At 34.9% G+C, this 57671-nt stretch carries 34 protein-coding genes and 1 tRNA gene; 12 read left to right on the top strand and 23 right to left on the bottom strand.

Annotation, left to right across the window (positions count from 1 at the left end; all coding sequences use genetic code 11):
- Positions 1-14: 14 nt before the first annotated feature.
- From CLV90_RS01890 to CLV90_RS01875, 4 genes are all read left to right on the top strand, one after another.
- Positions 15-638, top strand: a complete 624-nt coding sequence (locus CLV90_RS01890; RefSeq protein WP_133685831.1) for an HAD family hydrolase — start codon at positions 15-17, stop codon at positions 636-638.
- 45 nt (positions 639-683) lie between these two features.
- On the top strand, positions 684-2135 hold the full coding sequence (locus CLV90_RS01885) for a lipopolysaccharide biosynthesis protein (protein ID WP_166638519.1): 1452 nt from the start codon (positions 684-686) through the stop codon (positions 2133-2135).
- Positions 2122-3381 (top strand): hypothetical protein, encoded by a 1260-nt coding sequence (locus tag CLV90_RS01880; protein ID WP_133685829.1) that lies wholly within the window; start codon positions 2122-2124, stop codon positions 3379-3381. The genes CLV90_RS01885 and CLV90_RS01880 overlap by 14 nt, the downstream gene beginning before the upstream one ends.
- 62 nt (positions 3382-3443) lie before the next feature.
- Entirely contained in the window at positions 3444-4139 is a 696-nt protein-coding gene (locus CLV90_RS01875; protein ID WP_133685828.1) for a glycosyltransferase family 2 protein, read from the top strand.
- Between the two features lie 29 nt (positions 4140-4168).
- On the opposite strand, the gene CLV90_RS01870 is transcribed toward CLV90_RS01875, so the two are convergent.
- Genes CLV90_RS01870 through CLV90_RS01825 form a run of 10 tightly spaced genes read right to left on the bottom strand, consistent with a single transcriptional unit; the run spans position 4169 to position 14920 of the window.
- Entirely contained in the window at positions 4169-4906 is a 738-nt protein-coding gene (locus tag CLV90_RS01870; protein WP_133685827.1) for a 3-deoxy-manno-octulosonate cytidylyltransferase, read from the bottom strand.
- Entirely contained in the window at positions 4903-6453 is a 1551-nt protein-coding gene (locus CLV90_RS01865; protein ID WP_133685826.1) for an aldolase catalytic domain-containing protein, read from the bottom strand. Before CLV90_RS01865 ends, CLV90_RS01870 begins: the two co-directional genes overlap by 4 nt.
- Positions 6454-6464: 11 nt before the next feature.
- Positions 6465-7319, bottom strand: a complete 855-nt coding sequence (gene rfbD, locus CLV90_RS01860; protein ID WP_133685825.1) for a dTDP-4-dehydrorhamnose reductase — start codon at positions 7317-7319, stop codon at positions 6465-6467.
- Positions 7316-7861: a dTDP-4-dehydrorhamnose 3,5-epimerase gene (rfbC, locus tag CLV90_RS01855; protein ID WP_133685824.1), complete on the bottom strand. Its 546-nt coding sequence runs from the start codon at positions 7859-7861 to the stop codon at positions 7316-7318. The genes rfbD and rfbC overlap by 4 nt, the downstream gene beginning before the upstream one ends.
- Positions 7858-8727: a glucose-1-phosphate thymidylyltransferase RfbA gene (gene rfbA, locus CLV90_RS01850; protein ID WP_133685823.1), complete on the bottom strand. Its 870-nt coding sequence runs from the start codon at positions 8725-8727 to the stop codon at positions 7858-7860. Before rfbA ends, rfbC begins: the two co-directional genes overlap by 4 nt.
- A 24-nt stretch (positions 8728-8751) precedes the next feature.
- Complete coding sequence (rfbB, locus tag CLV90_RS01845; protein WP_133685822.1) at positions 8752-9795, bottom strand: dTDP-glucose 4,6-dehydratase; 1044 nt, start codon at positions 9793-9795, stop codon at positions 8752-8754.
- Positions 9796-9811: 16 nt separating this feature from the next.
- Complete coding sequence (locus tag CLV90_RS01840) at positions 9812-10807, bottom strand: hypothetical protein (RefSeq protein WP_133685821.1); 996 nt, start codon at positions 10805-10807, stop codon at positions 9812-9814.
- Positions 10807-12489: a DUF6909 family protein gene (locus CLV90_RS01835; protein WP_133685820.1), complete on the bottom strand. Its 1683-nt coding sequence runs from the start codon at positions 12487-12489 to the stop codon at positions 10807-10809. Before CLV90_RS01835 ends, CLV90_RS01840 begins: the two co-directional genes overlap by 1 nt.
- 55 nt (positions 12490-12544) lie before the next feature.
- Complete coding sequence (locus tag CLV90_RS01830; protein WP_133685819.1) at positions 12545-14041, bottom strand: GH3 auxin-responsive promoter family protein; 1497 nt, start codon at positions 14039-14041, stop codon at positions 12545-12547.
- 6 nt (positions 14042-14047) lie between these two features.
- Positions 14048-14920: a M23 family metallopeptidase gene (locus CLV90_RS01825; protein WP_133685818.1), complete on the bottom strand. Its 873-nt coding sequence runs from the start codon at positions 14918-14920 to the stop codon at positions 14048-14050.
- A gap of 834 nt (positions 14921-15754) precedes the next feature.
- Between CLV90_RS01825 and tatA the strand changes: the two genes are divergently transcribed.
- The 3 genes from tatA (at position 15755) to CLV90_RS19565 (ending at position 19294) form a co-directional block, all read left to right on the top strand.
- Complete coding sequence (gene tatA / locus CLV90_RS01820) at positions 15755-15940, top strand: twin-arginine translocase TatA/TatE family subunit (protein ID WP_133685817.1); 186 nt, start codon at positions 15755-15757, stop codon at positions 15938-15940.
- 334 nt (positions 15941-16274) lie between these two features.
- Positions 16275-18797 (top strand): OmpA family protein, encoded by a 2523-nt coding sequence (locus tag CLV90_RS01815; protein ID WP_133685816.1) that lies wholly within the window; start codon positions 16275-16277, stop codon positions 18795-18797.
- Between the two features lie 320 nt (positions 18798-19117).
- The gene (locus CLV90_RS19565) at positions 19118-19294 is read left to right on the top strand and encodes a DUF6747 family protein (protein WP_338089438.1); all 177 of its coding nucleotides are present in this window, start codon (positions 19118-19120) and stop codon (positions 19292-19294) included.
- Positions 19295-19400: 106 nt separating this feature from the next.
- On the opposite strand, the gene CLV90_RS01810 is transcribed toward CLV90_RS19565, so the two are convergent.
- From CLV90_RS01810 to CLV90_RS01800, 3 genes are all read right to left on the bottom strand, one after another.
- Positions 19401-20405: a DUF4837 family protein gene (locus tag CLV90_RS01810; RefSeq protein ID WP_133685815.1), complete on the bottom strand. Its 1005-nt coding sequence runs from the start codon at positions 20403-20405 to the stop codon at positions 19401-19403.
- A 12-nt stretch (positions 20406-20417) separates the two neighbouring features.
- Positions 20418-22046 carry a LysM peptidoglycan-binding domain-containing protein gene (locus CLV90_RS01805; protein WP_243835244.1) on the bottom strand — a complete coding sequence of 543 codons (1629 nt, stop codon included), beginning with the start codon at positions 22044-22046 and terminating at the stop codon, positions 20418-20420.
- A 119-nt stretch (positions 22047-22165) separates the two neighbouring features.
- Positions 22166-23356 (bottom strand): phosphoglycerate kinase, encoded by a 1191-nt coding sequence (locus CLV90_RS01800; RefSeq protein ID WP_133685814.1) that lies wholly within the window; start codon positions 23354-23356, stop codon positions 22166-22168.
- Positions 23357-23480: 124 nt separating this feature from the next.
- Between CLV90_RS01800 and CLV90_RS01795 the strand changes: the two genes are divergently transcribed.
- Positions 23481-24641, top strand: a complete 1161-nt coding sequence (locus tag CLV90_RS01795) for a DNA polymerase III subunit (protein ID WP_133685813.1) — start codon at positions 23481-23483, stop codon at positions 24639-24641.
- Positions 24642-24647: 6 nt separating this feature from the next.
- Positions 24648-25046: a DoxX family membrane protein gene (locus CLV90_RS01790; RefSeq protein ID WP_133685812.1), complete on the top strand. Its 399-nt coding sequence runs from the start codon at positions 24648-24650 to the stop codon at positions 25044-25046.
- A 48-nt stretch (positions 25047-25094) separates the two neighbouring features.
- Here the strand turns inward: CLV90_RS01790 and CLV90_RS01785 are convergent.
- From CLV90_RS01785 to CLV90_RS19160, 6 genes are all read right to left on the bottom strand, one after another.
- Positions 25095-25168: transfer RNA gene (locus CLV90_RS01785), tRNA-Cys, on the bottom strand.
- 88 nt (positions 25169-25256) lie between these two features.
- Entirely contained in the window at positions 25257-25628 is a 372-nt protein-coding gene (folB, locus tag CLV90_RS01780; RefSeq protein ID WP_133685811.1) for a dihydroneopterin aldolase, read from the bottom strand.
- Positions 25629-25672: 44 nt separating this feature from the next.
- On the bottom strand, positions 25673-26623 hold the full coding sequence (locus tag CLV90_RS01775; protein ID WP_456237896.1) for a PorP/SprF family type IX secretion system membrane protein: 951 nt from the start codon (positions 26621-26623) through the stop codon (positions 25673-25675).
- A gap of 16 nt (positions 26624-26639) precedes the next feature.
- The gene (locus CLV90_RS01770; protein ID WP_166638518.1) at positions 26640-43988 is read right to left on the bottom strand and encodes a T9SS type B sorting domain-containing protein; all 17349 of its coding nucleotides are present in this window, start codon (positions 43986-43988) and stop codon (positions 26640-26642) included.
- Positions 43989-44736: 748 nt separating this feature from the next.
- Positions 44737-46155, bottom strand: a complete 1419-nt coding sequence (locus CLV90_RS01765) for a S41 family peptidase (protein WP_133685809.1) — start codon at positions 46153-46155, stop codon at positions 44737-44739.
- A gap of 63 nt (positions 46156-46218) precedes the next feature.
- Entirely contained in the window at positions 46219-46386 is a 168-nt protein-coding gene (locus CLV90_RS19160) for a hypothetical protein (RefSeq protein ID WP_166638517.1), read from the bottom strand.
- A 153-nt stretch (positions 46387-46539) separates the two neighbouring features.
- On the opposite strand from CLV90_RS19160, the gene CLV90_RS01760 reads away from it, so the two are divergent.
- On the top strand, positions 46540-46788 hold the full coding sequence (locus CLV90_RS01760; protein WP_133685808.1) for a hypothetical protein: 249 nt from the start codon (positions 46540-46542) through the stop codon (positions 46786-46788).
- 357 nt (positions 46789-47145) lie between these two features.
- On the opposite strand, the gene CLV90_RS01755 is transcribed toward CLV90_RS01760, so the two are convergent.
- Both CLV90_RS01755 and CLV90_RS01750 read right to left on the bottom strand, forming a co-directional pair.
- A complete protein-coding gene (locus CLV90_RS01755) occupies positions 47146-49365 on the bottom strand; it encodes a PorP/SprF family type IX secretion system membrane protein (protein ID WP_133685807.1) in 2220 nt (739 codons plus the stop codon).
- Positions 49366-49372: 7 nt separating this feature from the next.
- Positions 49373-51619 (bottom strand): T9SS type B sorting domain-containing protein, encoded by a 2247-nt coding sequence (locus CLV90_RS01750; protein WP_243835243.1) that lies wholly within the window; start codon positions 51617-51619, stop codon positions 49373-49375.
- A 226-nt stretch (positions 51620-51845) separates the two neighbouring features.
- Between CLV90_RS01750 and CLV90_RS01745 the strand changes: the two genes are divergently transcribed.
- A complete protein-coding gene (locus CLV90_RS01745) occupies positions 51846-53522 on the top strand; it encodes a glutamine--tRNA ligase/YqeY domain fusion protein (protein WP_133685806.1) in 1677 nt (558 codons plus the stop codon).
- Between the two features lie 273 nt (positions 53523-53795).
- On the opposite strand, the gene CLV90_RS01740 is transcribed toward CLV90_RS01745, so the two are convergent.
- Positions 53796-54725 carry an SPFH domain-containing protein gene (locus tag CLV90_RS01740; protein ID WP_133685805.1) on the bottom strand — a complete coding sequence of 310 codons (930 nt, stop codon included), beginning with the start codon at positions 54723-54725 and terminating at the stop codon, positions 53796-53798.
- Between the two features lie 213 nt (positions 54726-54938).
- On the opposite strand from CLV90_RS01740, the gene CLV90_RS01735 reads away from it, so the two are divergent.
- Positions 54939-55301 carry a bleomycin resistance protein gene (locus CLV90_RS01735; protein WP_133685804.1) on the top strand — a complete coding sequence of 121 codons (363 nt, stop codon included), beginning with the start codon at positions 54939-54941 and terminating at the stop codon, positions 55299-55301.
- A gap of 62 nt (positions 55302-55363) precedes the next feature.
- On the opposite strand, the gene katG is transcribed toward CLV90_RS01735, so the two are convergent.
- Complete coding sequence (katG, locus tag CLV90_RS01730) at positions 55364-57607, bottom strand: catalase/peroxidase HPI (RefSeq protein ID WP_133685803.1); 2244 nt, start codon at positions 57605-57607, stop codon at positions 55364-55366.
- Positions 57608-57671: the final 64 nt, after the last annotated feature.

Here is a 57671-nt window from a genome sequence, read left to right as displayed (position 1 = left end):
TTAATACCTAGGTTATGATAAAGAACATTTTATGGGATTTTGATGGTGTTATTCTAGACTCTATGCAAGTAAGAGATTATGGCTTTAGAAAAATATTTGAAGAACATACACATGAACAAGTTGAAAAGCTTATAAAGTACCATAGAACCAATGGTGGTTGGTCTAGATATGTAAAAATCAGATATTTTTATGAAGAAATTTTAGGACAAAATATTAGCGAAAAAGAGGTTCTGGCATTGGCTAATAAGTTTTCTAATATTATGAGAGAAGAATTAATTAAACCAGAACATTTAATTGACGATTCATTAAAATTTATTGAAAACAATCATACGAATTTTAATTTTCATATTGTTTCTGGATCAGATGAAAATGAATTGCGATTTTTATGTAAAGAATTAAAATTAGACTCTTATTTTATAACTATTAACGGATCTCCTATTGCAAAGAATAAATTGGTATTCACTGTTTTAAAAGACTTTGGGTATAAAAAAGAAGAAACTATATTAATTGGCGATTCTATTAATGATTATGAAGCAGCAAAAGTTAACTCAATAGAATTCTATGGGTATAACAACACCAAATTAATGGAGCAATCTAGAGAATATATTGAGAGCTTTGATGAGCATCAATTAAGGTAGCTAATAGGTCTTTTAACCACTAATTTAATCTCTTCTCATAATCTTTTGAAGTCTATACGTCATAATACAATTTACCTAGTTGCGTCCAACTCATTACAGGTTGGACTAGGGCTTGTATTAAGTATTTATTTAGCTAGGTTTTTTGAAGAAAAAGAAATATTTGGAAAATATCAACAGCTATTTATTATAATAAATTTTTTAGTCTCTTTCTCATCTGGCATTCCTATGGGTTTGTCTTATTTTTTTGGAACATACCTAGATTATACCTCTCGTATTCAAATTTATAAGCGTTTTTGGTGGTCTATGTTTTTCCTTTCCCTAGCTTTAGGAGGGATTATATTTTTATTTAACCCCATTCTAGCTGATTTTTTTAAAAATAATTATTTTAGAGAATACTCTATTCTATTTTGTGGACTTCTTACCTTAAAAATAATTAATTCATACTATTTACAATATTGTTTAACTAGGGGGAAACTCCAGTTTTATTTCTTTGTGATAATCACTGAGTTTATACTAACTATTGTTTTAATTACAGCCATTTCTCGATTTAACCTGCAGATAAAAGATATCTTAACCGGGTTGATTTTAATTTCATTGACTAAATTAATAGTATTCGGATCTAATTCTTTATTGGTATTCAAAATTAAAGGTCCAATAATTTTATCAAAAAAGGAGTTTGAATATATCTTACCAATGATAGCAATATCAATGGCTTCTCTTCTTACTCTTTACACGGATAAATTTATGATTTCCTCAATTTTAAATCCTGAGAGTTTTGCTGAATACCAAGTAGGAGCTTTTTCAATTCCATTCATAGGAATAATTACTGGATCAGTTGTAACAGCCTTGATACCGGCTTTAGCAAAATTAAAATCTGAAGGTAATATCAGCGAAATAAAAAACCAATTAAGAAATGCTACTATAAAAACCTCGCTTTTTTTAGTACCCATATTAATTTATTGTATTATACTAGGTCCCCACCTAATTACCACACTATACACAGAAAACTACAAGGATTCTGGGTATATATTTCAAATATATACTGCCAGCTATTTATTAACTGTAATTGCTTTTTCAGCAGTAATGAATGCCATCGGACTTCAGAAATGGGTTCTTTTAAATACAATCATTAATTTAATTTTAAACATTATTTTAAATTTAATTCTTATACCAAAATATGGTAATTTCGGCGCTGTCTATGCTACTTTAGCATCCACTTATTTAGGTTATTTTTTACCAATATATCTATTAAAAAAACAAATTTCAGTTAACTTTTTAGAATATTTCCCATTTCGTTTCTATTTCAAAATTTTATTGCTGTCAACCGCTCTAGCCTTAATTATTTTATATTTAATGAATCATTATAATTTAAATAAATGGTATTCATTTATTGCAGCTGTACCATTTTACATTATAATTTTGACTTTTGCTGCTGACAAAAGCATCTTTGATATAAACAAAATAATAAATAGAATAAAAAAAATTGGCGGAAAATAAACTTTTTTTTGAGCGGTATAGAAAAAACAAGTCCCAACTTAAATATAATTTTAATGGCTATGAGCTAGATAAAATTTTAGCGATGGATTTAATATCAGAAATTTACGTAGATCCTCCTCTCAAAATTAAAACTTTACGATATTTCTTTTTAGCAATTAATATCAATTTAATTGCTAATCAAAACCCCGATCAGACGCTTTTTTCTATAGGAAGATATCATAGAAAAGACTATTACGAAATCCTAAATTATGTACGTTCTAAAACTATCAAATCTGTATTATTTGATTTGAGCAAAATAAAACCTATTCCACATATAAAAATTTCTAATTTAATTTTAGCATGTAAACATATTTTTAAGAATACTGACCTATCACTAAAATCAAAACTATTTTTAGCTAGTCAATTGTCATATTATCTAAACACAATAGATAAACTAGAAGACAAAAGACCCACTTTTAAAAACTACATCGCATTTAGTGGTGTACACCATTTAGAAGCTATCATCACTTTTTATTTTAAAAAGAAAAAAATACCAACATATTCATTACAACATGGTATTTATTATGTTTTTAAAAAACATATTCCATTAGATGCTATTTTATTTGAAAATTTTTTATCTGACAAACAATTATGCTGGGGAGAATATAGTATTGATGAATTTAAGGATTATGGTATTAAGAAAGATTCTTTAATTTTAGCTGGTTATCCTAGAAATTTAATTAGAAAAAGTCCTCCCGCTACATTAGATAAACATAAATGTTTAGTTCTTCTCGCACGGTATACCTATGAGCATTCTAACGTCAAATTAATAAAAATATTGAAAAAATTTTCTATAGAAAATGACGTAAAAATAAGTATCAAACTTCACCCGACTTTAAATTGGCAAGAATATAATACTTTATGTAATTCACTTGGTTGGGAGTTAATTGAAGAAAAATATACATTAACAAATATGTTTAAAAAGAATAATTTTGGTTGGGCTATTGCAATAAATACGGCAGCATATTATGAGGCTTACTTAAACTATTTACCCTGTAAAAGATTTAATGATGGTACTTTTGAAGATAGTTTACATGTTTTTAATGACAATTTTGAAGACCTAAATCAACTTGAAGAAGTTTTTAAGGCGATTCCATTTAACCAAAAAGAAAAACTATCTAAATACTTTAACCAAGCAGACGAACGCCTTAAATACATTCTAGGTCTAGGTATTGATAATTATAATATTATAAATGAAAATTTATAAGAAAATATAAATTATGATATTAGCTATTAAACCAGCTTTTATGTTAATTGACAAAAGATAAAATGGAAAACCAAAATATTAAGATTACAATTATTATAGCCGTTTTTAACGGGGAGGAATATATTGAGAATACTATTAAAAGTGTTTTGAACCAAAAAAAAAAAATAGACCTCATTATTATAGACGGTGCTAGTCAGGATAAAACTGTTGAAATAATAAGTAAGTACAAGAGTAAATTACATCGGTTTATTAGTGAAAAAGATGAAGGTATTTATGATGCTTTCAATAAAGGTTGGAATCTGGCTGATTCTAATAGTTTTATACTTTATTTAGGCGTTGGTGATCAATTAAAAGAGCTTCCTTCAGATGATAAATTTACAAAAGCTGACATAATTTATGGTAGAGTTATCTTAAATGAGAATACCATATTTAATTCAAAAATAGGATTTAGGTTAAAATTAGGGAATACATTGCATCATCAAGCATTGTTAGTGAAAAAAAGTCTTCACCCTATCTCTCCCTTTGATGAACAATTTAATCTATATGCAGATTTTGATTTTAATCAAAGATTATATAAACAAAATTTCACGTTCATATATGATGATGTATTCTTGTCTTATGCTTTACCTGGTGGAGTTAGTGCGGTTTTCGATGAACAGCAGTCATTAAAAATTGTGAAAAAAAACTATGGTGTTCTGCTTTCTGTTTTTGCAGTAATTTATTATAGATTACAAAATTTAAAGAATTTGCTAATGTAATGTTTAATTTAGAGTATTAATTAATACTCTTATTGAGCCATATTATTGATTGCTTGTTCTATTTTTAAAACATCGGAAGGTTCATCTACTGCAGCGGAGCTACCAGAGGTTTCAATCATTTTTATAGGTACATTTAAATCAAAAAAACGTAAAATTTCAATGTCTTCAAAATATTCGAACTCAGCTTTCTTTTTTGATTCTCCAAATAATTTTAAATCGTTATAACTAAAGGCATAAATACACACCTGCTTTTTATATAAAGGTTTTTGGTCTTTTATACCTTTTATACCCGGAATTGGTAATCGGGACATATATAATAAGTCCTGGTTTTTATTTGTCAGAACTTTGGGTATATTAGGATTAGTTGGTAATTCACCATCACCCAATATACACATACCGTTAATGACATAATTAAAGTATTTTTCTTTCTGAGAAGCTATTAAATTTATATCATCTGGGTTTAACAAAGGTTCATCCCCTTGTATATTTAAATAAATATCAGCTTCTACTTGCTGAGCAGCCTCCCAAACTCTGTCAGTGCCTGTTAAGCAATTATCTGTAGTCATTATCACCTTATAACCTGCAGAGGTTACAACGTCCTTAATTCTGTCATCTTCGGTTGCTATATATGTGTTTTCATGACCTAAAGCCTTTTCTACAATTTTAGCAACTAACAGAATCATAGGAGTTCCATTAATTAGTACTAATGGTTTTCCAGGAAATCGAGTCGATTTATAGCGAGCAGGAATAATTCCAATTTTTCTCATTTAATTAAACTAAAAACTGAAATTACATTCATATGTTCATATTTTGTTGGCGTTATACAAGTAACCACAATATTTTTATAACTCAACACGTCATCGAATATTTTTTGATTTTCTTGAGACACTAAATATTGATTATGGTTTATGGATGCCTCATAGCCATCAAAGCCAGCAAAAAATATTTCTTTTACACCTTTATCTAATGCAATTTGTATTGCTAATGCCAATGGTGAATCTGATGAAATTTTAGTGAAATCAACTGCTGATAATTCTTTAGAGAGATTAATAATTTCATTTGGCACAATTGTACCCATTGCTCTAGGATATGGCGGATAAACACACGTTTGAGATAAATTACCAAAGTCTTTAACCTTTTCTAGTAATTTTTCACTTTCAAAGCCCACAAGAGCATAAAACTGTTCACACGAAACGTCTAAATATTCACCAACATTTCTAGCTCCTGCGTGCACCAAACATAAATCGTTGTTTTGCTTTACAAGTTTTTTTATAGCCGTACTATTATTCCTTACAGTTTTGCCTCCTCCTAAAATTATAGCTTTATTATATTTTTTTTCTTTTTGCAAAACAGGTAGCCTAAAATTATCTTTTAAAGAATCTTTTTGATTATTAAGCGCATTTACTATACTGCTAATAGGGTATCTATTCATTCCCACCCACTCCATGACTTGTTTTTGAGGTAAAGAATTAGCACCAGAAAACATATACGGCAAACTTGTACCCCATAAAAATTGGGCTTTTAACTTTTCAAATTTTGAAACTACGACACTCAAATTATTATATTGAATTTTTGTAATTCTCTGACTGTCTAAATAGGTTAAAAACAACTCGGTTCTCAAATTTCCCGCACCCCTTCCCATGCCGGTTATTGTAGCATCTACAATACTACAACCATGATCTATTGCGGTTAAGGTATTTGCCATTGCCATTTCTAAATTATTATGTCCATGAAAACCTAATGCACATTTAGTTTTGCTTTTTACTAAATTTATTATTTCTATAACATCCTTTGGAAAAATTCCTCCAAATGAATCTACCATATAGAAATAATCAATAGTATCTTCCAAACCTTCCAATAAATCAAGGAAAGTTGAATTTTCCTTCCAATTAGACATGTACATTACATTAAAACCAACTTCAAACCCCATTTTCTTAATGGCTTTTGCTAAAACTATAGCTCGTTCGAAATTGGATGGGTCTATTGCTAGACGTACCAGTTTAATATAATCCTTGCATGGACCTAACAATTCGCCTACATGAGTTGCTCTTATATCCTTTTCATTTAAAATAATCACCAGTTTTTTTGATGGCATTAATTTTTTCAGCCTTTTTAAAACATATTCTGGGCAATAAAAATACTCACCTAAATAACCTTTTAATGGTATACTTCTATAACCCACCTCTACATACTCAATAGGGAGATTTTCCATTGTTCTACAATAGTCTTCAACCAAATTTTCATCAAAATCCCAATTTGTATAATACCCGCCATCTCGTAAAGTACAATCAAGTAATAAAGGTTTATTTGTCATTATAAAATATATTAACTTAAGTTTTTCAAAGCAATTTTTAAACTATCTCTCCAGTAAGGTATTGTTATATCTAACTCATTTTTGATTTTAGATTTGTCCATAACGCTAAAAGATGGTCTTTTCGCTGGTGTAGGATAAGCCTCCGATTTAATAGGTGCTAACTCAACCTTAGTTTTACTAATATCAAAAATAGATTTAGCAAAATCATACCAACTAGCAACACCTTCATTACTAAAGTGAAAAGTGCCAAAATCGATACTCTCTTTATCTATAAAAGCAACTATAACTTTTGCCAAATCTACCGCGTAGGTCGGTGTACCAATTTGATCAACGACTACACCTAACTTGTCTCTTTCTGAACCTAATCTAAGCATAGTTTTTAAAAAATTATTACCATACTCTGAATATAGCCATGAAGTTCTAATTATTATATGTTTCTCCCAAGATTCGGCTATAGCAATTTCACCTTTAAGCTTAGTTTGCCCGTAAACACAGATAGGGGTTTCCTTATCTTCTTCAGAATACAAAGAAGTTTTCTCCCCGTCAAAAACAAAATCTGTTGAGATATGTATTAATATCGTATTAAATAAACTACAAACTTTAGAAAGGTTTCTAGCACCATCTACGTTAACTTTAGTTGCATTAGCCTCATCAGTTTCTGCTTTATCAACCGCTGTATAGGCTGCACAGTTAATGCAATAAGAGATATCATTCTTGTTAAAAAAATCATTAACTGCATTATAATCTGTTATATCTAATTGCTTAGAACTAACAAAAAGAAAATTTAAATCACCTTGCTCCTCGCTTACTTCTTTAAGACAGGTAGCTAGTTGTCCATTACCTCCCGTTACAAGGATATTTTTCATAATCTAGCCTTATTTAAAGTTGGCAAGATTAAATCCTTTTCAGATACTTTAATTTGATCCGAATCTACTTTCCAATCTATCTCCAAAGTTGGATCGTTAAAAATGATTCCACCTTCAGATTCTTTATTATAGTAATTATCACATTTATAGAAAAATTCAGCCGTTTCAGATACTACAGAGAAACCATGCCCAAATCCTCTTGGAATAAACAATTGTCTTTTATTTTCACCACTTAATTCAATAGCTACATGTTGTCCATAAGTAGGAGAATTTTTTCTTAAATCAACAGCTACATCAATAACAGTTCCATGTAAAACCCTAACTAATTTTGCTTGTGCATATTCTCCTAATTGATAATGAATTGCTCTTATAACGCCGTGCTGAGAAAATGATTGATTGTCTTGAACAAATTCAACGTTTGTTCCAATGCCTTTATTAAATCTTTCTTCATTAAACGATTCAAAGAAATAACCTCTATCATCGGCAAATAAAGTTGGTTCTATAATAAAACAACCCTTTAACTTAGTCTCTATAAAATTCATTGATTTTTATTTAAAATACCTAGAAGATTTTTGCCGTAACCACTCTTCATTAAAGGTTCTGCCAGCGCTTTAAACTGATTTTTATCAATATATCCCATTTCATAAGCCGCAGCTTCAATTGCACCAATCTTAAGTCCTTGGCGTTCTTCAATTACCTCAACAAATTGCGAAGCCTGCATTAAAGACTGAAATGTACCTGTATCTAACCAAGCTGTACCTCTATCTAAGATACTAACGCTTAGTTTTCCTTGATTTAAATATTCTTTATTTATGTCTGTAATTTCCAATTCACCTCTTGGACTAGGCTTTATGTTGGCAGCTATTTCAACTACATTATTATCATAAAAGTATATACCCGGAACCGCAAAATTAGACCTTGGCTCAATGGGTTTTTCTTCAATGCTAATTGCAACGCCATTTTCATCAAATTCTACAACACCATATCTTTCTGGATCATGAACTCTATAAGCATAAATGATGCCCCCAACTGGATCATTATTGCTCTGAAGTAGTTTTGCTAATCCTGAACCATAAAATATATTATCTCCTAATACAAGGGCAACTTTCTCTTTACCAATAAAATCAGCACCTATTATAAAAGCTTCAGCCAGTCCGTTTGGAGCATCCTGAACTGCATATGAAAAAGAGCAACCAAATTTTTTGCCGTCTCCAAGCAAATCTTCAAAAAGTGGTAAATCTTTTGGCGTAGATATTATTAAAATTTCTTTAATACCAGCATACATTAAAGTTGATAGCGGATAATAAATCATCGGTTTATCATAAATAGGCATTAACTGTTTACTAACTGATAATGTTAGTGGGTGAAGCCTAGTTCCTGATCCTCCTGCCAAAATTATTCCTTTCATACTATTTGGTTTGATATGGTTAAACTATGTATACATTTTTTTATAATACTCTTTATAATCACCAGAGGTAACATGACTTAACCAATCTGAATTATCAAAGTACCAATCTACCGTTAATTGTAGACCTTCTTCAAAAGTCACAGAAGGTTTCCAACCTAACTCCTTATTAACTTTAGTAGCATCAATAGCATATCTTAAATCATGCCCAGGTCTGTCTTTTACGTAGGTTATTAACTTCTCTGATTCACCTTCGGGTCTATTTAATTTTTTGTCCATTACTGTACAAAGTAATTTTACTAAATCAATATTCTGCCATTCATTAAACCCTCCAATATTATACGTATCGTGATTTTTACCTTTATGAAAAACTAAATCAATAGCTCTTGCATGATCTTCCACAAAAAGCCAATCTCGAGTATATTTACCATCGCCATAAACTGGAAGAGATTTATTTTCCATTATATTATTTATGAATAGTGGAATAAGCTTTTCTGGAAAATGATATGGCCCATAGTTATTAGAACAATTGGTAATTACATATGGTAAACCATATGTCTCACCATATGCTCTTACAAAATGGTCAGAACCAGCTTTTGAAGCAGAGTATGGTGAATTTGGATCATATGATGTTGTTTCTGTAAACAAGCCTTCTTCACCCAAAGCACCATAAACTTCATCTGTGCTTACATGATAGAATCGTTTTCCTTCGAAATTATCTTTCCATGTATTTTTAGCAGCATTTAAAAGATTTACAGTACCTATAATATTTGTTCTTACAAAAGCAAGAGGGTCTTTAATAGAACGATCTACATGAGATTCTGCAGCTAAGTGAATTACCCCTTCAAAATCTACATCAACAAACAATTTATTAATAAAACTTTCGTCTACAATATCTCCTTTAATGAATTTATAGTTTGGCAAATCATCAATATCTTTTAAATTTTCAAGGTTACCAGCATAGGTCAATGCATCAAGATTATAAACATTATAATTTGGGTAATTCTTTACAAACCTTCTAACTACATGAGATCCAATAAAACCCGCGCCTCCTGTTATTAATATATTCATACCTAAGTAATTCTTTTTAGTGTATTAATTTTGATTTTTTGTTTAAAAATACCAGTATAGATAGTATGAAAAATAAAGAAACAAATATTATTGGAATCAACACAATGCTTTTTCCAAAAAAGGATTTATGTTCTACTTGAGGTTGACCCAAATTAATCACACTAACCGGTTCTTTACGTTCTTCAAGTTCTAATTTCTTACTTTCAATGTCTCTAATTAACCCAGTTTTATATTCAAATATATCGGCTATGTTAACTTGCTCCTGATTATCTAGAACAATTCTATCATTTGAAGAAGAACTTCCTTTGTTTGCTAACCCTGTAGTATAGTTAGTAATAATTTCATCAACTTGAACCAATAGTTTTTCATTTTCACCGATACGGGCCTTTGCATTACTCTTATACACTTCTAAAAGACCATTGAAATACGTATTTGTATTAATATAGCTCAATATCTTTTCTGCAAATAATTTACCGAAAGCTGCATTTTTGTAATAAAATGTAATTCTATGGTTAAAAGAACTTTTGTTCTGTAACTCTGCCCTAACAATATCTGCTATGGCATCTGTATTTTCAAAACTTTGAAGTAACTCTAAATACTTAATATCACTTTCAGATCCACCTACTTCTGCTACTCTAGATATTTCAATATTTAAACCGTCAAAATCAATATTATCGACACCTATTGACTTAAAAAACAAAGTATCTTTTGATTTAATGTTAGATTGTAATTCACCTACAACATCATATAAATAGTTTTTACTTTCAATTTGAGGTTTAACAATGACCTCTGTTTTATACATCTTAGATATAATTTTATTTAAGCCATAACCAATCGCAAGACCAACAACGACAAGACCAATAAGTAAAAGCATGTTTTTTTTAAGGTATAGAAATACTCTTAAAATCCAACGAAAAACAGCATTAAAGCCCCTTCCTATTAATTGAAATAATTGCCCCAAATCAATTTCATCAGAATTGTTTTGAGTAGACGGTGATTGATTACTTGCCATTATGTATTAAATATTTGCTTCAAAATTTTATCTGTAATAAGATATGTTGGTTTTACTCCTGTTGTACCCAATCCGCCAGAGGCTAGTGTACTTCCGGTTTCTAAAGGGTTATCTGATGCATAATATGCGTAACGCACTTTTACATCTTCACCGATACTCTTTCTAATTTTAGATGCCGACTGTATCGCTTTTTGATAATGCACGCCTTCCATCTCTAAACCAATTACATTCCAAGTTGACTTATGAAAGAACTTCAAAATGTCTTTGTTTTGAAGTGATGTTCCTAAAACAGTCACCATCGTACCTTCAAACACCTCTAAACCATATCCTTCAAAATCTTTAGCACACAATTCATTTTTAAAAGGGTAATTGTCTGCTGTACCTTCAAATATATGTGCTGAAGGAATCATTAAATCTCCTTTTCCACCTTCCAAAATACCTGCTTTTCCCATTATCGAAACAGAATCAACATTTATCAAAGAGGTATTGTTCTTTTTGGTAATATATGGTTTCAATAACTCATCTATTGTTTCATACGCCTGTTCTCCAAATGCGTAATCCATTACAAATATAACGGGTTTTTTATCAACCGCTTGTTCAGAAAATTCATACGAACAGTTGTTTATTTTAATTTTTGCGGTATCAAATATCTGTACGTCTATATTTGTTCCAGAGGTATCATCCATTATAATCATACCATTCTTCTCTGCCAAGTCCGTTACTTTCTTTCTTAGCGCAGCATTACCAGAACTACTAAGTGCTTCAAAAATTTCTAATGAATCTGTATTAGGAAACTCCCTTTTTAGAGCTACCTTGGCAAACAAGGAATTCATAACACTATGCATATTGGCAGAGATTATATGAATTGGCCTATGCATCAGGTTGTTTTTGGTTAAAACCTCCTTTATGTTATTTGCCCACCTTTCACCATGAATATGATGTCCTAATCGTTCTCTTAGCAAAGCACTAAATGTAACAGCTCTTTTCTCTCCCGAGATTTCTTCATCCAAAGCCAGCTTACCTAACCAATAAATGACATTCAAAAACCGATCAGGGTTGCTTTTGCTGTTGAACTTTTTATAAACTTCTAAAATTTCTTCAAAAGACCTGCCTAAAATATTGGCTGTATGTATAAGTGCAATTTCTCGCTCAGCCTGGGTCAGTTCTTCTTTTTGAACCGCAGCTTCAAGTTTAGCCCAATCTCTTATGGTTTTTTCTGTATCTGTTATTAAAACACGCTTACATATTTTTTCAGATTCAATGAATAGAAAAGTTAGGTGCGTAAGAATATCATAGATATCTGAACGACCTCTGGTGATTTCAATATTCATCTGCTCTTCGTCTATACGATAGCAGTTTCTTCTTCTTTTTGGTGGAATGATCGGATTGATATGAGAAATGCCATACCCTTCGTCTGAGGTCAAATTAATAAATGAACATTGTTCAATGCCCTCAGGTAATCTTTCTAAAACGTATATAAGTCCGTTTAATTCAGCTTTTTCTTCTCCTACAGAACCATATATTTCTGGTCGCAACTGCAGTAAAGCATTTTTTAATGCTTCACCAGAAACTCCGTTTGGCTTATAAAAACCTCTATTAAAAAGATGACGCATAGTAATATACATACGCTCTATTGCATTTGTAGACTCTTGCGCTCTTGTTGTTGTAATTGCTTTTCCCATTGATGATTTCAAACGAAATTACGATTTATAATTTGTTATTTAAAAGCTAGCTGCTCTATGCCTTATATTTTGACAGGCTTTCAACTACTTTTCGGTCGTTAGATAGTCGCTGAACTTTATTCTGTCCGCCGAGCTTACCTATCGATTTCATATATTCTAAAAACCCTCCACTTTTAACCGGAGTAACTTTTAAAGTTTGTAACACCTTACCCACAATAAGGTCGTAATAATAACTATTCTGTTTTTGAAGTGCCGAGTCTAATTCTTTTATAAAAAGACCCATATCAGATGGTAGTTTTTCAAATTCTATAAACCACTCGTGATATGGCAATTCATTTTCTTGCGGAGTAATTTGTGGTGCCACAGTAAATTCGCTCACACTGGCATCGGTTGCCTTTGTAGCCGCCAACATGGCCTCTTCTACTTCTTTAGCTATAACATGTTCACCAAACGCAGAAATAAAATGTTTTATACGCCCAGACACTACTATTTTAAAAGGATAGGTTGAAATAAACCGAATGGTATCACCAAGATTATATGCCCATAAGCCGGCATTTGTGGTGATAATCATAACATAATCAACACCAATTTCAACATCTTTTAAAGTAATTCTTTTGGGGTGTTCATCAAAAAATTCATCAGATCGTACAAACTCATAAAATATGCCTGCATCTAACAGCAGTAACATACCTTTTTCGGATTGAGAATTCTGATACGCAAAGAAACCTTCACTGGCCGGAAATAATTCTATACTGGCAACTTTTCTTCCAATTAGTGTTTCGAATTTCTTTCTATATGGTTCGTAATTAACACCTCCATAAATGAAAAGCTCAAAATTTTTGAACAAATCACCTACATACTCATTGGTATTTTCCTTTAGTTTCTCAAAGTACATTTGAACCCAAGAAGGTATACCGGCGATAACGGTCATATCTTCTTTCTTAGTTTCTTCTACTATGGCATTTACTTTAGTTTCCCAATCTTCGATACAATTCGTCTCCCAACTGGGCATTCTATTTTTTTGCAGATAATTAGGCACATAATGCGCTGAAATACCAGAAAGTCGACCCAATTTCACTCCGTTTTTCTCTGTTAAAATCGGACTACCCTGTAAAAAAATCATTTTACCAGTTACGAAATCTGCCTTGCCAGTTTCATGAATGTAGTTAAGAATGGCATTTCTAGATGCTTTTACCTGTTCTTTAATACTACCTTCTGTAATGGGTATATATTTAGCCCCAGAAGTAGTACCAGATGTTTTCGCAAAATATAACGGTTTGCCCGGCCAAAGAACATTTTCTTGTCCATCAACGGCTAAATTCACATACTCTTTAAGTTCTTCGTAATCTCGTATAGGTACTTGAGCTATAAAATCGCTATGCGTTTTAATCGTCTTTAAGTTATGGTCTTTGCCAAACTTTGTCTTACTACCTTTTGCGATAAGTTCTCTAAAAACGTTCTCTTGTGTCTCAATAGGATTATTGACCCACCGATCGGTTCTTTTCGCGATACGGTGTGCAAATATTTTGGCAGCAATAGTCTTTAGTGACATTTCGTTTTAATTAAAGTCGATATAATTTAAAGGATCGATAGGTGTTCCGTTATCCCAAAGTTCAAAATGAAGATGTGGACCTGTTGTAAGCTCGCCTGTATTTCCGACAGCAGCAATAACTTCACCTCCTCTTACAATATTACCTTGATATTTAGATAAAGAACCATTGTGTTTATATACACTTAATAATCCGCCTTCATGTTCAATTATAATTACATATCCGGTGTCTGCCGTCCATTCAGAAAAAATTACAGTGCCGTTCGCAATTGCTTTTACAGGACTGTCTGTTACTGCAGTAATATCTACTGCATAATGCTTTTCATTGGCATTGAAACCCATAGATATTGATCCTGAAACAGGAGTAAACAATACTAAATTTTTCTTGTCAATCGTTCGTTCAAACAAGTTATACTTATCTTCAAGAGCAACTTCTGCCCTTAACAATGAATCTTCTTTTATCGGATTCAAATCTACTGATGCAGGGTCTAATTTGAATTGTTGAAAAAGCGAATCTCTGTTCACAACCGTATTTTCAATATCCCCTTTCAATACCATACGAATATTATCTAAATACTTATTGGTATAATTTAAGGTTCTAACCAAAGAATCTGTCTTATAGGTAAGTTCAGTCGCTTCTCTTTTAAGTCTGGTCGAAGAATAACCCGGTATATATTCTCGAAGAGGTGTAAAAGCGATTAATAAAGTTGTAAGTCCGATTAAGGTGATCATAAAAAGAGATCCTGTAACAAAAACATTAAGCCTACTTAATTTAAAAGAAATTTTCTCTTCAAAAGTACTCTCGTTTAGTATTACCAAACGGTACTTGTGAAGTAGTTTCCTTTTTATTTCTTTTCTTTTCTTGACTTTCTTTTTGGCCATCTTAACAAAGATAAACTTAGAATTTAATTTTAGACCTTCTTTGAAATGATTAATTTAGAAAGAGAGGCTTAACTAGTTACGTTTTGTTATATAATTTTAGTTCATCCAAACTCCTAATTGATTCTTATAATTTCAATCAATAGAATTACTTATTCACTATTTCATTATTTAGGAATATAAAAATACTCTTTAATCAACTTTTACTTAAAGATTAAACATTGTAGTATTTAGGATATCACCATGTAAAAAACAACTTATAAAATCAATACAGTCTCTTTATTGATACATTCGAATTTCCTTTTAACGCATCTAGATTAAACTAACAATCTTAAACATGAGATATTTTAATAGTCATTCCGAAATCATGCATAAGTTAAATAAAACTATAGGCTAAATAGCAGTACTTGTATTTTTAATAGTCCTAGATCTGTTAATTTTCTATTTAATTGAGATATTACATTTATTAATAATTATGCTTGGCATCACTGTTTTGTTGTATTGTTTGCATTTGAAAGCAATGCAAAAAAATATGACCACTCTATCATAAAGCATCATCCAATTTCGGTGCTCACAAATCTGGGATGCTCAGCATATTTGTTCCATATCAACGAATTATAAAGATTACTAATGTAAAGTGACCCCATTCTTTTAATAAAAATCACAATTAAAATACCAAATGGTATTCTATGTCTTATGGCACTAAAACCTAATGCTGATGAATATTATATAATTGGTTGTTCATCAATCTGCTAAAATATCAGTACTTGAAGTTAATATTAGTAGCAAACTAATAACTTTTTAGTATCTTTGAATTCTATTTTAAATTATAGTCTTATGACAATATTATCTACTTTTTTGGCCATAGGCGCTCCACAAATTATATTAGTGGTAGTCGTAATTCTACTATTATTCGGAGGAAAAAAGATTCCGGAACTAATGAGAGGTTTAGGTAGCGGAATAAAAGAATTTAAGGATGCCTCTAAAGAGGATGAAAAACTAGAAGAAAATAAAAAGGATTAAGTAAAATCTTACTTCCAAAATAAAATTTATAAAGCCCTGTATATCAGGGCTTTTTTTGTGGGATAGAAGTCCATGATACAACACTCGCCCATAAATGAAGTGATAGTATGTTTATTTAGATGCATTTTGTCGACTTTTTATAGTGTTGGACGGCAATGAAGCTACTAAATACTATCCATTCACGACAAAAAAACCCTCTTTCACAACAATTAATATTTAGAATATCGCTTTACCGCTAATTTCGTTAGACATATAGTACTAAACAGCCATAACTAACCGTTGGTACTATACTAAAACCCCAGTTGAATTTCTTATTCAACAAAGAATTATGTCTATGAGAAGTGTATTAAATTTATTTTTTCTGGTCTTTATCGTTTTTGCCCAAGCGCAAGATTTTCAAGACGAACTTGAGTCTGAGGTTAATAATACTATTGATAGCTCAGTGGTAAATGAAACTGCGGCAGATGACAAAGAAGCATTTCAAAGGGCAGCAGAAGAGCTGTCTATTCCTTATAGGGCTTTTCATGATATTGAAGAGACCGAAAATGGCTACTATATAATATCTGGCACTTTTTCTAAAAACAAGAATCTTAACTCTCAGGTTAAGAAGCTTAAGAAAAAAGGATTTAACGCAGGGTACTTTCAAAATACTCAAAACCAACTATACTATGTTTATTTAAATCATTATACTTCTTGGGAAGATGCCCTCAACGATTGTTCTACACAATTCAATAATCGTTACGACGACGAAGTTTGGGTATTAAAAATGATCAACAATTATTCATATACTGAATCTGAATCTGAATCTGAGGCATTGACAGAATTGACATCGGTATCAGAAGTTGATACTAAAACACCAGAACTTTCATTAGGTGCCGAAGGTGTGTTTGAAACAGAATTTATACCCGTGGAAGATGTTTCTTATGAAATGCTTTCTTCATCAAAAGAGAATGACCCAGCGGTTAAATCAAAACTTATAAAAAGAGCCGATGAGTATTTTGACAAAATGTGGTATGCAGAAGCAGCTAAAATTTATGAGCAAGCCCTGTCTAAAGGAGAAAAAACATATACCTATGATGTATTGAAAAAAGCGGGAGATGCGCATTATTTTAATACTGATATGGAAAACGCCTACAAATGGTATAACATATTATATACCAAATATGAGTCTGATATGAGTTCAGATTACTTATTTAAATATGCACACTCTCTTAAAGGTATTGGAAATTACAAAAGATCAAAACGTCTATTAAAATTATATAATCGAAAATTAGCTGGCGAAGAGATTGCACAAGATACCGAACAGAATGAAATAGTTTTAGACGGTTTATTGAGAATGGAAGAGAAATTTGATATCGACAACCTGAACATAAATTCAAAATATTCAGAATTCTCACCTATGTATTATGGTGAAGATGAAATGGTTTATGCCTCTGCAAAAGATTCTTCCATATTTACCACGAGAAAATACAAATGGAACAATCAGCCTTATTTAGACTTGTTTGTAGCTAAGGTGAACGAAGAATCGCAAGACTTTAAAAATGCCATTAAATTTTCTAAAAAGATTAATACAAAGTATCATGAGGCATCTGTTGCTTTTTCTCCTGATAATGAAACCATGTATTTTACACGAAACAACTATGGTAAAAAATTAAAGCGTGATAAGAACGGAATCAACCACCTTAAAATTTATCGCTCTAAGAAAGTAAATGGAGAGTGGTTAGAAGCTGAAGAAGTGTCATTTAATAGTGATAGCTATTCTACAGGACACCCTGCCTTAAGTGCAGATGGTAAACAATTATACTTTGTGTCTGATATGCCTGGCAGCATTGGTGAGACAGATATTTTCGTTGTAGATGTTCTTGAAGACGGTTCTTTTTCTTCTCCAAGAAACCTTGGTCCAGAAATTAATACAGAGCATAAAGAAATGTTCCCTTTTATTAATGAAAAGAAACTATACTTCTCATCTGATGGTCATGTAGGCCTAGGAGGATTAGATGTCTTTGAAGTTGCCTTTGACGATGAGGCTGGCTTTTTAGAAGTCCGCAATGTCGGTAAACCTGTAAATAGTAAAAAAGATGATTTTTCTTTTATAGTCGATGAAGAAACCCAAAAAGGATACTTTGCCTCTAACCGTGATGGTGGTAAAGGCGATGATGATATCTATTCATTTAAAACATTACAGCTAGAGGAAATACCAACCAGTATAAATGCTATATCTGGTATAGTAACAGAATTAATTACTGGAGATTTAATGCCAAACGCATTAGTTGAATTACTTGATGAGAACAACATCAAACTTAGAGAAATGGAAACCGATGATACAGGTAACTTTATTTTCGAAGATTTAGATGCCGATACTAGATATGTATTGAAAACAACTAAAGGCAGCTATTTTGATGACACTAGAGAAGCTGCTACAAAAGATAACGAGATTGTTAATGTAGATGTATCAATGAGAAAACTTAATGATATGATCGCTGTAGAGAATGGCATTAAGAAGCTTAAGACAGAGATGATTCACTTTAACTTTGATAAATCATACATACGAGACGATGCAGCTGTAGAACTTAATAAGCTAGTAGAAGTAATGAACGACTCGCCTAACATGGTCATTAAAATTGAATCTCATACCGATTCAAGAGGTGATGACGTTTATAACAAATACTTATCTGACAAGCGTGCCAAATCTACAAGAGACTATATCATAGCGCAAGGTATTGATCCAAGTAGAATTGAAAGTGCAATCGGGTACGGTGAAGAACAACTGATAAATGATTGTGATGGTACTGTTCGCTGTACAGAAGAACAACATTACCTAAACCGTAGATCAGAGTTTATTATCGTAGATATGTAATATAAAATAACATCAATTAAAAGGCCCGCTAAATAGCGGGCCTTTTGTCTTATAAAACATATAAGTTGTTGTAACAATAAAAAGTCAAATGATTCTTCCTAAATCGACCAAAACTGCGTTCTATTTATCTGTGATTTTATACGTTATGCCGATTTTCTAAACCACTTAGAACATGCAGTTTATCTATCATTTTTACAGTTGATAGATAACGATATCAACCCACTTCATTTTATAGAATAATTTGCCCTTTTAACTAATCTTTTCAATAAAGGCATTAAGATTGAACATCTTTACTCACAAGAACTCCTAAATCATTGAACATGGAAAAAATTACTTTAGTTAAAGAAATATACATTGAAGCCTTTAGAAACTGGAAAAGTTTCATTCTGGAACATTATTTTAAAATCTTTTCTTGGTTATGTTTTATATTGATTGCTTATGCCTCATATGCTTTAATCTTTAGGGTATCTACAGGCTTTTCTTTTAGCAATTTATAATACACACCATAATAGCGTTTGTAATAAAACAACAAACCTATTTCACATAAAAAAGGCTCAGGAAATTCCTGAGCCTTTTACTTTTTATAAAACCAAATTAAATTAGTTATTTGTTTTGTTCATTAACATTGAACCGCACAGATTTCATAATTGCTTCTAGCTCGAACATGTAATCCCTTTTTTGGGTTGCAGGCGCAAAAACAAATCCTTCTAATATTAATTTGCGGTTGTTTTCTTTATCGTTAATTATATAGGTCAAAAAAGGACCAGCCATAGGATAAGCGGACATTTCCCAAATTCCCCTTACTTCTGCCGCTTTATTTCCTGAAATCTCAGCAGGGAAGACATATGGAGAAAAAGCTTTTTCTGTAATCATATGGTTTTGCTTGCCGGGTATATCTTCACCTCCAATATAAAGACTGCCAATAGAATCGCGCATTTTTATAATATCTTGTACAAAAGTAGAATCGTTCTTGAAACTATCCCATGGCATGGTGTATGCGATAATATTCATGTTTCCCTTCTGAATTTGACGGTCAATCCACACAAAGTTATCTTCTTCTCTACCAACTCTGTATATAGAAGGTATTTTCATTGAAATATCAAACTTGTCCTCTAACGCCTTTTCTTTATTTAAAGACTTCTCAAAACGCTTTTGTGCCTTACCAATTTCCAATGCCTTAAAATCGGCAATAAACTCTGGTGCGGTTTTATGGATATTTGCTATTAACTCTTCTTTATTCAAACCTTTGATGACACCTACCTTCTGTGGCTTGGCATACATGTTGTTTTTCATGTGCGCAACATTTAGGGTGTCTTCCATAACATACAGCACAGAACTGGTATTACGTATGGCACCGGAAAAAATTTGCTGTGGAATTTGTGTAACGCTAAAAAGAGCTTCATCCCAAGTTAGGCCTTGGGCAGCGGCTGTATAGTTTTCACGGATAGCATCACCTACACTACTATTCCAAAGGTCGTTATCAATAACCACTGTTAAGGTATTCATAGCGCCTACAGATTCTGGTAAGTAGTCTGCTTTGCCCTCTTCTTTACAGGCAATTGACAATCCTAAAATTGCCATAAAACAAAGTAAAATTCTTTTTTTCATTGGTGTTTTAATTTACGATGAACAGTCGCACAATTTAAGTTTTGTGCCTAGCTTTAAGTTATTACCACTAATACCGTTCCACTTTCGTAAATTTTCAATAGTTACACCCGGATATTTTCTAGAAATTGTCCATAAAGAGTCTCCGCTTCTAACTTCATGTGTTTTAGAATTACTGGCAACAGCAGTTCTAGTAGGTGTTTCCTTAGGTTTTACAGAAGAACTAGAGTTGTGTTTAGGGTAAATGGTTAATCGTTGCCCAATACGTAAATTATTACTTCGTAGTCCGTTCCATTGTTTTATCTGGCTAACACGAACACCATAACGCTCTGCAATTTTGCCAAGAAAATCGCCATCTCTGACCCTGTATTGAATACTATTCTTATCTGCTTGTTTGGTAATCTCGGCAAGCGGACTTTCTTTACTTGCCAATTCTTTTTTTACATGGGCGTAAATAGCTTCTTCATTTGCTACAAATTTTCCCATTTTATGAACCGGTAATCGTAATGCATGTATTTTTCCTTCTACAAAAGGTATAACGTCTAACTTATAAGAAGGGTTCAATACTTGAATCTCTTCCTTATTAATACCGGTCATTTCAGAAATCTGATCAAAAGTAATCAGTCCTTTTACATGAATGGTATCTGTCTCAAAATACGCGCGATCTGCTTTCTTAGATTTTAAGCCATGCTCTTCTGCATATTCAAAAATATACATGGTAGCTTGAAAAGCTGGTACATAACCTGCAGTCTCTCTTGGTAGATTCTTTCTGATATTCCAATAATTACGTTGTCCGCCACTGCGGCGTATTGCTTTGTTTACGTTACCCGGTCCAGAATTATAGGCTGCCAAGGCTAAATCCCAATCATCATATATTCTATGTAATCTATTTAGGTAATTAGCTGCAGCTGTGGTAGATTTTATTGGATCACTACGCTCATCAACATAACTATTGATGTTCAATTTCATTTCTTTACCGGTACCATACATAAATTGCCATAGTCCGGTTGCGCCTACTCTAGAACGTGCTTTCGGATTTAAGGCAGATTCAACTATAGACAAGTATTTCATTTCTAAAGGAATGTTCTTGTTGTCAAATTCTTGTTCAAATAAAGGAAAGTAAAACTGACTAATGGTAAGCATACGCTCCATTAACCCTCTTTTTCTAGTTAAAAATGATCTAATAACGCTTTCTAAAGATGTATTGTATTCAACATTGAAGGGTGTTTTAGCATTCATTTTTGCTAAACGCATTTTTAAAGTATCTGTAGGTAGGTCTAAAACGAAAGTAGAAACTGTATCGAGTTCTATTACCTCTTCGTACATTTCATTGAAGAGCGGAGCCGCATCTACAAGTTCTTTCATCCAAAGGCTATCGAATTTTGCAGCTAACTCATGATCTTGAAGATTATAAGAAGAAGATTCTGTTGGCTTGAACAACGTTAACTTTTCGGTCGCAGAGCCTTGCACAATATCCATCTGCGCTATGGGCACCACGTTGTTTAATGAGTCATTAACAGCTGTAGTGTTACTATTCAGAGAATCTACTGCCTTTACTATAGGATTCTTTTGTTGGGCCAATGTTAACATTGGCACCAAGGCTAATCCTAAAAAACAACAAAAATTATAGGCTACTTTATTCATAATGGGGTAAAATACATTAACGGAACAAACGAAAATCGCACATTTTTTAATGAGAATAAAATAAATTCTCTTAAAATGCACAAATTTTCGTCATACGCCGTTTATCGATAACCCCTGTACTACGCTAATATCGCAGCGATCCCTGGTAATGTTTTTCCTTCTAAACTTTCTAACATTGCGCCTCCGCCTGTTGATACATAACTAACTTTATTTTCAAAGCCAAATTGTTTCACCGCCGCAACCGAATCTCCTCCGCCAACTAAAGAGAAAGAACCTTCTTTTGTAGCTTCGGCGATATAGTTACCTATAGCAATGGTACCAGCAGCAAATTTCTCCATTTCAAAAACTCCGATTGGTCCGTTCCAAAGAATTGTTTTAGAAGCTAAAATCACTTTTTTGAAATTTTGAAGTGTATCTGGTCCGGCATCCAAACCTTGCCATCCGTCAGGTATTTTGTCTACATCAACCACTTGTGTATTTGCATTGGCATCAAAAGCATCGGCAGCAATTACATCTACAGGTATATGAACATTTACACCTTTCTCTTTGGCCTGCTTAAGAATTTCCATAGCAAGATCTATCTTATCATCTTCACAAATAGAATCTCCCACTTTACCACCTTGGGCTTTTATAAAAGTATACGTCATACCACCACCGATAATAAGGTCGTCGATTTTATCAAGTATATTTTCAATAATCGTAATTTTAGAAGAAACTTTTGCTCCCCCAAGAATCGCCAATACAGGTTTTTCGCCAGTAGCCATAACTTTATCGATCGCTTCTATTTCTTTAGCCAATAAATAGCCGAAACATTTAGCCTCTGGAAAAAATTTCGCGACAACAGTTGTAGATGCATGTGCACGGTGAGCCGTACCAAAAGCATCATTCACGTATATATCACCTAGTTGTGAAAGCTTTTCTGCGAAAGCTTCATCACCTTTTTCTTCTTCACTATGAAATCTAAGGTTCTCTAATAAAAGTACTTCACCACTTTTTAAATCGGCTACCGCTTTTTTAGCTACTTCACCTACACAATCCGAAACGAACTTTACGGTTACACCTATAGCATCAGAAACAGCATCTACGATATGACTTAAAGATAAATCAGCATTAGATTTACCGTCTGGCCTGCCCAAATGACTCATAAGCACCGCGCTACCGCCATCTTCCAACACTTTTATAATTGTAGGCTTAGCCGCCTCAATTCTAGAGTTATCTGTTACTTCAAACTTATCGTTTAATGGAACATTGAAGTCCACTCTTATTAAGGCCTTTTTATTGTCAAAATTGAAGTCGTTCAATACTTTCATGTGATTTTCCTTTTGTTAAGTAACAAATGTAAAGATTAAAAGGCTTTTGATAAAGAGCTAAATAGGATAATTTACACCCAATACCATTAAATTTGTTGTGCTTTAAACAACTATATTTGAATCTATGTTATTCAATGAAATTTTAGGACTTTCACATATTAAAAAACACCTGGCATCTAGTGCCGATGCAGGTAGAATACCACATGCGCAATTATTTGTTGGTCCAGAAGGCTGCGGTCTATTGCCAATGGCGTTAGCTTATGCACAATATATTATATGCCAAAACGTAAACGGAGAAAACAGTGGTGGTAATGAAGCTTGCAATTTAAAGTTCAATTCATTTGCCCACCCCGACGTTCATTTTGCTTTTCCTGTTTCCAATTCAGACAAAGTAAAATCTCATGCAGTAAGCAACCATTACATGAAAGAATGGCGAGAATTTATTATTGACCAACCTTACGGAAATCTTTTTGACTGGTATCGCCATATTGAAATAGAAAAAAAACAGGGACAAATTGGTGTAGATGAAGCCCAAGATATTGTAAAAAAACTATCCTTAAAAAGTTATGAGGGAGGATACAAGGTGATGTTAATTTGGATGGCTGAAAAAATGAACACCGCAGCTTCGAACAAATTATTGAAGCTAATAGAAGAGCCGCCAGATAAAACCATCTTTTTGCTGCTGTGTGAAGACGAAGAGCAAATTATACAAACTATAAAATCTAGATGCCAAGTAGTTCATTTTCCACCTTTGGCAGAAGATGCTATTGCCTCTGCCTTAACTGAAAAAGGTGCTAGCAAGCCAGAAGCAATGCTATTGGCTCATGAAGCGAACGGTAATTACAATAAGGCACTTGATCTTTTAAACAAGGATTCTGAAGATTTAGTTTTTGAAAATTGGTTTGTACAATGGGTTCGCACCGCTTTTAAAGCAAAAGGGAACAAAGCCGCAATTCATGAATTGTTATTATGGAGTGAAGAAGTTGCTAAAACCGGCAGAGAAACGCAAAAGAACTTTCTAAGCTACTGTATTACGGTTATGAGACAGGCGCTAATGATCAATTATGGCGCTGAAGAACTTGCGTATCTAAAAATTCATGCCGAAGGATTTCAATTAAAGAAATTTGCACCTTTTGTACATGAAAACAACATTTTAGATATCACTAAAGAGCTGGAAGATGCGATTTACCATGTGGAGAGAAATGGTAATTCTAAAATTATATTTACCGATTTATCTATTAAACTAACTAGACTGCTTCATAGAAAAAAGTCTGAACTTAAATAAACCACCATGAATACCTTATTGAATAATGCCACAGAGATTTTATTACTATTGTTTTTAGTTATTACCTTTTTACAAAGCGGATTTGATAAAATTACAGATTGGAACGGGAATATCTCTTGGTTAAAAGAACACTTCTCTAAAACCCCCTTTAAAAACATAGTGCCATTATTGGTTGGTATTATTTTGGTTACCGAAGTAGTTGCCGGCTTACTATGTGTAGTTGGAGTATATCAAATACTAAGCACGGGAGAAACTAGCACTGCGCTATATGGCGCAATATTATCGAGTATAACATTGCTTATGCTTTTGTTCGGACAGCGAATTGCTAAAGATTACGAAGGTGCAAAAACCATTGCCGTCTATTTTATTCCGACGATTCTTCTTGTATTTCTACTTCAAGCATAAAGAACATAAAATTATACAAAACAAAAAACCCTTCTATTAGAAGGGTTTTGGAGGCATCGAGCGGATTCGAACCGCTGTACAAGCTTTTGCAGAGCTGCGCCTAGCCACTCGGCCACGATGCCATTTTTTAGCGAGAGCAAAAATAAACAATTATACTAATCTAAGCTGCATTAAAAACCAAGAAATTATATTTATTTAAGGTCGGATGGATTACTGTACCGATTGTCCTCTTTGTAAGTTCAATGAAACCGTTACCTTTTGAACATCTCCGTTTATAGGCGGATTGATTTTAGAAACAGAAACCATTGCATTATCTACGGTAGGCAGTTCAATAAAAATTCGGTCGATTATTCTTTTGGCTACATGCTCTAATAACTTAGAAGGGATTGCCATCTCTTGTTTTACGATCCTGTTGATATGTACATAGTCAACAGTATCTTTTAACTGATCGGAAACTGAGGCTTTTAATAAATTTGTGTCTACTGATACGTTGACCAAATAATCACTGCCAATATTGGTTTCTTGAGGCAAACACCCGTGGTGGGCATATGCTTTGATATTCTCTAATTGTACTTTACCCATTCGTTATATTCTGGAGATCAAATTTAATGAATCTCCATGAAGGATTAATACGTACAACGACAATTACTGATCCCTTGAAATAAATCTACCCCTAGAGTGATGACATGCGTACCAGAACTATAGCCAAGAAGTTCGTTAAGAATAACTTGATAAGAATATCCGAAGTAAAAATTACTTTTCTTTAAACCTGCGATAGGAGCGATATAAAGCGGATTACCAATTTGATCATTCAAGAAACGATAATTAATACCTGCGTAAAAATAATCTTCAAAATCATAAAATCTGAATTTCAAGTTTAAATCGGTAACAGAACGCCCGTCACTTTCAAACAATTGAAACAACACAGAAGGTTCTATTTCCATCTTGCTGGTTCTTTTCTTCATGTATCTGTAACCTGTATACACGTAATAGTTTCTTAATCTATTTGGCTCGTATAAAGCGTTGAAATTACTTAAATCTTTATCTAAAACATTTGAAGCGTTGATACTGAAATAAAATTTGTCATATCTGTATAGTGCCCCAATATCAAAGTTATGGTTTGTAGTCGCTTTATCGCCTACATACGCAGGATCTGCAATTAGATCAGGATTCGTATTATCAATTCTAAACTGGTTAAAATTATACGAGATACCGAATGATAAAAACTCATCATCGTAACGATCTAACGTAAGGTGATGCGCAAATGAAAAGCGAGCGCCCTGTTGCTTGGTTTCACCATTACTATCATTATACAATAACATACCAATACCAGATTTTTCACCAATACGCATATCGGCTGCTAAAGACTGTGTATCGGGTGCATCTTTAATGCCAACCCATTGGGTAAGTCCGTTAAGTCTTATTTTAACGTGGTCGCCGATACCTGCATAGGTAGGTGACATTACAAAGGGATTATCGGCAAGGTATTGCGATAATTGAGGTATCGTAAGCTCTTGTCCTTTTAGGGAAAGTACGCTTATAAATAATACCAGTGTTAAAAGACTGTTCCGCATCATCATTTTAGGTTAAGTTTTATCGGTAAAGGGTAAAGTGTCCAACAAATTCTCTTTCATCTCGATCACCGTTCAGTTTTACTACATACCAGTAGTCTCCTGTTGGCAATTCATTGTCTTGATAAGTTCCGTCCCAACCTTCAGAATCAACTGCTTGTTCGGAAACCACTCTACCATAACGATCAAATATTTTTATTAGTATTTGAGGGTATTGTTCAATGTTTCTAGGGATCCATAAATCGTTCTGCCCGTCTCCATCTGGGGTGAAGAAATTAGGTAATTCAATGTCTATGAACTCCATAAATATGTTTGCAACAGTAGAACATCCGTTCTCATCAACAACACGCACCTCGTAAGTGTCTGTTCTTGTGATATAGAACGTGTTATTATCACCATTGTCATAACCATCAAAGTAGTATGTATAGCCTTCTCGACCACCTTCGGCTATAGCGGTTATTTCGTTCATGTTATTTTGCTCTAAAGCAAGTGTCAATGGTTCAAAAGCTTCTATTACAAAGTCAATGGTCTGTAAGCAACCGTTAGAATGTGCAATGGTAATATAATGGTTACCTGGTGCCGAATTTCTGAAATCAGGATTCAATTGGAAAGCAGCTGGATCAACAGAATCTATTGCATAAAGCACATCACCAATTACAGTATCATCTTCTAAGGTGATATTTACATAATTATCTGGAGTATCACCTGAACATTCATAAACAGGTACTACTGTAGCATTAAGGTTTACTCCGGTTTCAATATCAACTACTACATTAGTATCACAACCATTGGCATCTTTAATTACGATGAGGTAGTTACCTGCAGCCATGTCATAGAATTCAGTTCTATTCAATACAAAGTCTGCATCGTCATTAGAATTCAATGCCGTACTGTATGGTGCCGTACCGCCTGTTATTTCAAGAATAATAGAACCATCTTGACTATCAACACAAATTTCTGGTGTGGTATCTGCCGTTACTTCTAAACTTAACGGCTCTGAAATAGTATATGTCAAGTATTCGAAACAACCATTTTGGTCTTGTGCAATGATTGTATACTCTCCCGGGGTCAATTCGGTAAATGTACCTTCAGCATAAAACTGATTCAGGTTTGGCGAAATTGCATACTGATAACCACCGGCACCTCCTGAAAGTGTAACCGTAATCTCACCATCATTTTCACCAGAACATGTAATATCTATGACGCTATCTGTATATGTCAATGGTGTTGGATCAACAATAACAACAGTTTCTGGTGTTGTTTCACAATCATCGCTAGTTACAGTTACATAATATGTACCTGCACCTAGGTTTCTAAATACACCTTGCGATTGAGGACCGGCAATTCTAGAAGCTACGCTTAAAGAACTATCAGTAAACAATTCATATTGGTAGTTTCCTAATCCGCCATCAGCACTTGCATAAATAATAGCTGTGCTTTCGCCAGTACAATTTAATACTGCAGCAGTTTGATCAACAAATAACAATAATGGCGGTATTTCACTTTCAGTAATTGCATTAGAGATTGCAGATTCACAACCGTTAATTGCATCACGTACATAGAATTGATATCTACCCGCTTGATACGTACCTGTTTCTGGCAAGTAAACTACATTGCCTGTCATTGGTAAGAAGTTGATATTGTCAACACTATACTCATATGAACCACTACCACCTGATGCGGTAAGTTCAAATTCTGCGCCTTGTGCACATGTTAATGCATCGGTTCTAATTAAACTAGCCTGTACTTCAGTTGGCTCTCTAACCTCAACGGTATTCGTTGTGGTATCACAGTTCCATCCGTCAACTACGGTAACACTATAGAAACCTGCACCTAAATCTCTGAAATTAGGATTATTTTGAGCTCCCGTAGTCGAGGTAATCGTAGTGCCAGTTGCATCATAATAATTCAATTGATATTCATAATTACCACTACCGCCACCAGTTACGTTTGCAGTGACTAAGGCACCCCTATCTCCATAACAAGCTAAGTCTGTTACAAGCGGAGTTGCGTTTGCCACTATTGGTGTAGCTGCTGCCAATGTTTCAGTATAGTTTACTACACATCCGGCATTATCGGTAATACTTACCGTATAAGCACCTGAAGCTAAACCAGTAAACAATCCTTCACTAACATCGTCCATAGTATATGTATCACCCGTTGTAGTGTTAGTCAATACAATATCATAAAGTCTATAACCGCCTTCAACCTCAACTCTTATAGCACCTTGGTCATCTGTACAAGTAGCTTCAGCCAACGTTGAAACAGTTCCACTTAAGGGTCTGTCAGGAGAAGCAATTGTTACTCTGTTCGTGTTTTCAGAACATAAAGGAACATCGGTTTCTGTAATTGTAACATAATAAGTACCACCAGATAATCCTGTTACCGTTCTTGGGTTAACGCTTGTGTCTGATGCTGTCGCAGGAATAACTGATGTACCTGCGGCATTAAATACCTCGTAAGTATAGTTTCCTATATATCCGTCAACATCAATTTCTAGGCTTCCATTAAGTTCACCAAAACAAGTTACTGCAGTTGTTGCTGTTGCAGTTGCCGTAATAAAGTCGAACGGTGCAACAGTATAACTAGCTGTATTTACATAACAACCCGTATCTAAATCTGTAACTCTAAATACATAAGATCCAACAGTGTTTAAATCGTACGTTGCAGAAGTTGCTGTAGTACTGATCAATGTACCTGTGGCATTACCAATAGGTAACAACTCATAACCGTAGTTATGTGCCAAGCCATTATCAGCAACAGTAATTATTATTGTTTCATCAACAGTACAGTTAATAGCTACATCTTGAGCGACAGTCGCCGTGAATGTGTTTATAGGTTGAATTGTAACCGTATCGAACGTAGTACAACCTTTGGCATCTTTTACATATACATCTATAGCTTGTGCACTTCCTGTATCGCTAACATTAAATGTATTTTGTGCTTGGAAGATGATATTATCTATACTGTATAAATATGGTGCGGTACCTGTACCTGCGCCAGCAGTCGCCGTTATCGTTGCCGTGTTAACACTATTATCTGCTGCACAACTAAATTCTGTCGCCACTGCACTAACCGTTAGTTCTAATGGTTCTGTGATTGTTTCATTCTTGATGTCTTCACAACCTCTACTAGAAATAACTCTTACTTGGTAATCACCTTCTGGCAACCCTGTGAACAACGGATTGGTCTGTGTTGCTATCGGAGTAACCAAATCAGCCATATCATATAGTTCATACTGATACTCAGGGTTTGTATTTGTAGCCGGGTCAATATTAGCTCTAATACTACCATCTGTACCACCGAAACAACTTACGTTTACTATAGTTGCATCTAATAGCACTGGGTCTACTGGCGCATCTAATGTCTGAGTCACTGTTCTTTCACAAACAGGATTCGTTGTATCTAAATCTCTTACTTCAAATGTGTATGTGCCTGCTTCGGTTAAGTTTGTAAATACGCCTGTAGTTTGCGTTACAACACTACCTAATGGAGTCGTCATTTCAAACTCAAGGTTTGTTGAACCACCATTTACATTTACCGTAATTTCACCACCTGGTATTGATGAACAATCAATAGACTTATCTACTGTCGTAGAAACATCCATTTGCTCATAAAGCACCACCGCATTAGTTGTAAAAGGACAACCCCATTGGTCTATAATCGTTACGTCATAACTACCAGCACCAAGACCTGTGAATACTCTCGTGTTTTGTGGCGCACGGAAATCAGTACCGTTTAATCTCAATTGGTATGTATAATTACTTCCTTGTCCGCCAACTACGTTATCAACTGTTAGTTCTCCCTGTAAGTTTGTACAATTCTCTACAGTAACAAGTAAATCGGCATTAATATCCTCAGGAACTTCAAGAAGAATATTATCTTGAATTAATCGCTCACAACCTTCTGCATCACGAGCCCATGCTTGGTATGTACCAGCTGGTAAAGAATCGAAAGTAGCGTTAGCTACAAAATCTGTAGTTGCAGGAATACCTACACCTACATAGTATGTATAGCCACCCCAACCACCGACTACGTCAGTGATTGTAATTGAACCATCATCACCAGGGTTACAGGTAATTTCAGTTACAACAGTATCACCACTGATATCAGCTGTAGGTCCGTTTATAGTAAATGCCTCTGTATTTGTACAGTCTGGACTATTATCTTGTCTTATAGAAACATAGTAACTACCGGCTTCTAAGCTGATGTCTGCTGTAGGACCATTTGTAGTTGCTTCCGTACCAGAGATAACAATGGTATCATCACCAATATCTGCTAGTGTGCCTTCAGTGTCATAAATAGTCCACGTAAATCCGCCAGGGTATGTTGCATCAACTAATTCAAAGTTAACTGCTCCTGTTGCAGAGCCATAACAAATAACATCACTTGTTTTTACAACATCGATGGTAAATGTATTTGGTTCATCTATAGTTTGTGTTGCAGAAACGATACAATCTGTATCTAAATGCTTCACAAGAATCGTATACGATCCCGCAGATAATCCGCCGAAAACGTTAGTTGGTTGGTAGTTTACGCCATTATCAATACTATACTCGAATTTAGTAGCATCACTTAAAGTTGAAGTTACAACTACTGTTAATTCTCCATCACTAATTGGATCACAAGTAACCGTATTGGAAACATTTGCAACTGCATTAGTAATCTCATCAAAAGGAAGTATGGTTTCCGTTGTGCTACCAGAACATCCTTTATCATCATAAACATTGATAGTATACGTGTCACCTGCTCTGTTCGTAACAATTAACAGGTTAGACGCACCAGATTGGACAACGGCAGAACTACTATCTAAAAACTCATAAATTACATAGTTACCGCTACCACCTGTAATGGCAGTCTCGTCAACTGTAATTGTAGCGTTGTTAGGGTTATTGCCTACAGTACAACCGAATTCAACTACCGAAGTATTGATATTCGAAATCAATGCAGGTTCATCTATTACAATGTTACCAGAAACAGTACTACAACCATTGGTTCCTGTTGCAGTCACAACATAGGTATTTGGAGGTAAGCCTTCAAATGTATTGTTACTTGCATTAAACGTTCCGGCTACTGGAGATATCGTAAATGTCAACGGATTTACTCCGTTTTCAACTTGCGTCAATGTAATTGAGCCATCATTAGATCCAAAACATGTGATATCTATATGAGAATCTGTAAATACTGGCTGAATTGCAGGAGCTAACTCTTGCGTAACCGTTAATTCACAAACAGGGTTTGTAGTATCTAAATCTCTAACTAAGAAACTATAGTTACCAGCATCAACTAAATCTGTAAATGTTGGATTGTTTGTTTGTGTAACATTAGGACCTGTTGGAGGTGTCATTACAAACTCGAGGTTTGTAGAACCACCAGTTACATTAATAGTAATTGTACCGCCTGGTGTACCCGTACAATCAATGGCTTTATCTACAGAAGTAGTAGCACTTAACTGCTCGTATAATTCTACTGAATCTGTTGTAAATGTACAACCCCATTGATCTGAAACAATTACATCATATATACCAGCACCTAGACCAGAAAAAACTAGGGTATTTTGTGGTGCTCGGAAATCTGTACCGTTTAATCTTAATTGATATGTATAGTTACTTCCTTGTCCGCCAACTACGTTGCTAACCGTTACTTCACCTTGTAAGTTTGTACAGTTCTCTTGAGTAACAAGTAAATCGGCATCAATTAGGTCTGGGACATCCAAAACAATGTTATCTTGAATTAATCGCTCACAACCTTCTGCGTCACGTACCCATGCTTGATATGTACCCGCAACCAATCCTGTGAAAGCAGCATCTACTACGAAATCAGTTGGTAATGTTGGTGCTATCGTATCAACAAAGTAAGTATAGCCACCCCAACCACCGACAACGTCAGTAATTGTAATTGAACCGTCATTACCAGGAACACATGTAATATCTGTTACTACAGTATTTCCTGTAATATCGGCATCAGGACCTGCAATATTGAAATATTCAACATCGGTACAATACGGATTGTCTGTTTGTGAAATAGAAACATAGTATTCGCCAACACCTAAGTTGATAATTGGTGTAGGACCGTTTGCTAATTCTGAACCGCTTACAACAGAAGTATTATCGGTACGGAAAATTTCCCAATTAAATCCTGTGCTATATGTTGCATCAACCAATTCAAAAGTTACTTCACCAGTATCGGTTCCAAAACAAACTACATCACTTGTCTTAACAACATCTATAGTAAACGTATTTGGCTCTTCAATAATAGCTGAAGCCGTTACAATACAATCTGTATCTGTATGTCTTACTAAGAAATTGTAGTTTCCAGCAGATAAGCCGCTAAAGACATTGGTAGGAACATAAGTTGAACCGTTATCGATACTATATTCATATTTCGTATCATCACCAGCCGTTGATGTAACTATAACCGTAATTTCACCAACACTAACTGGTTCACAAGTAGCAGTTCTAGTAACATTAGCCGTAGCTCCAGTTAATTCATCATAAGGTAATACCGTAGCTGTTGTGCTACCTGAACAACCTTTGTCATCATATACATTAATAGTATAAGTCTCCCCTGTTCTATCAGTAACCGTTAATACATTTGATGGTCCAGACTGAACGACAGCAGAACTGCTATCAATAAACTCATATGTAACATAAGTAGTACTACCGCCTGTAATGGCTGCAGTATCAACAGTCACCGTTGCATTGTTTGAATTATTACCAACAGTACAACCAAATTCAACTACATCTGCATTCACGTTTGAAATTTGTAACGGAGTACCTACCGGACTGTCAACTTCTAAAATACAACCACGACCTGAAGTAACTCTAACTACATAATCATCGTTCGCAGGTAAATTATTAAATACATTAGATGTTTGTGGCACACCAACGGGTACTAAAACAGAAGGTACTGTTTCTGTAAATAATTGGTACACATAAGGTGGATTATCCATTGTGGTATCTAATTGCACAACTATAGACCCATCTGTATCACCGAAACAAGTAACATCTGTTATTACTGGAATAAATAGGACAGGAGTTGCCAATTCTAATTCAACATCGGTTTGGGCAGTACATCCACCTAAAACAGTATCATAAACATGAGCTGTATATACACCTGAATCCAATCCTGTAAAAATTGGTGATAGTTGAGGTCCACCAGCTACGCTTATTCCTCCGTTATCAAACAATTCATATTCATAAAAGGTAGAACCACCATAAGCTGTAATTATAATTTCACCATCTCCTTCGGTACATGAAGGTTGAGTGGTTACTTCAGCAGTGATAGAAGTTGGAGCAAAAATTTCGATCGTCTCTACATTTCCACAACCGTTAAAATCACGAACCTGAACGGTGTAATTACCAGAACTAAGGTCGGTAAATTGATGTGTAGTACCTGCAGTCGTTAAAGTAGAAGACTGGTATGAACCGCTGTTTACACTAAGTGTATATGGTTGAGATCCTTCTCCGTCTAACGTAATTTCTATAATAAACTCTCCCTCATCTGCAGTACATTGGTTGATTACCAAACCAGAAATAGCTGGGGTTGGATCATCTGCAATAGTAACATCTATAGGTAAAGCTGTTGAGCAACCATTTCCGTCCATTACATAAATATCCCATTCTGTATTTACAGAAGGATCTAATTCAGCATAGTTATTTGTACCATAATCTCCAGCCACCGGAGTAGCTCCGTTTTGAACATATGCATACGTATAAGAACCATTACCACCACCAGCGATAACCGTTACATTGGCATCTTCTGAACAGTATCCGTTATTTTGGTCTGCTAGAGTCAAGGTAACAGGGTTAGGTTCTAATATTCTGAACTCATAAGTATTTGTACACTCAGGAGTAGCCGCTTCTTGGAAGAATAATACATAATCACCTGGAGGAATATTCGAAATTGTTTCAGTAACTGTTGGACCAGGACCAATTGGACCTGAAACGCTACCTGCATAAACACCACCTAATGGTGTGTTGCTAATACTTTCCCTTAATTCATAATTAATAGTAGTCACTGAAGTATCATAACCCTCAAATTGAAAAGCAATTGACCCATTTGTATCACCAAAACAAGCAACATCTGTTACCGTTGGTGTTGGAACTACATCAATACTTGATACGTTAGGAACATCGACCTCAACAAAACTAGAACATCCTGTGTCTGTATCAATAACTTGAAAAACATAGCTAGAACCAGGATTAAGTCCGTTATACGTAGCCACTTCCTCATCTGCAGTAGCACCTGGTGCCTCAGCATCTGGTGTTGTACCTGCACCATAAATGGTAAAATCATAATTACCTGAACCACCACTAGCAGTAAGTTCTGCCGTACCGCCAGTTATACAACTAGAAGGCATTAAAACAGGGTCAACTACTAAATATGGGCTAGAAAGCACACGCACCGGATTTTCATAATATTCACAACCATTAGCATCTAATACACGAACATAGTAGTCTCCAAAAGCTAAACCGTCAAAAGTTACCGTAGTAGCTGTAGTATTTACAACTGGGTTTGACCCTGTCGTAGGAACAATATTATTAAGATTATCATATAGGGTATATGTAAAGTTTGGTGCACCACCACTCGTAATTGTAATTTCAATATTACCAGGAATATCACCAGAAACACCACAACTAACATCGGTTGCCACAACATTTGCATCGAACAATACAGGGTTAACAACAGTAACACTACCGTTGTACGTACATTCTTTAGAATCTCTTACAATATAATTATATGTGCCAGCAGCTAAACCTGTGTATACTCCTTGATTTGTAAAGGCACTACCATCGAAACTAATTTGATATGGAGAAGACCCAAAATTAGGATCAACGTTGATTTCAACGATACCATTGGTATCTCCAAAACAAGTAGGGTTCGTAACGGTTTCGGTCGCAACAGGATTTACCGTTGCAGTAACCGTAACTAAATTAGAAACAGCAATACAACCTTGGTCATCTGTTACTCTAAATCTATATGTACCAACTGTTGAAGTTGAATACGGGAATGTTCCTGCAAAAGCAGCATAACCACCACCATTAACCTCTAATTCGTAAGTATATGGTGCATAACCGCCATTGGTCACTAAATTCATTGTTGCCTCTGGTGATACAGTACAATCTAAGTCTTTAGTTAATGCAAGATTAGCCGTTAATTGAGGTTCAATATCAAAAGTTATGGTGTCTGTACAACCATTTGCGTCTCTAATTTCAAAAGAGTAGCTACCAGGCGTTAGATTTGTAAAGGTGTTCGAATTTACAAATGCACCTGAATTTATTTTATATGAATATGGAGCCACACCACCAGTTGCACCAACTTCAATAGTCGCAGAACCAGTTATAGAAGAAACAAAACATACATCTGAACTTGGTAAAATACTAGCTATAGGATCAACGGGTGCTACTAAAGTAAAGGTATCCGTATCTGTACATCCGTTTGCATCGGTAACCGTAATGATATGTAAACCTAACTGATCAAGTCCTGTAAATATTCCTGAATTCTGTACTGGCGTAAATGAAGAATCAGGTAATTGAATTACATAAGAATATGCAGCAGTACCACCTGTAACCGTAATATCTACAGCACCGTCATCAATACATGTAGGTTGTGTCGGTGTATTAGAAACCGTTAAAACTGCAGGCTCGTTAATTGTCTGAGTCAACATTTCTGTACAACCAGCAATTGGGTTGTCAACATCTCTAACATAGATGGTATAAGTACCTTGAGATAAACCAGATATTTGATGTGTTGCTGCAGTATCACTACCTTCAATAATTGCAAAGGCACTGTCGTAGCTATACTCATAACCACCTGCTCCGAAATTCTCAACTTCAAAAGTTATGGTACCAGAATTATCGGCATTACAATCTAAATCTTCATGAGATAAAATTGCAGCTTCAAAAGCATTACCATCTTGAACATCTACAATAATATCTGTTGTACAATCACTACCATAATTTACAGTAATCGCGTGTTGACCAACTAATACATTGTTAAATATATTGTTACCAATTTGAGGCGTATTACCATCAATACTATACGTGTAAGTAGCATCATTTGGAAGAATGGTAATTATTCCTGTTCCATCACAACTATAATCAACAGAACTACTTAATAAAGGTGCTGTTGGTAAAGGTGCAATAATGATATTCGGAAGATTAATTACACATGCGATATTGTTTACATCTCTTACTCGAACAGTAAATGTACCATCGGTTAAATCGGTAAAAACTGTACCGCCAGCAGTTGCGGCTGTCCAACTACCACCGTTTAAGCTATATTGATAAGAACCAGAACCACCGGTTGTAGGGGTTATACCACCAACGGTGATCTCTGCTAATTGATTACAAGTATAATCTTCTGTCTGTACGCTTTCTGCTACAATTTCAGCCAATTCGTTTACAGGAAGTGATAATGTCGCCTCACAATCGTTCGCGTCTCTAACCCGAACATCATACGTACCAGCAATTAAATTATTGAATGAACTTACGGTACCAAAAGTACCTCCATTGATACTATAGGTATATGGAGCCTCACCACCACTTGGGGCTAAAGAGATACTACCATTATTTCCTCCAAAACAAGTAACATCTACAATAGTTGGGGTTGCTGCTACAGGAGCATCTTGAGCAATAGTAATATCATACATGGCAGGACACGCATCTGTGCCACCATTATTGTCCAAAACATAAACATCGTAATCTCCAGCACCAGTAACGGTAACCTGATTAGTTGCTGCATAGTCACCAGCTGTTGGAGTTGCACCATCGGCAACTACCGCATAAACATAATTACCATCTCCACCTGCAGCGGTAATATTTATTTCACTATTGGTACCACAAGCAGTAATTGTACTTGCACTTGCGCTAACCGTAACTTGTTGTTCTATGGTTACCGTTTGAGCCGGAGCATCACAACCAAAAGCATCGGTAACCTCAACGATGTATGTACCATTTGATAATCCCGTAAACGTATAGGTCGTTGCATCTATTGGAGCCGGAGTTACATAAGAACGACCATTGATTCTAAATTGGTAATCCCCATTACCCGCAGTAACGTTTACAACAATGGTTGCATCATTACTACCACTATAACACAGTGTTTCCTGTAAAGTAAAAGCTGGTGTTTCTGGAGCAAAAACTTCAATTGTTGCATCAATTAAGTCTGAACATCCATTAGCATCCATTGCTCGTACATTATAAATACCGGCAGTTAATCCACTAAATACCGTGTTAGTTTGATAAGCAACTAAAACAGTACCTGCTGTATCTTCTAAACGGTACTCATATCCTGGTGTACCACCAGTTGCACTAGCCGTAATTTCTCCGCCACTATTGTTACATGTAAAATCTTGTGTAAGATCTGCATCGGCAACAACCAATGTTGGTTCTTCAATGAATTCATCAAAAAATGTTGTACAACCTGGCAAAGTACTTCCTGCATCTCTAACATAAACTCTATAACTACCTGCCGCAAGACCAGATATCGTTTGTGGCGATACCGTAGTACTACCTAAAATACTAGCAAAATTATCTAAGCTGTATTCGAATCCGCTTGTACCATAATTAGCTACCTCAAAAGTGATAGAACCAGAGTTATCTGCATTACAATCCAAATCTTTAGAAGAAAGCAAAGCAGCTTCAAATTGGTAACCGTCTTCAACATTTACAACAATATCTGTGGTACAATCACTACCATAATTTACGGTAATCGTATGCTGACCAACCGAAACATTATTAAATACATTGTCACCTATTTGAGGAGTATTACCATCAATGCTATAGGTATACGCTGCATCGCTTGGAAGAATTGTAATTACCCCTGTTCCATCACAACTATAAGCAACACTACTACTTAAAGAGGGTATTGTTGGTAAGGGAGCAATTATAATTTCAGGAAGAGTTACAACACAATTGATATTGTTCGCATCTCTTACTTGAACGGTGTATGTGTTGTTGGTCAAATCTGTATAAACAGTTCCACCAGCAGTCGCTGCCGTCCAAGCACCACCATTTAAGCTATATTGGTAAGAACCAGAACCACCTGTTGTAGGTGTTACCCCACCAACAGTAATTTCTGCTAATTGATTACAGGTATAATCTTCTGTCTGTGCACTTTCCGCTACTATTTCAGGTAACTCACTTACCAAAAGTGATAATGTCGCCTCACAATCATTCGCGTCTCTTACTCGAACATCATACGTACCAGCAGTTAAATTATTGAATGAACTTACGGTACCGAAAGTACCTCCATTGATACTAAATGTATAAGGCGCCTCACCACCACTTGGTGCTAAAGAAATACTACCGTTATTTCCGCCAAAACAAGTAACATTTACAACAGTTGGTGTTGCGGCTACTGGAGCATCTTGTTCTATTGTAATCTCATATGAAGATTCACAGAAATCAACGTTTCCGCTATTGTCTCTTACGTACACATCGTAGTCACCTGTTCCGGTCACGGTTACAGTATTACTTGGGTCAAAATCACCAGCGGTTGGTGTAACTCCGTCTGCAACTACAGCGTACACATAATTACCATCTCCACCAGCTGCAGAAATAGTAATGTCGGTATCGGTACTACAAGCGGTAATATTACTTGCACTTGCGTTTACTGTTAATGCCGGGTCAATTGTAATAGTCTCTGTATCTGTACAGTTATTGCCATCTCTAACATTAATAGTATATGTACCTGCTGCAAGTCCTGAGAATATATTGGTACTACTAAAAGCACCACCATTCAAGCTATATTCAAAAGTACCGTCACCACCAGAAGAAACACTGGCGGTCAGGGTCAATAATACAGCATTGTCAAAACAATCTTGATTAGGTGTTATTTCTAAAACCGGTAGAGTCGCAGGATTAAGATCGAAAGTAAAAGGAATACTACAGTTATTAGCATCGGTAATTGTACCATTATAAGTTCCTGTTTGTAATAATCCATTAAAGGAACCTGTAGCATTAGAACCAAATACAGTACCATCTGGATTGCTTAATTCATATACATAACTTCCCCATCCGCCATCGGCAAGAACACTTACACTACCCTGTGATGTACAGCTAGGTTGTATTTCGGTTAAACTAGCAATAGTCAATGCCGAGGCTGGACCTTCCAATTCATGTGAAGCACTGTATGTACAGTTAGTATCCGTGTCAACAATAGCTATGGTATATATACCAGGAGCCAAATTATTGATATTATCAATTAAAGCTTCGGTACCACCGGTCCTAACAACACCTGCAGGACCTGTAATGGTATACGTGAAATTTTGACCTGCTTGGAAGTTTACATTAAATCGGATAACGCCATCTGCAGCACCAAAACAACTAATTGGCTGCGTTGTTTGACCACTAGCCGATATTGGGTTGATTGCATTTATCGTATAATTTTCTTCATAAAAACAACCATCGGCATCGGTAACTCTTACCGTATAAGTGTCAGGAGCCAAATCTTCAAAAACGGCTTCGTTACCTGAAGTACTTGTAGGAGTTAAAGAAGAAGGTGCCGTAATTGTATACACATATGGCGCAGCACCATTAACAGCATTCACCGTTAAATTAACGGTTTGTGCCGGACAAGTAATTTGAGACTCTACAATCATTAAATCTGTTGGTGGATTTGGTCTGTCGATTACAATTTCGTCTGTACTTAGCGGACATCCATTGGCATCTCTAATTACAAGAGTATAAGTACCATCAGTTAAGTTTTCAAAACGATGTGCATTTACGGTCGTATCTGGAATAAAGTTGATTCCGTCAATACTATATTCATATGGTGCGGTACCTCCGGTAACATTTTGTGCCTCGATAATACCCTCTTGTAAACATGTATAATCTTGAATCAGAACCGAAGTACCACTAATAGCAGAAGTTGGTGCGGCTATTGAATAACTCTCTTCATAATCACATGACGCACTACCTTTTCTTTGATTGATAACTACTCTATAATCACCGTCTGCCAAATTTGGAAAAAGACCTGTTGTATTTTCACCTAAAGGTTGGTCATCAGAATCAAAAAGAAAGAATGTTAATTGATACCCATTATCATCAATTAAGTTGAACTGAATGCTACCGGTAGATTCACCAAAACATAATACGTCATTAACCGTAGTCGCAGCAAATTCGGCAGCGGGTCTAAATTCTATAGTAACGACATTTGATTCACTATAACAACCATTTCTATCCAATACTACAAAAGTGTAATCACCTGGGTCAAGAATGTCAAATATTTGACTGCTTTGAAAGTTTGTTGCTGGGATATCAGAGTAATTAGGATAAGTTGTTACAGTGTTACCAGAATCATCTATATATTCCCAAATGGCATAGGTGTGTGGTGTTTTACCACCATCAGAACTCATTATTATATTACCTTCTCTACAAGTTATATGTTGAGAAACCCTTGCAGTAAGTTCAAGGTCATTTTCATCAATAACAGTTACCGATTCACTATAAGAACATCCATCATCTGTAGAAATATAAGCTATATAGTCACCAGCACTTACATCTGTAAAAGTGTAGTTATTGTCTGCATGACCATTTTGACTATCTATAAGAGTACCTAATCCTCCATTTGCACCTTCATCTATTCTAAGTTCAAAAGCATATGGTGGATTTGCATCTGTAATCTGTAGGTTAACTGTTCCTAAATTAAAACAGGTTTCAGGCGTTACACTAACATCATATGTAATTGCTCGCTCACGCACCCCAATTACTGGAGTTGTAAAAATACAAGCATCTTCAATTGGGTTCCCGCTAGTATCAAGTTGAGTAACCTCAACTCTATAAGAACCATTTTCACCAGAAGCAAAATTAAAACTTGGTCCGTTGTTTGCACTAAATGGAACTATAGTAGCATTGGTATCATTATCTACAAGTTGATATCCATAACCGCTACCAAGATTTGTAATAGTAATATTACCATCAGTATCACAAACAATATCTCTATTATTAAAATCTATATCTAAGTTGTTCTGAAAACCTTTAAAGAAAAAGCGACTTGTACAACCATTTTGATAAATAACAGAAAGCCTGTACTCACCAGGTGCGTTTAATAAATAGTTGCTGCCTGTACCAACTTCTGACCATGTACACGTAAGAGCTCTGTTGGCACAATCTTCGCCAACATCAACACCACAACTACCTTCAACCAATCGCTCCCAAGTTACACTTTGTGCGTCAACAATATTTACTGCTAATGGTTGTGAATCGTTAATACCACATAAAAATATTTTTGGTAAAAAAGAACTGTCATCACTACAGAAAACTATTTCACCAGGAATATCATTACTTGGATCGGTATCTCCATTTACCTCATTAAAATATTCTGTTACCGGGTTAGGTAAATTACCAGAACCAAAAGGTTCTACAGTTATAATTTCTTTAAATCCTTTACAAGGGTCAGCAACAATTTTATCTACTATATATTGACCAACAAGTGTTACAACTTGTGTACTAGGATCATTATCTGGATCACCATCATTAATTTCGATGTCGGTTGCATCTATTTCGCCATTACTGTTTGTGTCGCGATACCATACATATGAATCAAAACCATCACCCGCATTCAAAATCGCACTAGTACCACAAAGCTCTATAGTTCTCTCAAAATTACAATCAGAAAGATCATCTAAAAGAAAGTTTGTAGCACCAGGGATAACAAAACCACATGTATTAAAATCAGTTACACTCGGATCATCTGTAACCTGTGCAGAATTATTCTCACCTCTATATGAACTGTAAGCTAAGTTTTCAATTAAATCTGAACACGCATCTATAAAATCAAAACAGTTTTCGGCAACTTGAACACGAAAACCAATAGAATATTCACCATCTTCATCTTCAACATATACATCTGGTATACTGAAAATAATTTCTCTTGTTGCTGGGTCGTAAACATATGTAATCTCGTAACAAGTTCTTGGGGTACCAGTACATATTTGAGCAGGAAATGTAAAATCTGAAGCATTGAAAAAGCTACGCCCATCTGGCGGAGAAACGTTAACAGGCAATACATCTCTAATGGTATAATTTACACCATCATCATTTCCAATATTCTCGAAGGTTAAAATATAATCTAATGTCTGACCTAAGTTTACACCCTGACCTGTAATATCAACACCACCTGGTGTTTGTACTCTTTTCTCCAAAACTATATTCGGAGCAATAATATCTACATCGAAAGATGTAAAGAAAATATCATATTTATCTTGCGAAGAACTTGCCCTTAAAATAGCGCTAGTTGCACCGTTAGGTATAATCGTATTACTGGCGCCACCATTTGGTATTTCAAAAAGGTCAACATCCCAACCTAATGTATTTATACTATTAGGGTTTCTGGCTGTATATTGAGTATCAAATTGAGTAATGCTAGAATTAAAGAAATTAGTAGCGGGGTTTTGTCCATTTGATAATGTTGTAAAAGATCCGTTTGCGTTAATTTGTAATGCATCACCACCAATTCTGTTATCTCCTTCTAAAGCGCCAACTCCCATATTTGCATACACCGGAAAAGGTGCGGGTAAGGTCGTAAATCCGTTCACCGGGATGTCAATACTCTCACCCGACTTTACACCTGCATAACCATCAAAAGTGGTAATAAATTTATCTCCAGGTAAGTTTGGATTTTCATAAACAATAACCATTTTCCATCCACCAGAAATACCACCAGAAATACTATTTCCAGTACTAGCTCTTACGTTGGCAACAAAGTAATCTCCGTTAGGATTTGCTAAACCAGATACTATAGAAGTTACATCTTTATAGGCAGCGTATGGACTATAATAACCAAAATCGGTATCTCCATTTCCATCAAAAATTACCTCATCTGCAGTAATGTCTTGGTATGCACCACCTGGAGTTCTAAACTTAATATCATCAATATTGCTTCTATCAGAATTTACATAAACCGCAGACCAATACAATCCTGCATAACGTACCAATGAACAATCTACATCTGGTATTTCTAAGTAGGCACTACTAGAACTAAATGTACTGCTATCACTATCGACATCAATGTATTGCATGTCATAATTATCATTGTAATTTGAAGCACTGCCTGTGGCGTTAAGAGGCGTATTTGCAGATACTTCTGGGGTAGTTACGTTTTCTATTCTCCAACGACCATTTCTCCACACCCATTGTCTACGGGTTGTAGAAGGTTCGTACCTGTTTACAATATTGTTCGCGATAAAGGTTAATTCTCCACGAATATCAGCCTCATAACGAACGTCGAAATCATTTTTAACCTGCGATACCGCGGTTTGTAAACCTAATGCCAAAAATAAAATGAAATATAAAAACTTTGAGTACTGTTTTCCCATGGGAGAAATGAGTTTGGTAAAATCTAAAAATTGAGTCAGTCTGGTCATGTTGTAAAATTGTTGGAGCCTTCCTATCATTCGATATCCATTTCGCATCGTTCCACGCGGAATTCTCCAATAACAAATATTAACCATACTAGTTGGCTAAAGAATTTATTGTTGTAGCAACGATGTTTTCTGTTGTGAAACAGCAAATAGAATGGGTTTGCGTTTTTTAAAAAAGAGTGTATTTCAACGATAATACACCTAGTAGCGCTATCTTAATATTTAATCGTTTGAGATAATTTCAAAAAAAATAGGATGAAAATATTTTGAAGAGTTGCAAAATTTCATGTTTTCTAGAACAATTTTATTTAAAATAATCACTCATTTTTGTTGTTCTGTTTTAGTAATAAATACTATAATGTTGACTTGAAAAGTTCTATTTTAAGCAGACAAAACACCATATAAAGACCCTATGTTTTAAGCGAAATTACTTTACTTTTTATTTGGAAAATGTAAACTGAAAGTGCTTTTTGAATAAGATAGTTTTACACTTTATAGGTTAATCGAGTACAAAATAGAGCCATTTTAAAATGTGACTTTGACGAGAACCCATTTTTAAAAACAAGTCTGATGAATTAAAATAAGCCGCTCTAGCGGCTTTTCATATACTCGGGCGTAAATTTCTTAGGTAGTTATAAAAGCAAGCTTTCTTGGGCTTAAAAACAGTGTGCGACATACTATTACAAGCAATGCATAACCTAGTTGAAGACAAGTATCATTCTGTAAATATTTAAATTTAAATGAGCAGTATTTAGTTATTAATATAGTCTAAAGCACGTTCTAAGACTTCATCTTTTTCTGCTGTAATACCATCAATAGTTGGTTTACACACAATATCAATTTTGACACCTTTTCTTTGAGCTTCGGTTTTATCCGGATAAAATATGCCTACACCAGTTATATTGGTCTTATAACCAGCTACCATTTCAAATGGACTAACAGTTCCATCAGCACCTGAAGTTTGGCTACCAATAGTAGTTACATTATCGCCTGCTTGAAGACACATTGCGGTAAATTCTATAATACTTTGAGACATCTCACCCACCAGTAAGACCACATTGCCTTTATATTTTAATTCTCCGTCTTTACCACATGTATAACCGTCTCTCCAAATAAATTTTCCGGGGTAGCTTAAATCAGGATATGTTGCTTTAAAAAAGTCTTTTTTCTGTGAATTAATGTAATTTGAAATTAAGTGTAATGTCCAATCAGATCCATATCTCAAGTCAAAAATAATAGCTTTAGTATCCTTCAAGCTTTTCATCATTTTTGAAACATCTTTTATTTTCAACTGCGTCATTTCTACATAGCCAATATTATTATCTAGTATTTTAAACTTCTCAGTTGATCCATTCCAGGTATAATTAATATCATTTATTGAATACCGTTTTAGAGTTTTCTTAGCCGTTGTTCCGTCTCGTATATAATCTATTTCTACTGCGTTGGTTGAACCATTAAAAATTGAACGGAAGGCCATCCACTTTTTCCTAGAAAGATTAGATCCATTTATATATTTCTCTCTTTTTTGGAATATCGTTTGTACATCTAAACCATCAACTTTAGTAATTACATCTCCAATCTTTAAATCATCCAATTTAGCAAACCCTTTATTGTAAAAACGTGTTATTATTGCCGTAGAGTCCATAAGTTTAAATCCGGCAGGAATCCAATAATTTCCAAAAAAAGCATTTGTTAAATCTGTAGCAAAATCTGCATGGCTATCGTCTATACAAACCACTAATTCTAACATGGCAAGATGAAAATCTTGTTCGCTTTTTGAATGCAAGAACTTTGGTGTCATTTTGTTTAGCACATCATCCCAATCTAAATCGGTCTGATATTTATAAGGAAAAAAATATTCTATAATATTCCAATACCTAAATAATGTAAGTAGTCTTAAATCTTCCTTTTTCCAATCAAAATCATTGTATTCAATTTCATTTGTAATCTTAACATTACCAATTTTTTTACTGGCTACAGACACATAGTACTTTTTACCTTGGTGCCTATTTAATTCTATAAATTTTAGTTTGTCCGATAGCTCTTTTGTAAACGTGTCGGCATCAGAAATCCAATCTAAATTGAAATTTTCATTAAAATAATCCACATCATTTTTCAACTCACAATCTGTACACAAATCAATACCTCCAAGACCATTAATCCATTTCACATAAATTTCTGAAAGCTCCTCTTTACTTCTACTATCTCTTATTTCAGGTAAAATTTTAAATAATTATTCATCCCAATTAAATTTTCCGTTGGCTACCTCGGGGTGATAGTATTTTAAAAAACCCCAAACTTTGGCAGTAGTCACCAATTTATGTTCTTCTGTAAAATCATTTTGAGAAAATAAAATATTTCCAAAAAGAAGAATGATAGTAAGTAAGATTATCTTTTTCATATGGTTACTAATTTAAATAGAATCTAGGTTTGAGGTATAAACTTAAGATTGAAGGTTTTGTTACATATAAATCAGACTACCTAAATCTTTAGTTCAAATTTAAACCGCCCTTATTTTCAAGTAACGTTAAGTCATTTCATTCGTCTTGAACTTATGAGAGAAACCATAGTTTTACTTCTTATACTAATTCAAGGTCAAGTTACATCTGATGTTATACTGAAGAAAGAATTAATCGGTACATGGCAGATTGAAAAAGTTCATATCACCCGACCAAGTGTTTGCATTCCAAATGACATCAACCAAATAATTGGAAGCACTTTTACATTTACCGATGAATATTTACGCTATGTAACTTCAAATAATAAATGGTTCTTGGTAGATAATGATGGCCAATTATACTAGTTTATTAAAGAGGAACATCTTTTTATAAAGTCAAAGAATACTCAAGAGATTCACTGTCCAAAAATCGCATTTGAAAGAGACCAATTCACTTTATCAATTTCTAATTTGGTTACGATTATTTTGAAAAAGAATAGTTGAAGAGCATATATCTCTTAGAGAAAGTTTTGAATATTTAAAATACCAAGTTGTATTTTAATTTCATTTAAGATAGAAACATTGTACTTTATCCATCTTATAGAAATATAGAAATAAATATAATGATTGGTTTATAATTTGTGCTTATTATTAAACTACAAAGCCCTTATCATCTTAGATGATAAGGGCTTTATATAATCGTTATGTTAACCTATAGTCGTTCTAAACCAACAGTTCTTGATTGACCCTCATAATCCACATCTTCTCATTGTAAGCGTCGTTTAGCTTAGAGTAGTAAGAGATTAAAGCCTTGGTCCAAGAGTCGTGCTTTTTAAGATACACGTATCTGTAATTATTCTTTGGGTTGATGAAGTAACTTGCATTTAAGCCGAATGAGTTTAGCAAGGCTACAAATCGTTTTGCATTCTTAGGGTTGGCGAACACATTTGCAATAAGGTAATAACCAGAACCGGCGCCCTCAATAACGTAAGATTTTGAATCAGCTTCTCTAGCATCTACATTATCTCTAACCACCTCATTTGAGGTTAGCACATTAGAGTCGTACTTAGAAGATTTCTCTTTGATCTTATTTACATTGCTTGCGTAGGCTTCGTTAGTATATCTATTATCTACGTTCATAATCCACATGGCACCATCATATGCACCGTTCAATTTAGAATCGTGTGCAGCAACAGCATCTTCAAATGTATCGTAACGATGAAGGTAAACGTACTTTAAACCTGTATTAGGATTATCAATATAATCGGCATTAATACCTTTTGCATTTAAATCTTCTATAAAGTTGTTCATGTACTGACCGCCTTTGTACACATTAGCTACAACATAATAACCATCAGTAACATCTGGTAAGTCTTTGAACCTTCTACTTTTTACTCCGTCTTGAGCTACTTCTCTAGATGCTTTCGCAATAGGAGTATCATTGTTTCGTGGTCTATTTGCAACTACAGCATCTTTAGGCTGCACTTGCTCTTTAAACCTACTATCAGCCGAAATATTCGAATCGGTATTATTTTCGGCAACTTCTTGCTTTTCTGCAACAGGATTGTTTCTTTCGTTTGTTACTACCGCTACCCTATCTTGTTGTGTTTGCCCAACTGCCTGATTGCTTGTAACGGCTTCACCTGAAATACTAGGGTTATAATTTGGAGAAACATTTTGTTCTCCTGAATTACTTGGGTTATAGTTAGACGCAACCGCAATATTACTATTCTCATCAAGGAAAAGCTCTTTTGCCTTATTTTCTAGGTCAGGTCTTTCTCCGTTGGTTTCATTTCTAACCATACGCATTACCATCGCAAAACGTCTTTCAAGATCAGATTGGCGAATAGCTTCCAAGGAATCTTGACGGAACATCAGTTCTTCTATAATGGCATCGTTTTCAGCCAACTTAATCTTCAACTCTTCTACCTTTTCCTTCGTAGCAATGTTCTCTGGTTCCTCATCATTCTGTACCAAATCATCTTCATAATCATCTTCTAACATTACCCTATCTTCTGTAAGATTTGGAGAGAATGAATAGGCAAATGATATCTCATGCGTAACTCCGAAATTATCAAAGTTGTTAGACAATCCTTTTTCCATAGTATAGCCTAAAGAAATTCTTTGGTTCAGGTTAAAGCCTACACCAGCGGCAGCACCATAAAAGCTATCGTATCCACCTTGTATCCATCCTAATTTTGGAAGGTCAAGTATTAAACTTCCTCCTAAAGTAACATCTTCTTCTCCTACTTTTCTAACTCTTGCCAAAGGCATTAAACGACCTTGTTCAAAAATACCATCTTGCTTTTCAAACTGATGGGTATATTGTAGGTGACCAGAATATGTTTTGTCTTTAAACTCGGTTACAGATTCGCTAGTCTTTAAGTTGTAATCAAAAAGGTTTTCTGCAAAGACACCAACATCGAACTTGCCATAAGAAAGGTTAAAACCAGGCTGAAATGATAATAAGTTCTGATCTTGCAAACCTGCCAAGAAAGGATCTTCTTCTACAGTAGAAACTCTACCGTTATCAAATCCACTTTGGTAGTAAGATACGTTTGCACCAAAAGTGAAGTTACTCTTGTCGTTCAATTTAATACCATAGGCATAATTTGCCAACACACCGAAGTTGCTTAAGATACCTTCCCTTTGAGAATATAGGCTAAGACCTAATCCGGTTTTATCGTTGATACGTCCACTATAGCTTAAGAAATAGTTTTGATTGTTATCATCAAATTGTACCGATTGGTTTCGGTGTAACAAATTGATATAGGATTTGTCTTCCCTAACCGTTGAAAACGTTGGGTTGATTAAGAATCGGTTATACTTCAGAAGATTCTGGGCAGGAACATCGTATGATACAAACGGATTTTCCTCTTGCCCGCTAACCTTCATGATAGCTAACACAAATAACAATAGATATAAAACACTTTTCTTTAGCATGGTGAGCTTAACGTATTACTGTGATCGTACCTTGTTTAAGTACTTCACTGGCATTCCTGATTTTATAGTAGAATACCATGTTTTGTTTGGTGAACGCGGTAGTTGACTGCGGCCAGTTATTTTTATAATCGAATTCGTTTACAATTTCTTGACCTTGCTCATTGTAGATAATTACATTGACATCGGCTTTATTAGAATAAGAGTTTGGTATGATCCATTGATCGTTAATACCATCTCCATTCACGGTAATTACATTAGGTACTTTGAAAGTGTCCAAATAAGATACTTCTAGCTGCCTTACAATCTCGCAATTGTCAATTGACGCTATTAGGGTATAACTACCGGCTTCGGTAAAGTTTACACTATCAGCGTTACTTACTTCTACCGCATTGGCATCTAACCATCTGTAGGCGGTACCTCCGCTTGCTGTAACCAATCTAGTAGTACCTTCTGGCATTACTATTTCTGTACCTGGGTCAAGTGTAATTAGGTTTTCGTCTAACGGTGTAACAACAATCTCATTAGAGATTAAAGAACAACCATCTCTATCTATTGCTAAAGTATATGTACCCGCAGTAGAAATCGTTAACACTTCATCTGTAGTATTAATTGATGCTCCATCTAATTGCCATTGATAAGTAGCTGAACTTAAATCTGTGGTTGTACTTAAGCTTATTGTTTCGCCACCACTACAGAAGACAGTTCCTGAACTTGTAATACCTACTGTTTCGTTTGTTAGTAATTGAACGGGTAAAACATTAGAGTCTACATCAAAATTACCAACGGTTGCATTTAAATCGTAATCTCCATTTTCAGAATTTGAAGCCAAACTAATACTATTGCTAGTGGCACCGCTTATAACAGCACCGTCTTTACTCCATTCATATGTAAATCCGTCAAGTAAAGCACTAGTAACATCTGTTTTAGTACCATCTGCGGCAACTGCATTTATAAGCTCAACACCTAAAGTGGTGCTTGTGGTTTCACAAGATGTATACGCATCGGTATAATTTATGGTCATTTCAAAAGAAGCAGGGGACACTACTGTAGTAATATCAGAGTTTTTAGAAGACACTGAACAAGCACCGCCTGTTTGGGTAACTTCTGCATAGTACTCACCAGCTTCATTAATTGTAAGTGTGCTATTTGTTTCACCAGAAATCTCAACAGCATTTCTAAACCACTTATAACTTGGCGTAACCGCAGTTGTCGTTACTGATAAAACTTCGTTTTGTGTAGGCAATAAAACCATATTGACTTCATTCACTACAGAAACGGTATATAATTCTGCATTGGTTATAGCTACCGCTGCTGATCTTTCATTACAGATACCTGTTCCAGATATCTCTACGGCATAGTTTCCTTCGAAACCTGCATTGGCAGCATTTACGTTATATGAAGTTGCCGTTGCACCTATAATCTCAACATCGTCTTTAAACCACTGGTAGCTCCAAGAAGCATTTGTTTGGTCTATACTTAATGTTTCAATATCGGTACTACACAAAGATGTTTTGGTTGGGGCAGTAACGGCAATACCACTACCAGAACCGCCAATAGTTACATCTACTATATTAGAATCTGTATTACCAGAGCCGGTACATCTTGGTCCATAATCAATATATACATTGTACATACCCGACTGTGTAACATTCAATGTATGACCGGTTTCACTTGTTAATTCGGTTCCACTACGAAACCAAATATACTGGTAGGTCTCTGGGTTGGCAATATTGTCAACTTGCAGCGTAATAGCACCAGTACTACAAACCGTACCAGGTGGCACTCCGTTACCCAATTCACTAATATTTAAATTGGAGGTAACGTCCATATAGTACATATTGAATGCTTCAGATTCACTACCCACTTTTACAGGATCTGTACTTCTAACTCTCATTTTATACCCTTCGCCACGGGTGTCGGTAGGTATCGCAAAACTAGTATCAAAATCCTTTATCGTATTTTGATCTGTAATAGTTTTCAAAGTCACTGGGGTTGCGAAACTACCACTGGCATCTGATAATTCGAGAATAAACTCGTTGCCTGCATTGGCTGTACCAATCCAAGTGATGTTTACAAAATATTCGTTGAAACCACCATTACCTGCACATACGGCAGACCAAGGGGTACTCCCTGAAAGATTCGGATTGTCTGCAGGTTCTGGAGCGTTAATTACTATTGCTTGCGCAGATAATTGAAATGCGCAGAATAGCATGGATAGTGCTGTAAATACGGTAAGTTTGTTCAAAGTTTTCATAGGTATTTGTAGTTATGGGGGCCACTACGGTTGAAAAGATGGTTAATAAGTTGTTTTACATTCCCATCATTTCTTAGACAAATATGTTATTTAATACGACGAAAGGGAATTTTATGTTGTCGGAAGGAAGATTTCTGTTGTGAAACGCATTTTAAGTAAGGTGTGCCTATTTTAAACCCGCCATTTAAGGCAATTTTGCTACTTTTGTAGCCTGAAAAATAATGACATGAGCGAGACATCGAAGTCTTTGAATTTTATTGAACAAATTGTTGAAGAGGACTTGTTAAATGGTTATACCAAAGACGAATTACGTTTTCGTTTTCCTCCTGAGCCAAATGGTTACCTTCATATTGGGCATGCAAGTTCTATTTGCTTAAACTTTGGTTTAGGTCTTAGATACAATGCACCTGTAAATCTGAGGTTTGATGATACCAACCCTGCAAAAGAAGAGCAAGAATTCGTAGATGCTATCAAAAAAGATGTAGAATGGTTAGGATTTAAGTGGGATACCGAACGGTATGCCTCTGATTATTTTCAACAATTATATGATTGGGCGGTTGAATTGGTGAAACAAGGTAAAGCTTACGTCGATAATCAGTCTTCTGAAGATATGGCTATTCAAAAAGGTACACCTACAGAACCCGGAACCGATAGTCCGAATCGAAATAGATCAATTGAAGAGAATTTAGAGCTCTTTGAAAAGATGAAAAACGGAGACTTTAAAGAAGGTACTCATGTATTAAGAGCCAAAATAGATATGTCTTCTTCTAACATGTTGATGAGGGACCCTATTATGTACCGTATATTGCATAAAGCGCACCACAGAACAAATACCGATTGGTGTATTTACCCAATGTATGATTGGACACATGGTGAAAGCGATTATATAGAACAAGTATCTCATTCGTTTTGTACCTTAGAATTCGCAATGCACCGCGAGCTATATAACTGGTTTTTAGATCAAGTATATGATGAAACTAAAGTAAGGCCTAAACAACGTGAGTTTGCTCGTCGTAACTTAAGTCACACTGTAGTAAGTAAGCGTAAATTGGCGCAATTGGTAGAAAAGGGAGTAGTTACTGGCTGGGATGACCCAAGAATGCCTACCATTTCTGGATTAAGAAGAAGAGGATATACTCCTGATTCTATTAGAAATTTTGTAGATACTATAGGTATAGCAAAAAGAGATAATCTTATTGATGTTTCTTTATTGGAGTTTACAATTAGAGAGGATTTAAACAAAACCACTCATAGGGTTATGGGTGTTTTGAACCCGTTGAAATTGGTTATTACCAATTATCCTGAAGGTGAAACGGAATGGTTAGAAGCCGAAAATTCTCCAGAAGATGATACTGCCGGTACACGAGAAGTGCCATTTTCAAGAGAACTATATATAGAACAAGAGGATTTTAAGGAAGAAGCGAATAAAAAGTTCTTCCGATTAAAACTAGGCGGAGAGGTACGTCTAAAAAACGGATACATTATAAAAGCGGAAAGCTGCACAAAAGATACCGAGGGGAATATAACTGAGGTGCAATGTACTTATGACGCTAAAAGCAAGAGTGGAAGTGGCACTGAAGAAAGCTTGCGTAAAGTAAAAGGAACATTGCATTGGGTGTCTATAGCACATGCGGTAAAAACAGAAGTAAGATTATACGACCGTCTATTTACAGATGAGAGTCCCGATACTCATAAGGACAAAGATTTTATGGATTTCATAAATCCTGATTCTTTAACCGTAATTACAGGATATGTTGAGCCTGCTTTAAAAGATGCCAAACCAGGTGATCGTTTTCAATTTCAACGTATCGGATATTTTTGTGTTGATTCAGATACTACTGCTGATAATTTAGTTTTCAACAGAACTGTTGGTTTACGAGATTCTTGGGCAAAAATTCAATAGATTATATAGTATAAGTATTCCTTATCGTTAGAACCTATTTTAATTACGATTTAATATAAAAATCCACCTATAGACAACACGTCTACGGGTGGATTTCCTTTTTTAGACCAATTGGTATGAATTCAAAAAAAACTGCTCTCCAGAAGCTTTAAAAACGGTTTTCGCCAAGCCTAATTATTGAAATGATCAAATGCTTAGAACTATCTAGAAAAGAACAAAAAAACCCGAGAACTTTTGTTCTCGGGTTGTATCTTAAAAGCTAACTCAAATTTATTATTCTTTAAGTTTAGGCTTATTTGTTTTCTTCATTGTTTCACCAATCATATTACTTGCCGTAAAACTAGCAACCATATTATTCAGCATATCACTACCTGCTTGAGGTGAGTTTGGTAATAATATTAAATTGGTATTGGTAGCTTCACCAATGCTCTGTAACGTATCATAATGTTGAGTTACCACAATTAACGCCGATGCCTCTTGAGAATTGATACCTACCTTATTTAATACTTCTACAGATTCTTCTAGACCTCGCGCAATTTCTCTACGTTGATCAGCAATACCTTGACCCTGTAGTCTTTTGCTTTCCGCTTCGGCTTTTGCTTTTTCTACAATTAGAATACGAGCAGCATCACCTTCAAACTGCGCAGCAGTTTTTTGACGCTCAGAAGCATTAATACGGTTCATTGCTTCTTTTACCTGTGCATCTGGATCAATATCGGTAACCAGGGTCTTAATAATATCAAAACCGTAATCTAACATTGCCTGTTGCAATTCTGATTTCACCGCAATAGCAATATCATCTTTTTTTACAAAAACATCGTCCAATTTCATTTTAGGTACTTCTGCCCTTACCACATCAAATACATAAGAAGTTATTTGTTCGTGTGGATATTCTAATTGGTAGTACGCCTCATAAACCTTATCCTTAATTACAACATATTGTACAGATACTTTTAGTTTAACAAAAACATCATCTAGCGTTTTTGTTTCTATAATAACATCTAATTGCTGAATTTTTAAACCAATACGCGCAGCAATTCGTTGAACAAAAGGAATTTTAAATTGTATACCGGATTGTCTTACACTAGTAAATTTTCCGAATGTTTCAATTAACACTGCTGTTTGTTGTTTTACAATAAATACACCCGATAGAATAGTGAAAATCACTAAAAACGCAATCGGAATCCAAATAAATGAGCCCATGATTTTTTCTTTTATAGTTAATAATGGAAGATACTAAAAGCCTTCATAGTATTAGTAGCATTCTTTCCATATTTGTTACAGAATAGCTGCAATAAATACGTAATCCGTAATTACTTTAGTGATTATCCTTTACTCAAAAACAGTATATAAGATTATCTAACATTCATAGTTCCTGTAATTCATTATTTTAGAACCAATTATAACACAAAAACGATGCTTCTCTCTATTAATCCCAAGTTAGCGATGCGAAACAAGAACAAAACTATAGACTATTATATCAATTGTCTAGGGTTTAAAAAAGTTGGAACAGTTGATTATCCTGAGTATTTAATGGTACAAAAAGATGATATCGAAATACATTTCTTTTTGTTCGAAGCGTTAAATCCAAAAGAAAATTACGGCCAAGTATATATACGCACTAATGCAATAGATTCTTTATACCAATCGTTATTAAATACTAAAGTGGTTATACACCCAAATGGAAAACTAGAGTTGAAACCTTGGGGACAAAAGGAATTCGCTCTTCTAGACCCTGACAATAACTTACTAACTTTTGGAGAATCAATTCATTTATAAGAAATAGTTAAAAGAAAAAGGCAGCTCTTTCGAGCTGCCTTTTTTGCAGAGTTAAGTGTACTTTAAATATCAAAGCGATCTAAATTCATCACTTTCGTCCATGTTCTACTAAAATCGCGAACAAATTTTTGTTTCGCATCTTCTGTACCATATACTTCGGCTAAGGCACGTAGTTCAGAATTAGAACCGAAAATTAAATCAGCTCTAGTACCTGTCCACTTAACAGTACCTGTTTTACGATCGCTTCCTTCGAATATGGTGTCATTGTCAGAAGCAGCCTTCCAAGTAGTGCCCATATCCAATAAATTAATAAAGAAATCATTGGTAAGTAAACCTGGCTTGTCAGTAAACACTCCGTTGTTAGAACCATCATAATTAGCTCCTAACACTCGAAGTCCACCAACTAGAACGGTCATTTCAGGTGCAGTCAAGGTTAACAAATTAGCTCTATCGATCAATAACTCTTCAGCTTGAACAGATAGTTTTTGTTTCGTATAATTTCTGAATCCGTCAGCTATTGGCTCAAGTGCATCAAAAGCTTCAATATCCGTTTTCTCTTGAGTAGCATCGGTACGACCAGCATTAAAAGCAACAGTAGTATCAAAACCTGCCAACTTAGCCGCATTTTCTACTGCTGCAGAACCTGCAAGCACCACTAAATCTGCAAAAGAAACTTTTTTGTTACCTGACTGACTGTCGTTAAAATCTTTTTGAATCTTCTCTAACATAGAAGTAACCTTAGCTAACTGCGTTGGGTTATTTACTTTCCAATCTTTCTGTGGTGCTAAACGTACTCGACCACCATTAGCGCCACCACGTTTATCTGAACCTCTAAAAGTAGAAGCAGACGCCCATGCGGTAGAAACCAATTCAGAGGTTGAAAGACCAGAAGACAAAATTATTTTCTTTAAAGCCTCAACATCATCATCATTAATCAATTCAAAATTAACTGCCGGTACTGGATCCTGCCAAAGTAATTCTTCTTTCGGCACTTCTGGACCTAAATAACGGTCCACAGGTCCCATATCTCTGTGTGTCAATTTATACCATGCTCTTGCATAAGCATCTTTAAACTCATCTGGATTTTCTAAAAAGTTTCTAGAAATCTTTTCATAAGCAGGGTCTACGCGTAAAGACAAATCGGTAACCAACATAAACGGCTGGTGTGTTTTACCAGGAATATGTGCATCTGGTATTTCACCTGCACCAGCATCACCTACCGGCTTATATTGCCAAGCACCAGCTGGGCTTTTCGTTAATTCCCATTCGAAACCGAATAAATTTTGGAAATAATAGTGGCTCCATTTCGTAGGTGTCTGAGTCCAAGCACCTTCTATACCACTTGTAATTGTATCGGCACCTGAACCGGTACCAAAACTATTCTTCCAACCTAAGCCTTGCTCCGTAATATCTGCCGCCGCTGGTTCAGAACTAACATAATCGTCAGGACTAGCGGCACCGTGAGTTTTACCAAATGTATGTCCACCAGCAATTAAAGCAACTGTTTCATAATCGTCCATCGCCATTCTTTTGAATGTCTGTCTAATATAATGAGCAGCTTCTAATGGATCAGGATTTGCATTATGTCCTTCAGGATTCACATATATTAAGCCCATATGTGCAGCACCAAGCGGATTTTCTAACTCCAAGCCATCGCCTTCGTAACGTTGCTTATTTCCCATCCATTCAGATTCAGATCCCCAATAAATATCTTCTTCTGGTTGCCAAATGTCTTCACGACCACCAGCAAAACCGAACATTGGTAAACCCATACTTTCATGTGCTACGTTACCAGTCAAAATCATTAAATCTGCCCAAGAAATTTTCTTACCATATTTCTGCTTTATAGGCCATAATAATAATCTAGCCTTATCTAAATTAGCATTATCAGGCCAACTGTTTAATGGCGCAAAACGTTGGTTTCCTGCACTTGCACCGCCTCTACCATCTGATATACGGTAAGTACCCGCACTATGCCAAGCCATACGGATAAAAAATGGTCCGTAGTGCCCATAATCAGCAGGCCACCAGTCTTGACTATTGGTCATTAAATCAGTTAAGTCCTTTTTAATAGCTGCTAAATCTAAAGATTTAAACTCTTCTGCATAATTAAAATCATCATCCATAGGGTCTGCCATTTTCGAATGCAATCTTAGAATATTAAGATTTAACATATTTGGCCACCAATCTTTAATGGTTGTTCCGCCGCCAGCTGCTTGATGCATTTCGCCATTTAAAAATGGACAACTAGCAGCTGCAGGATCATTAACATCCCAAGCTTCACCTTTTCCGTTAGTACTACTCATGATTATATTTATTTTTAGTTGTATTTAATTCTATACCACAAAATTATCAATATTTTACTTATGC

Origin of the sequence: Maribacter spongiicola (genome assembly GCF_004364165.1) — a bacterium.
GTDB lineage: Bacteria > Bacteroidota > Bacteroidia > Flavobacteriales > Flavobacteriaceae > Maribacter > Maribacter spongiicola.
This window is presented reverse-complemented; position numbering and strand designations above follow the sequence as displayed.

Excerpts from the sequence above, each read along its gene's own strand:
- CLV90_RS01890 (WP_133685831.1), top strand. The coding sequence starts at position 15 with ATGATAAAGAACATTTTATGGGATTTTGATGGTGTTATTCTAGACTCT.
- CLV90_RS01875 (WP_133685828.1), top strand. The coding sequence starts at position 3,444 with ATGGAAAACCAAAATATTAAGATTACAATTATTATAGCCGTTTTTAAC.
- CLV90_RS01870 (WP_133685827.1), bottom strand. The coding sequence starts at position 4,906 with ATGAGAAAAATTGGAATTATTCCTGCTCGCTATAAATCGACTCGATTT.
- CLV90_RS01865 (WP_133685826.1), bottom strand. The coding sequence starts at position 6,453 with ATGACAAATAAACCTTTATTACTTGATTGTACTTTACGAGATGGCGGG.
- rfbD (WP_133685825.1), bottom strand. The coding sequence starts at position 7,319 with ATGAAAAATATCCTTGTAACGGGAGGTAATGGACAACTAGCTACCTGT.
- rfbC (WP_133685824.1), bottom strand. The coding sequence starts at position 7,861 with ATGAATTTTATAGAGACTAAGTTAAAGGGTTGTTTTATTATAGAACCA.
- rfbA (WP_133685823.1), bottom strand. The coding sequence starts at position 8,727 with ATGAAAGGAATAATTTTGGCAGGAGGATCAGGAACTAGGCTTCACCCA.
- rfbB (WP_133685822.1), bottom strand. The coding sequence starts at position 9,795 with ATGAATATATTAATAACAGGAGGCGCGGGTTTTATTGGATCTCATGTA.
- CLV90_RS01840 (WP_133685821.1), bottom strand. The coding sequence starts at position 10,807 with ATGGCAAGTAATCAATCACCGTCTACTCAAAACAATTCTGATGAAATT.
- CLV90_RS01835 (WP_133685820.1), bottom strand. The coding sequence starts at position 12,489 with ATGGGAAAAGCAATTACAACAACAAGAGCGCAAGAGTCTACAAATGCA.
- CLV90_RS01830 (WP_133685819.1), bottom strand. The coding sequence starts at position 14,041 with ATGTCACTAAAGACTATTGCTGCCAAAATATTTGCACACCGTATCGCG.
- CLV90_RS01825 (WP_133685818.1), bottom strand. The coding sequence starts at position 14,920 with ATGGCCAAAAAGAAAGTCAAGAAAAGAAAAGAAATAAAAAGGAAACTA.
- tatA (WP_133685817.1), top strand. The coding sequence starts at position 15,755 with ATGACAATATTATCTACTTTTTTGGCCATAGGCGCTCCACAAATTATA.
- CLV90_RS01815 (WP_133685816.1), top strand. The coding sequence starts at position 16,275 with ATGAGAAGTGTATTAAATTTATTTTTTCTGGTCTTTATCGTTTTTGCC.
- CLV90_RS19565 (WP_338089438.1), top strand. The coding sequence starts at position 19,118 with ATGGAAAAAATTACTTTAGTTAAAGAAATATACATTGAAGCCTTTAGA.
- CLV90_RS01810 (WP_133685815.1), bottom strand. The coding sequence starts at position 20,405 with ATGAAAAAAAGAATTTTACTTTGTTTTATGGCAATTTTAGGATTGTCA.
- CLV90_RS01805 (WP_243835244.1), bottom strand. The coding sequence starts at position 22,046 with ATGAATAAAGTAGCCTATAATTTTTGTTGTTTTTTAGGATTAGCCTTG.
- CLV90_RS01800 (WP_133685814.1), bottom strand. The coding sequence starts at position 23,356 with ATGAAAGTATTGAACGACTTCAATTTTGACAATAAAAAGGCCTTAATA.
- CLV90_RS01795 (WP_133685813.1), top strand. The coding sequence starts at position 23,481 with ATGTTATTCAATGAAATTTTAGGACTTTCACATATTAAAAAACACCTG.
- CLV90_RS01790 (WP_133685812.1), top strand. The coding sequence starts at position 24,648 with ATGAATACCTTATTGAATAATGCCACAGAGATTTTATTACTATTGTTT.
- folB (WP_133685811.1), bottom strand. The coding sequence starts at position 25,628 with ATGGGTAAAGTACAATTAGAGAATATCAAAGCATATGCCCACCACGGG.
- CLV90_RS01775 (WP_456237896.1), bottom strand. The coding sequence starts at position 26,623 with ATGATGCGGAACAGTCTTTTAACACTGGTATTATTTATAAGCGTACTT.
- CLV90_RS01770 (WP_166638518.1), bottom strand. The coding sequence starts at position 43,988 with ATGACCAGACTGACTCAATTTTTAGATTTTACCAAACTCATTTCTCCC.
- CLV90_RS19160 (WP_166638517.1), bottom strand. The coding sequence starts at position 46,386 with ATGAAAAAGATAATCTTACTTACTATCATTCTTCTTTTTGGAAATATT.
- CLV90_RS01760 (WP_133685808.1), top strand. The coding sequence starts at position 46,540 with ATGAGAGAAACCATAGTTTTACTTCTTATACTAATTCAAGGTCAAGTT.
- CLV90_RS01755 (WP_133685807.1), bottom strand. The coding sequence starts at position 49,365 with ATGCTAAAGAAAAGTGTTTTATATCTATTGTTATTTGTGTTAGCTATC.
- CLV90_RS01750 (WP_243835243.1), bottom strand. The coding sequence starts at position 51,619 with ATGAAAACTTTGAACAAACTTACCGTATTTACAGCACTATCCATGCTA.
- CLV90_RS01745 (WP_133685806.1), top strand. The coding sequence starts at position 51,846 with ATGAGCGAGACATCGAAGTCTTTGAATTTTATTGAACAAATTGTTGAA.
- CLV90_RS01740 (WP_133685805.1), bottom strand. The coding sequence starts at position 54,725 with ATGGGCTCATTTATTTGGATTCCGATTGCGTTTTTAGTGATTTTCACT.
- CLV90_RS01735 (WP_133685804.1), top strand. The coding sequence starts at position 54,939 with ATGCTTCTCTCTATTAATCCCAAGTTAGCGATGCGAAACAAGAACAAA.
- katG (WP_133685803.1), bottom strand. The coding sequence starts at position 57,607 with ATGAGTAGTACTAACGGAAAAGGTGAAGCTTGGGATGTTAATGATCCT.